Annotated in this window: 59 protein-coding genes and 2 tRNA genes (2 of these 61 running past the window's edge); 43 read left to right on the top strand and 18 right to left on the bottom strand. The window is 57.9% G+C overall.

The annotated features are described in order from the left end of the window. On the top strand, positions 1–1,123 hold the final stretch of the coding sequence (gene clpA, locus ACP86_RS00550; protein WP_053112223.1) for an ATP-dependent Clp protease ATP-binding subunit ClpA. It extends 1,148 nt beyond the left edge of the window; only the last 1,123 of its 2,271 coding nucleotides appear in the window; the start codon falls outside the window, past its left edge; it ends in the stop codon at positions 1,121–1,123. Between the two features lie 105 nt (positions 1,124–1,228). Here the strand turns inward: clpA and infA are convergent, their stop codons facing one another. The 9 genes from infA to ACP86_RS00505 all read right to left on the bottom strand — a co-directional run bounded on the left by infA (position 1,229) and on the right by ACP86_RS00505 (position 8,230). After that, positions 1,229–1,447 carry a translation initiation factor IF-1 gene (gene infA / locus ACP86_RS00545; RefSeq protein ID WP_008169200.1) on the bottom strand — a complete coding sequence of 73 codons (219 nt, stop codon included), beginning with the start codon at positions 1,445–1,447 and terminating at the stop codon, positions 1,229–1,231. A gap of 80 nt (positions 1,448–1,527) precedes the next feature. Further along, on the bottom strand, positions 1,528–2,241 hold the full coding sequence (locus ACP86_RS00540) for an arginyltransferase (protein ID WP_008169199.1): 714 nt from the start codon (positions 2,239–2,241) through the stop codon (positions 1,528–1,530). Then, a complete protein-coding gene (aat, locus tag ACP86_RS00535) occupies positions 2,242–2,955 on the bottom strand; it encodes a leucyl/phenylalanyl-tRNA--protein transferase (RefSeq protein WP_008169197.1) in 714 nt (237 codons plus the stop codon). Positions 2,956–3,155: 200 nt separating this feature from the next. Further along, complete coding sequence (gene trxB, locus ACP86_RS00530; RefSeq protein WP_008169196.1) at positions 3,156–4,109, bottom strand: thioredoxin-disulfide reductase; 954 nt, start codon at positions 4,107–4,109, stop codon at positions 3,156–3,158. A 142-nt stretch (positions 4,110–4,251) separates the two neighbouring features. Next, positions 4,252–5,163, bottom strand: coding sequence for an AAA family ATPase (locus ACP86_RS00525; protein ID WP_014577419.1), 912 nt, complete (start codon positions 5,161–5,163; stop codon positions 4,252–4,254). A 7-nt stretch (positions 5,164–5,170) separates the two neighbouring features. Next, positions 5,171–6,094 (bottom strand): carbon-nitrogen hydrolase, encoded by a 924-nt coding sequence (locus ACP86_RS00520; protein ID WP_008169193.1) that lies wholly within the window; start codon positions 6,092–6,094, stop codon positions 5,171–5,173. Next, on the bottom strand, positions 6,094–7,143 hold the full coding sequence (locus tag ACP86_RS00515; protein ID WP_075267749.1) for an agmatine/peptidylarginine deiminase: 1,050 nt from the start codon (positions 7,141–7,143) through the stop codon (positions 6,094–6,096). Before ACP86_RS00515 ends, ACP86_RS00520 begins: the two co-directional genes overlap by 1 nt. A gap of 101 nt (positions 7,144–7,244) precedes the next feature. Then, positions 7,245–7,547 (bottom strand): hypothetical protein, encoded by a 303-nt coding sequence (locus ACP86_RS00510; protein ID WP_053112219.1) that lies wholly within the window; start codon positions 7,545–7,547, stop codon positions 7,245–7,247. Between the two features lie 95 nt (positions 7,548–7,642). Beyond that, on the bottom strand, positions 7,643–8,230 hold the full coding sequence (locus tag ACP86_RS00505; protein ID WP_053112217.1) for a PilZ domain-containing protein: 588 nt from the start codon (positions 8,228–8,230) through the stop codon (positions 7,643–7,645). A 123-nt stretch (positions 8,231–8,353) separates the two neighbouring features. On the opposite strand from ACP86_RS00505, the gene ACP86_RS00500 reads away from it, so the two are divergent. Continuing rightward, complete coding sequence (locus ACP86_RS00500) at positions 8,354–9,595, top strand: lipoprotein-releasing ABC transporter permease subunit (protein WP_008169188.1); 1,242 nt, start codon at positions 8,354–8,356, stop codon at positions 9,593–9,595. Between the two features lie 13 nt (positions 9,596–9,608). Next, a complete protein-coding gene (locus ACP86_RS00495; RefSeq protein ID WP_014577413.1) occupies positions 9,609–10,298 on the top strand; it encodes an ABC transporter ATP-binding protein in 690 nt (229 codons plus the stop codon). On the opposite strand, the gene ACP86_RS00490 is transcribed toward ACP86_RS00495, so the two are convergent. After that, entirely contained in the window at positions 10,286–10,831 is a 546-nt protein-coding gene (locus ACP86_RS00490; RefSeq protein ID WP_008169186.1) for a DUF2062 domain-containing protein, read from the bottom strand. The two genes, ACP86_RS00495 and ACP86_RS00490, sit on opposite strands and share 13 nt — an antisense overlap. Positions 10,832–10,912: 81 nt before the next feature. Here ACP86_RS00490 and ACP86_RS00485 point away from each other — a divergent pair, with 81 nt between their 5' ends. The 9 genes from ACP86_RS00485 to murB all read left to right on the top strand — a co-directional run bounded on the left by ACP86_RS00485 (position 10,913) and on the right by murB (position 19,837). Further along, positions 10,913–13,345, top strand: coding sequence for a DNA internalization-related competence protein ComEC/Rec2 (locus tag ACP86_RS00485; RefSeq protein WP_227507789.1), 2,433 nt, complete (start codon positions 10,913–10,915; stop codon positions 13,343–13,345). Positions 13,346–13,417: 72 nt separating this feature from the next. Beyond that, on the top strand, positions 13,418–14,044 hold the full coding sequence (locus ACP86_RS00480; protein ID WP_008169179.1) for a MotA/TolQ/ExbB proton channel family protein: 627 nt from the start codon (positions 13,418–13,420) through the stop codon (positions 14,042–14,044). Positions 14,045–14,049: 5 nt separating this feature from the next. Continuing rightward, positions 14,050–14,475: an ExbD/TolR family protein gene (locus ACP86_RS00475; RefSeq protein ID WP_014577411.1), complete on the top strand. Its 426-nt coding sequence runs from the start codon at positions 14,050–14,052 to the stop codon at positions 14,473–14,475. Continuing rightward, a complete protein-coding gene (gene msbA, locus ACP86_RS00470) occupies positions 14,472–16,250 on the top strand; it encodes a lipid A export permease/ATP-binding protein MsbA (protein WP_082220527.1) in 1,779 nt (592 codons plus the stop codon). Before ACP86_RS00475 ends, msbA begins: the two co-directional genes overlap by 4 nt. Further along, a complete protein-coding gene (gene lpxK / locus ACP86_RS00465; RefSeq protein WP_053112215.1) occupies positions 16,247–17,293 on the top strand; it encodes a tetraacyldisaccharide 4'-kinase in 1,047 nt (348 codons plus the stop codon). The genes msbA and lpxK overlap by 4 nt, the downstream gene beginning before the upstream one ends. 19 nt (positions 17,294–17,312) lie before the next feature. Beyond that, positions 17,313–17,501: a Trm112 family protein gene (locus ACP86_RS00460; protein WP_008169170.1), complete on the top strand. Its 189-nt coding sequence runs from the start codon at positions 17,313–17,315 to the stop codon at positions 17,499–17,501. A gap of 26 nt (positions 17,502–17,527) precedes the next feature. Beyond that, a complete protein-coding gene (gene kdsB, locus ACP86_RS00455) occupies positions 17,528–18,322 on the top strand; it encodes a 3-deoxy-manno-octulosonate cytidylyltransferase (RefSeq protein ID WP_053112213.1) in 795 nt (264 codons plus the stop codon). After that, complete coding sequence (locus ACP86_RS00450) at positions 18,315–18,794, top strand: low molecular weight protein-tyrosine-phosphatase (protein WP_053112211.1); 480 nt, start codon at positions 18,315–18,317, stop codon at positions 18,792–18,794. Before kdsB ends, ACP86_RS00450 begins: the two co-directional genes overlap by 8 nt. Further along, the gene (gene murB, locus ACP86_RS00445; protein WP_053112209.1) at positions 18,791–19,837 is read left to right on the top strand and encodes a UDP-N-acetylmuramate dehydrogenase; all 1,047 of its coding nucleotides are present in this window, start codon (positions 18,791–18,793) and stop codon (positions 19,835–19,837) included. The genes ACP86_RS00450 and murB overlap by 4 nt, the downstream gene beginning before the upstream one ends. A 55-nt stretch (positions 19,838–19,892) precedes the next feature. On the opposite strand, the gene ACP86_RS00440 is transcribed toward murB, so the two are convergent. Beyond that, positions 19,893–21,626 (bottom strand): proline--tRNA ligase, encoded by a 1,734-nt coding sequence (locus ACP86_RS00440; protein WP_053112207.1) that lies wholly within the window; start codon positions 21,624–21,626, stop codon positions 19,893–19,895. A 127-nt stretch (positions 21,627–21,753) separates the two neighbouring features. Between ACP86_RS00440 and ACP86_RS00435 the strand changes: the two genes are divergently transcribed. Continuing rightward, the gene (locus tag ACP86_RS00435) at positions 21,754–22,368 is read left to right on the top strand and encodes a TetR/AcrR family transcriptional regulator (RefSeq protein ID WP_041646252.1); all 615 of its coding nucleotides are present in this window, start codon (positions 21,754–21,756) and stop codon (positions 22,366–22,368) included. Position 22,369: 1 nt separating this feature from the next. On the opposite strand, the gene ACP86_RS00430 is transcribed toward ACP86_RS00435, so the two are convergent. Then, entirely contained in the window at positions 22,370–22,867 is a 498-nt protein-coding gene (locus tag ACP86_RS00430) for an Lrp/AsnC family transcriptional regulator (protein ID WP_053112205.1), read from the bottom strand. 145 nt (positions 22,868–23,012) lie between these two features. Here ACP86_RS00430 and leuA point away from each other — a divergent pair, with 145 nt between their 5' ends. Beyond that, positions 23,013–24,707 (top strand): 2-isopropylmalate synthase, encoded by a 1,695-nt coding sequence (gene leuA / locus ACP86_RS00425; protein WP_053112203.1) that lies wholly within the window; start codon positions 23,013–23,015, stop codon positions 24,705–24,707. Between the two features lie 92 nt (positions 24,708–24,799). On the opposite strand, the gene ACP86_RS00420 is transcribed toward leuA, so the two are convergent. From ACP86_RS00420 to xseA, 3 genes are all read right to left on the bottom strand, one after another. Beyond that, a complete protein-coding gene (locus ACP86_RS00420) occupies positions 24,800–25,009 on the bottom strand; it encodes a cold-shock protein (protein ID WP_008169155.1) in 210 nt (69 codons plus the stop codon). A gap of 316 nt (positions 25,010–25,325) precedes the next feature. Then, positions 25,326–27,200 (bottom strand): propionyl-CoA synthetase, encoded by a 1,875-nt coding sequence (locus ACP86_RS00415; RefSeq protein ID WP_053112201.1) that lies wholly within the window; start codon positions 27,198–27,200, stop codon positions 25,326–25,328. A gap of 103 nt (positions 27,201–27,303) precedes the next feature. Continuing rightward, positions 27,304–28,692, bottom strand: coding sequence for an exodeoxyribonuclease VII large subunit (xseA, locus tag ACP86_RS00410; RefSeq protein WP_053112199.1), 1,389 nt, complete (start codon positions 28,690–28,692; stop codon positions 27,304–27,306). A 192-nt stretch (positions 28,693–28,884) separates the two neighbouring features. On the opposite strand from xseA, the gene guaB reads away from it, so the two are divergent. From guaB to ACP86_RS00380, 6 genes are all read left to right on the top strand, one after another. Then, positions 28,885–30,348: an IMP dehydrogenase gene (gene guaB, locus ACP86_RS00405; protein ID WP_008169151.1), complete on the top strand. Its 1,464-nt coding sequence runs from the start codon at positions 28,885–28,887 to the stop codon at positions 30,346–30,348. A gap of 62 nt (positions 30,349–30,410) precedes the next feature. Beyond that, positions 30,411–31,988: a glutamine-hydrolyzing GMP synthase gene (gene guaA / locus ACP86_RS00400; protein ID WP_053112197.1), complete on the top strand. Its 1,578-nt coding sequence runs from the start codon at positions 30,411–30,413 to the stop codon at positions 31,986–31,988. A 20-nt stretch (positions 31,989–32,008) separates the two neighbouring features. Beyond that, entirely contained in the window at positions 32,009–32,512 is a 504-nt protein-coding gene (gene tadA / locus ACP86_RS00395; RefSeq protein ID WP_014577399.1) for a tRNA adenosine(34) deaminase TadA, read from the top strand. A 9-nt stretch (positions 32,513–32,521) separates the two neighbouring features. Next, positions 32,522–33,517, top strand: a complete 996-nt coding sequence (gene galE, locus ACP86_RS00390; RefSeq protein WP_053112195.1) for a UDP-glucose 4-epimerase GalE — start codon at positions 32,522–32,524, stop codon at positions 33,515–33,517. A gap of 30 nt (positions 33,518–33,547) precedes the next feature. After that, complete coding sequence (locus ACP86_RS00385; RefSeq protein ID WP_053112193.1) at positions 33,548–34,891, top strand: UDP-glucose dehydrogenase family protein; 1,344 nt, start codon at positions 33,548–33,550, stop codon at positions 34,889–34,891. Between the two features lie 17 nt (positions 34,892–34,908). Beyond that, positions 34,909–35,349, top strand: a complete 441-nt coding sequence (locus tag ACP86_RS00380) for an HIT domain-containing protein (RefSeq protein WP_094182508.1) — start codon at positions 34,909–34,911, stop codon at positions 35,347–35,349. A gap of 13 nt (positions 35,350–35,362) precedes the next feature. On the opposite strand, the gene fabR is transcribed toward ACP86_RS00380, so the two are convergent. After that, entirely contained in the window at positions 35,363–35,980 is a 618-nt protein-coding gene (fabR, locus tag ACP86_RS00375; protein WP_008169141.1) for an HTH-type transcriptional repressor FabR, read from the bottom strand. Between the two features lie 208 nt (positions 35,981–36,188). Here fabR and aspS point away from each other — a divergent pair, with 208 nt between their 5' ends. From aspS to nadA, 15 genes are all read left to right on the top strand, one after another. After that, the gene (gene aspS / locus ACP86_RS00370; RefSeq protein WP_053112189.1) at positions 36,189–37,997 is read left to right on the top strand and encodes an aspartate--tRNA ligase; all 1,809 of its coding nucleotides are present in this window, start codon (positions 36,189–36,191) and stop codon (positions 37,995–37,997) included. Between the two features lie 25 nt (positions 37,998–38,022). Beyond that, complete coding sequence (locus ACP86_RS00365) at positions 38,023–38,766, top strand: YebC/PmpR family DNA-binding transcriptional regulator (protein WP_053112187.1); 744 nt, start codon at positions 38,023–38,025, stop codon at positions 38,764–38,766. 18 nt (positions 38,767–38,784) lie between these two features. After that, positions 38,785–39,312, top strand: a complete 528-nt coding sequence (gene ruvC / locus ACP86_RS00360; RefSeq protein ID WP_014577393.1) for a crossover junction endodeoxyribonuclease RuvC — start codon at positions 38,785–38,787, stop codon at positions 39,310–39,312. Positions 39,313–39,342: 30 nt separating this feature from the next. Continuing rightward, complete coding sequence (ruvA, locus tag ACP86_RS00355; RefSeq protein WP_053112185.1) at positions 39,343–39,972, top strand: Holliday junction branch migration protein RuvA; 630 nt, start codon at positions 39,343–39,345, stop codon at positions 39,970–39,972. Between the two features lie 132 nt (positions 39,973–40,104). Then, positions 40,105–41,136, top strand: a complete 1,032-nt coding sequence (gene ruvB / locus ACP86_RS00350) for a Holliday junction branch migration DNA helicase RuvB (RefSeq protein WP_008169131.1) — start codon at positions 40,105–40,107, stop codon at positions 41,134–41,136. Next, a complete protein-coding gene (locus ACP86_RS00345) occupies positions 41,129–41,590 on the top strand; it encodes a YbgC/FadM family acyl-CoA thioesterase (protein WP_014577390.1) in 462 nt (153 codons plus the stop codon). The genes ruvB and ACP86_RS00345 overlap by 8 nt, the downstream gene beginning before the upstream one ends. A 3-nt stretch (positions 41,591–41,593) precedes the next feature. Then, entirely contained in the window at positions 41,594–42,283 is a 690-nt protein-coding gene (gene tolQ / locus ACP86_RS00340) for a protein TolQ (protein ID WP_014577389.1), read from the top strand. 46 nt (positions 42,284–42,329) lie between these two features. Next, entirely contained in the window at positions 42,330–42,776 is a 447-nt protein-coding gene (tolR, locus tag ACP86_RS00335; RefSeq protein WP_014577388.1) for a protein TolR, read from the top strand. A 79-nt stretch (positions 42,777–42,855) separates the two neighbouring features. Then, positions 42,856–43,836 (top strand): cell envelope integrity protein TolA, encoded by a 981-nt coding sequence (gene tolA, locus ACP86_RS00330; RefSeq protein WP_053112183.1) that lies wholly within the window; start codon positions 42,856–42,858, stop codon positions 43,834–43,836. A 16-nt stretch (positions 43,837–43,852) separates the two neighbouring features. Beyond that, the gene (gene tolB / locus ACP86_RS00325) at positions 43,853–45,166 is read left to right on the top strand and encodes a Tol-Pal system beta propeller repeat protein TolB (protein ID WP_053112181.1); all 1,314 of its coding nucleotides are present in this window, start codon (positions 43,853–43,855) and stop codon (positions 45,164–45,166) included. A 67-nt stretch (positions 45,167–45,233) separates the two neighbouring features. Continuing rightward, positions 45,234–45,806 carry a peptidoglycan-associated lipoprotein Pal gene (gene pal, locus ACP86_RS00320; RefSeq protein WP_008169120.1) on the top strand — a complete coding sequence of 191 codons (573 nt, stop codon included), beginning with the start codon at positions 45,234–45,236 and terminating at the stop codon, positions 45,804–45,806. 16 nt (positions 45,807–45,822) lie between these two features. Further along, a complete protein-coding gene (gene ybgF / locus ACP86_RS00315) occupies positions 45,823–46,569 on the top strand; it encodes a tol-pal system protein YbgF (protein ID WP_053112179.1) in 747 nt (248 codons plus the stop codon). Positions 46,570–46,654: 85 nt separating this feature from the next. Beyond that, positions 46,655–46,730: transfer RNA gene (locus ACP86_RS00310), tRNA-Lys, on the top strand. Positions 46,731–46,798: 68 nt separating this feature from the next. Further along, a tRNA-Lys gene (locus ACP86_RS00305) sits at positions 46,799–46,874 on the top strand. Positions 46,875–47,065: 191 nt separating this feature from the next. Then, entirely contained in the window at positions 47,066–48,127 is a 1,062-nt protein-coding gene (nadA, locus tag ACP86_RS00300) for a quinolinate synthase NadA (protein WP_053112177.1), read from the top strand. Here the strand turns inward: nadA and ACP86_RS00295 are convergent, their stop codons facing one another. Further along, positions 48,128–49,561 (bottom strand): M48 family metalloprotease, encoded by a 1,434-nt coding sequence (locus tag ACP86_RS00295; protein ID WP_094182482.1) that lies wholly within the window; start codon positions 49,559–49,561, stop codon positions 48,128–48,130. A 203-nt stretch (positions 49,562–49,764) separates the two neighbouring features. On the opposite strand from ACP86_RS00295, the gene ACP86_RS00290 reads away from it, so the two are divergent. Then, positions 49,765–49,992 (top strand): sulfurtransferase TusA family protein, encoded by a 228-nt coding sequence (locus tag ACP86_RS00290; RefSeq protein ID WP_008169116.1) that lies wholly within the window; start codon positions 49,765–49,767, stop codon positions 49,990–49,992. Positions 49,993–50,008: 16 nt separating this feature from the next. Continuing rightward, positions 50,009–51,088, top strand: coding sequence for an AI-2E family transporter (locus tag ACP86_RS00285; protein ID WP_008169115.1), 1,080 nt, complete (start codon positions 50,009–50,011; stop codon positions 51,086–51,088). A gap of 7 nt (positions 51,089–51,095) precedes the next feature. Here the strand turns inward: ACP86_RS00285 and ACP86_RS00280 are convergent, their stop codons facing one another. Then, entirely contained in the window at positions 51,096–51,563 is a 468-nt protein-coding gene (locus ACP86_RS00280) for a peroxiredoxin (protein ID WP_053112173.1), read from the bottom strand. Between the two features lie 74 nt (positions 51,564–51,637). Here ACP86_RS00280 and dapA point away from each other — a divergent pair, with 74 nt between their 5' ends. The 6 genes from dapA to ACP86_RS00250 all read left to right on the top strand — a co-directional run. After that, positions 51,638–52,516 carry a 4-hydroxy-tetrahydrodipicolinate synthase gene (dapA, locus tag ACP86_RS00275; RefSeq protein WP_053112172.1) on the top strand — a complete coding sequence of 293 codons (879 nt, stop codon included), beginning with the start codon at positions 51,638–51,640 and terminating at the stop codon, positions 52,514–52,516. Positions 52,517–52,551: 35 nt separating this feature from the next. Beyond that, positions 52,552–53,649, top strand: coding sequence for an outer membrane protein assembly factor BamC (bamC, locus tag ACP86_RS00270; RefSeq protein WP_008169110.1), 1,098 nt, complete (start codon positions 52,552–52,554; stop codon positions 53,647–53,649). 44 nt (positions 53,650–53,693) lie between these two features. Continuing rightward, a complete protein-coding gene (gene purC, locus ACP86_RS00265; protein ID WP_008169108.1) occupies positions 53,694–54,407 on the top strand; it encodes a phosphoribosylaminoimidazolesuccinocarboxamide synthase in 714 nt (237 codons plus the stop codon). Positions 54,408–54,439: 32 nt separating this feature from the next. Next, positions 54,440–55,168: a TIGR04219 family outer membrane beta-barrel protein gene (locus ACP86_RS00260; protein ID WP_053112170.1), complete on the top strand. Its 729-nt coding sequence runs from the start codon at positions 54,440–54,442 to the stop codon at positions 55,166–55,168. Positions 55,169–55,196: 28 nt separating this feature from the next. Further along, entirely contained in the window at positions 55,197–56,204 is a 1,008-nt protein-coding gene (locus ACP86_RS00255) for an NAD-dependent epimerase (protein WP_053112168.1), read from the top strand. A gap of 63 nt (positions 56,205–56,267) precedes the next feature. Continuing rightward, on the top strand, positions 56,268–56,379 hold the 5' portion of the coding sequence (locus tag ACP86_RS00250; protein WP_053115424.1) for a lipocalin family protein. It continues 422 nt past the right edge of the window; 112 of the gene's 534 nt are visible here — the first part of the coding sequence; the start codon lies at positions 56,268–56,270; its stop codon lies off the right edge, out of view.

Raw genomic sequence — 56,379 nt, 5'->3', positions numbered from 1 at the left:
GGCTGCAGAGCTGTCCGACCGTTACATTACTGATCGTCACCTACCGGACAAGGCGATTGACGTCATTGACGAGGCGGGCGCGCGCCAGCGGCTGCAGCCGGAAGGCAAGCGTAAGAAGACCGTTGATGTCACCGAGATCGAGGATGTGGTTGCAAATATTGCCCGTATCCCACCGAAGAACGTGTCTACCAGCGACAAGGATCTGCTGCGGAATCTGGAGCGGGATCTGAAGATGACGGTCTTTGGTCAGGATCCGGCCATCGAATCGCTGTCCACTGCTATCAAGCTGGCTCGCGCCGGGCTCAAGGCCCCTGAGAAGCCAGAGGGTGCCTTCCTGTTCGCAGGGCCGACCGGTGTCGGTAAAACCGAGGTTACCAAGCAGTTGGCCAAGGTTCTGGGTATCGAACTGGTACGCTTTGACATGTCGGAGTATATGGAGCGGCACACCGTATCACGGCTGATCGGTGCGCCTCCGGGCTACGTTGGGTACGATCAGGGTGGCCTGTTGACCGAGTCGGTGAACAAGCATCCGCACTGTGTCCTGCTGCTGGACGAGATCGAGAAGGCCCATCCGGAAGTGTTCAACCTCCTGTTGCAGGTCATGGATCACGGTACGCTGACCGATAACAACGGCCGCAAGGCAGATTTCCGCCACGTGATTCTGGTAATGACCACCAACGCTGGTGCCGAGAGCATGGCTCGTCGCTCTATTGGCTTCAGCGAGCAGGATCACAGCACCGACGGCATGGAAATTATCAGCAAGACCTTCACGCCGGAATTCCGCAATCGCCTGGACGGTATCATCCAGTTCGGCGACCTGCAGATCGATACCATCACCCACGTGGTTGACAAGTTCCTCACCGAGCTGCAGGCGCAGCTGGATGAGAAGCATGTGGTTCTGCATGTGGATGACGAGGCGAAGGCCTGGCTGGCCGAGAAGGGCTATGACGTCACCATGGGCGCCCGCCCCATGTCCCGCCTGATCCAGGACAAGATCAAGCGGCCGCTGGCCGAGCAGATCCTGTTCGGGCGCCTTTCAGAGAAAGGCGGGGATGTCTTCATCCACCTGCGGGATGACGAGCTGGTATTCGAGTACGAGGACGAGCCTGCAGAGGCGGTCTGAGACAGGCTCGATTAAAGAAAAACCGCTGGCCGGGTAACCGGCAGCGGTTTTTTTGTGCCCTGACGAAAAAAGCCCCCGAAGGGGCTTTCAGATGTCATGGGAGCATCAACGGGCGCGATATACGATCCGGCCCTTGCTCAGGTCATAGGGAGTCAGCTCAACCTTGACCTTGTCACCTGTCAGGATGCGGATGTAGTTCTTGCGCATCTTTCCGGAGATATGGGCTGTCACAACATGACCGTTGCTCAGCTCAACGCGGAACATGGTGTTTGGAAGGGTATCGATAATAACGCCTTCCATTTCAATGGCATCTGATTTCGGCATTCAGTAGAAACCTCGTTTGAATATGCTTCTGGTGATTCTAAATTGCGCAATTCTGCCTGATTTATCGGCGTTTGGCAAAGTTAGCCTGCGTCCAGTTCACGCCAGTGCCCGTCTCTCAGTGCTTCGATGGGTCGGAAGCGTGTTTTGTAATTCATTTTTCGGCACTGCTTGATCCAGTAACCAAGGTACAGGTGGGGAAGCCCCCTGCGGCGGGCTTCCTCAATTTGCCAGAGGATTGCGAAGGTGCCCAGGCTGCGGTCCTCCAGATCAGGATCGAAAACTGTATAGATGGCCGAAAGGCCATCGTCCAGAAGATCGACGGCTGCCAGTCCTACCAGCCGTTCGCCCTGGTGGATTTCCAGAAACCAGGAATCGGTTGCGCCTTCTACCAGAAACGAGGTGAACTGTTCCCGGGTCGGCGGGTACATATCGCCGTCCTTGTGCCTTTGTTCGATGTAATTGGCGTAGAGCTGGTAATACCTCTCCGCAAAGGTGGCGGGCACCATGGTGCACTGCAAATCCTTGTTTTTGCGGAGAACCCGCCGCTGGCTTCTGTCCGGCTTGAAATCATCAACTTTCAACCGAACTGGTATGCAGGCATTGCACTGCTCACAGTGAGGGCGGTAGTAGTGGGATCCGCTGCGGCGAAAGCCGAGAGCCGTGAGTTGGCTGTAAAGCTTTTTGTCGATATGAGCCCGCGGATCTACAAACATGGTGGTGGCCTCGCGGTCTGGCAGGTAGCTGCAATCGTGCGGTGGTGTCGCGAAGAACACCAGGGTTCTGAGATTGCTCATTCACTCCTCCGGCCCGGGCCAACGCCATAGGAAGGTCCAGTCGGTCTGATCCGGTTTCTGATCGATGGTCATCCTGAGTATAGATAAAAACTCTTCCCGTGGAATAGTCCGTGCGCCCATGGTAAGCAGGTGCCGGCTCTCTACCTGGCAATCCATGATCCGGTAGCCCCAGAGCTGTAACTGGTGCGCCAGGTGAACCATGAGAACTTTGGACGCGTTGGTTTCCAGAGAAAACATGGATTCACCGAAGAAACACCGGCCAATTGCCAGTCCGTACATGCCACCAGCCAATTCACCACGCTGGTTCCAGATTTCGATGGAGTGGGCGACGCCCATGCGATGCAGCTCTGAGTAGCTGGCAATCATTTCCTCGGTAATCCAGGTACCTTCGGCACGGGTTGAGGCGCACAGGCGGATGATTCGTCCGAAGTGTCTGTCTGCGGTTACCTGGAAGCGTTGTTGGTTCAGGGTCCGGCGCAGGCTCCGTGAAACGTGGATTTCGTTCGGAAAAAGGACACACCGCGGATTCGGTGACCACCACAAAATGGGCTGGTCGTCGCTGTACCAGGGGAAGATGCCGTTCCGGTAGGCCAGTATGAGTCGCTCAGTGGAAAGGTCGCCGCCGAGGGCGAGAAGGCCGTCCGGGTCGTCCAGGGCTTCGTTGGCGGGGGGGAACCAGAGTTGGTCCGGGTCTAGCCAGGGTAGTGAGGTCATCCTTCTCCGGCAATTACTGCAATGTTTCGGTTCTATTTTACAGAGTACCGGCCGGTGGGAGCCGCCTTCTGAAACACGCTGTGAATACGTCCTTGTACGCTTGGCTCCGCCATCCATGGCTCCGCACAGTTTCAGAAGGCGGCTCCCACCGACCTTCGCAAACTTTTGAGTTCGCGTTCCTTTTCTTTACTCAAGCACAATCAGTCTTGCTGATCCAGAAACTTTTCCGCATCCAGGGCGGCCATGCAGCCGAAGCCGGCGGAGGTGACGGCCTGGCGGTAGACGTGGTCGGCTACGTCGCCGGCGGCGAATACGCCGGGAATGCTGCTCTGGGTGGCCATGCCTTCGAGGCCGGAGCGGATGCGGATATAGCCGTTCTCCATGTCCAACTGGCCCTGGAACAGGTCGGTGTTGGGTTTGTGGCCGATGGCGATGAATACGCCGGCCAGGTCCATTTCCTGGGTGGAGTCGTCTTTGGTGCTTTTGATGCGCATACCGGTGACGCCGGTGCCGTCGCCCAGGACTTCGTCGAGGGTGTGGTCCCAGACGATCTTGACGTTGCCGTTTTCGGCCTTTTCAAACAGTTTGTCCTGGAGGATCTTTTCGGCACGCAGGCTGTCGCGGCGGTGCACCAGGGTCACTTCGTCGGCAATGTTGGAGAGGTACAGAGCCTCTTCGACCGCGGTGTTACCGCCGCCAATAACGGCAACTTTCTGCTTCTTGTAGAAGAAGCCGTCGCAGGTGGCGCAGGCGGAGACGCCCTGGCCTTTGAATTTCTCTTCAGACTCGAGGCCGAGATACATGGCGGAGGCGCCGGTAGCAATGATCAGGGCGTCGCAGGTGTACTCGCCGCCATCGCCCTTGAGGCGGAATGGGCGGTTACGAAGGTCGGCTTCGTTGATGGTGTCGTAGACGATGCTGGTTTCGAAGCGTTCGGCGTGCTTGAGCATGCGCTGCATGAGCTCCGGGCCCTGAACGCCGTCGTTGTCGCCGGGCCAGTTGTCGACGTCGGTGGTGGTGGTGAGCTGGCCGCCGACTTCAATACCGGTAATCAGGGTCGGGTTCAGGTTGGCGCGGGCTGCGTAAACGGCAGCGGTGTAACCTGCGGGGCCGGAACCGAGGATGATCAGTCGGGAATGTTTGGTGTCGCTCATTGGGAATTCTCTCACTGAAAAAGCCGTACGTTGCCGGGCCCCGGTTTCAGGGCCAGACGCTTCGGGGAAAGGGGCAAAGGCTAACATGAAAGGCGCGGTCTGCCATTCGTTTTGGCCAATTCCGCTTATAAAACCTTGCTATTTACTCAAGCACAGAAACAGTTGCCAACAGCTGACGAACCCTTTCCGCACTTTTTCCGGACTCGCCCTGTTCGAGACGGTGGGCCGCCACTGCAGGGAACACGGCCTGGATGTCGTCAGGCAGCACGTGATGACGCCCCTCCATCAGGGCCCAGGCTTTGGCGGCCCGCACCAGTCCCAATCCCGCCCGGGGCGAAAGCCCGTACAGAAGGCCGGGCATTCTCCGGCTCTGTTCCAGCAACCGCTGCACGTAATCCAGAAGAGCCGGGCTGGCGGTTATCCGGGTAACGCCTTCCTGCAGGGTTTTCAGGTCGGCCTGGGAGAGCAGGGTCGGCAGCTTTTCAGTCATGGCACGACGGTCTTCGCCCTCCAGCAGCTCCCGCTCGGCCCGCGGGTCCGGATAGCCGAGGCGAAGACGCATGAGGAACCGGTCCAGTTGGGACTCGGGCAGGGGATAGGTGCCGCCCTGCTCGATGGGATTCTGGGTGGCAATCACGAAGAACGGGTGGGGCAGTGGCCGGGTCTCGCCCTCGATGGACACTTGCCGTTCTTCCATGGCTTCGAGCAGAGCGCTCTGCGTTCGCGGTGATGCCCGGTTGATTTCATCAGCCAACACCACCTGGGCAAAGATCGGGCCGGGGTGGAATACCAGGCTACCGGCCTGTTTGTCGTACATGGAGTAACCCAGCACATCCGCCGGAAGCAGGTCGTTGGTGAACTGGATGCGCTGGTACGTCAGCCCCATCACCTTGGCCAGGGCATGAGAAAGAGTGGTTTTGCCCATGCCGGGGATATCTTCGATCAGCAGGTGCCCCCGGGCCAGAAGCCCGCAGAGGGCAAGGCGTACCTGTTGGTCTTTGCCCAAGAGTATCTGGTTCAGTTCACTGACTACGGTATCGACCAGTTTTTTCATTCGGGGCTCAGTCCCTTACGCGTTTGAGGATGTCGCCGTAGGCGTCTATTCGGCGATCTCTCAAATACGGCCAGATACGGCGAACCGATTCACTGCGGTTGCGATCCAGGGTGACGGCAAGGATACATTCGGAGCTGTCATCGCCCCGGGCTAGCAACTCACCCTGCGGGCCACAGATAAAACTGTTGCCCCAGAAACGGATGCCGTCGCTGTGCCCGGAGGGGTCGGGTTCGGTGCCTACCCGGTTCGGAGCCACGACTGGCAGGTTGTTGGCAACGGCATGGCCCCTTTGCACGGTGACCCAGGCGTCCAGTTGACGCGCCTGTTCATCGGGGTCATCCGTTACATCCCAGCCGATCGCAGTTGGGTAGATCAGGATCTCGGCGCCAGCCAGGGCCATCAGCCTTGCGGCCTCGGGGTACCACTGGTCCCAGCACACCAGCACGCCGAGCCTGCCGACAGACGTATCGATAGGCGTGAAACCGCTGCGGCCATCGTTGAACTGGGCGTCACCGGGCGTGAAGTAGAATTTTTCATAGAACCCCGGGTCGTCCGGAATGTGCATTTTCCGGTACAGCCCTGCCAGGGAGCCGTCTTTCTCAAATACGACCGCCGTGTTGTGGTACACGCCGTTCATACGACGTTCGAAAATGGATCCAACCAGCACAATACCCAGTTCCCGGGCCAGGTCAGACAGGCGCTTGCTGGTAGGACCGGGAATCGGCTCTGCCAGCTCGAAAACAGACGTTTCCTCGGTCTGGCAGAAATATAAGGTGGCGTGAAGTTCCTGGAGGATCACCAGGTTGGCGCCACTGGCTACGGCCTCACGAACCAGTTTCTCGGTAGTGGCGAGGCTGGCGGCCTTGTCGCTGCTACAGGCCTGCTGGATGGCGGCAACATTGATTTGGCTTTTGCGCAACTCACTGCTCATCAACTGACTACTCCGGCGGGAATTTGCATGGTCACACAGTGAAGGCTGCCATGCTGACGAATCAAGGGCCGGCAATTGATCGGCACTATTTCTCGTGTCGGAAAGATCTCTTTCATGACAGCGATGGCGTCCTGATCCTGATCAACGCCGTAAACGGGAAGCAAAACCGCCTCGTTGATGATCAGGAAGTTGGCATAGGTGGCCGGAAGACGCTCACCGTCCTCATCATGGATGGCATCGGGCCAGGGCAGAGGCGTCAGCTTGTAGGGGCCGCCGTCGGCCTGGCGGAACTCCTGAAGTTCCTCCTCCATGGCTGCCAACGCGCTGTAGTGTTCATCCGCCACATCTGGGCAAGTCACGTAGCAGATGTGATCCGGGGCGCAAAATCGGGCGAGGGTATCGATGTGGCTGTCGGTGTCATCCCCGGCAAGATAGCCGTGGTTGAGCCAGAGAATCCGCCGGATTCCCAGCACCTCGGAAAGCAGCTGTTCAATCGCCGTGCGATCCATGGCCGGGTTTCGGGTGGGCGTCAGCAGGCACTCGGATGTGGTCAGCAGGGTGCCCTGACCATCCGATTCAAATGAACCCCCTTCCAGCACAAACCCGACCTGCTGCATCCTGGTTGTGCCGAAGACGCCAGCATTGAAAAGGTGACTATTTAACGCATCGTCCTTTTCCCAGGGGAACTTTCCGCCCCAGGCGTTGAACCTGAAATCCAGCAGTGTCGGCCCTTCATCGGTGAGAATGGTGATGGGTCCATGGTCGCGGGCCCAGGTGTCATTCGCCGGTGCCGGAACCGATCTCACGCGTCCCGGAAAGCCATTGTCCTCGGCGTACCGATTGAGGTCCCGTTCTAGCTCCTGCAGGCGGACTACGTGTTCGCAACCGATGACAAGGTGTTCGTGTGGGAGTACGGCTTTCGCGATGTCGAGGAACACCGGTTCAACTTCGTCGATCAGGCCTGCCCAGTCGGTTCCCGGGTGGGGCCAGGTCAGCATGACGGCACTCTGGGGCGCCCACTCTGCGGGCAACACTCGTTTGGTTGTCACTACGTCACCTTGAATCATAAAAGACGCCATTCTAACCAACGATTGGTTGAACGTCAGGACATGGGAAGGGAATTTCCAGCCTGGAAAGGCCCCTCGGGCCTTCAGGGATTCGGCTTGAGAACGGTATGGATAACCCGGTCGCCTTCGAAATACACGATAAAGCCCTGATAGTGCCACTGAGTAATCGGTGGCTGGCCCACGGGACCTTCAATTTCCACGGGTGCACCCCAGGAAGCGCGCACTGATGACTGGCTCATGCCAGAGCCGGGGAAGCTGGCCTGGTCGCGATCGGCCTGGGTGCCAACTGGCACGCGGACTTCTTCAGCTACCGCGGACATCATCGGGAAAAGGGCCAGTGTGGCAGTCACTGCCAGTGCGCCGAACAGGGTAGTTTGCTTTCTCATTGATGGGTCTCCATGAAAACTGATGTCCTCGGGAGGACATGGATAAAGCGTAATATCCGAAAAAGATTAGCAAAAGTCACTCGTTTTTCCCCAGTCTACTCCTTTTGACGCTGTCGAATCTGCCACCGCATCACATGTCGTGCGATTTGCTGGCGATCGCTGTCCTCAATCCGGGCGAATTCGGTGTGGACCCTTGCTCCGCCTGACGAATCGGGGTGTACCTCAATAACTCGGGCAACTGCGCGGGGCTGGAAAAGTTCGGGTGGGAGGGTCATTCGAACAGCGAGCCGGTCTCCCGGCTGCCAGGCAGGGGTGCTGCTCGAGAACGACAGCCCACCCTCGCTCAGGGTTACTTCCTGCCAGTCCTCAGGTTGCAACGGATTTTGCTCAAAGGCCATAATGCGCGCAAGCGTGTCCAGCTTGCCGTTCAGGGATTTGATCAGTCCGGTAAGCAGCCGGTCTTTGTCGGCAAGGCTGGCAAGCTGGGATTTAACGTCCTGATCCAGCCGCCTGAATTCAGCTTTCAGGCTCTCAAGATGGTCGCCGTCGAAGGCATCTTCTTCCATTGCGGTGCCAGGCGCCAGCTTGCGGATCTCCAGGCCGATCCGGTCTTCAATGCGGAAAAAGTCCCGCCGTTCGGGTGAATAGTCCACCGGTTCGTTGGGGATGTCGGACGACTGCATCGCGGCTCCGGAAGGCTGATTTTTTATTTGGTACAGAACAGTTTAGCAGTTTCCCGTCGTGCTGGAAGGTACCCGGGAAAACCAGACCACGACAGACCGGAAGGTAGCAATAGGCACCTCTCAATGTTCAGACCCTTATCATTCTATATTGGCTTGCGTTACACGGCCGCCAAACGCCGCAATCACTTCATTTCCTTTATTTCCCTGACCTCCATAATCGGGCTGATGCTGGGAGTTGCGGTTCTGATCATCGTGCTCTCGGTCATGAACGGTTTCGATCGGGAGCTTAAGCAGAGAATTCTCGGGATGGTGCCCCACGCTACCATTCAGGGCGCCGGGCCGCTCGACGACTGGCAATCAATCGACGCGAAGATGCAGCAGCACCCCCGCGTGCTGGCTGCTGCGCCTTTCATACAGGGGCAGGGTATGGTTACCGGCGGTGGAAATGTTCGCGGGGTCGTGCTTAACGGCATTCTCCCGGAGGAGGAACGAACGGTCTCCATCATTGAAAACCACATGGTCGAAGGCAGTCTCAACGATCTGGTTTCTGGTGAATTCGGCATCATCATCGGTCGGTTGATGGCGGCCAGCCTGCGTCTTCAGATCGGTGACAAGGTAACCGTGGTCCTGCCGGAAGCCTCGGTTACGCCGGCCGGGGTCCTGCCCAGGCTCAAAAGGTTCACGGTCAAAGGCATCTTCAGTGTCGGGGCAGAACTGGATGGCAATTACACCCTGATTCACATGGATGATGCCGCCAAGCTCATGCGGACCGGGGGCAAAGCCGAGGGTATTCGCCTGCTGGTGGATGACCTTTTTGCCGCTCCCAGGGTGTCGCAGCAGGCTGCTGAGTCGCTGGGCGGCCGGTATTACGTATCCGACTGGACCCGAACCCACGGCAACCTGTTCCAGGCCATCCGCATGGAGAAAACCATGATCGGCCTGCTGCTGATGTTTATCGTGGCTGTCGCTGCATTCAATATCGTGTCCACGTTGGTGATGGTGGTTACCGATAAAACCGGTGACATCGCCATCCTCAGGACCATGGGGGCAACACCGGGACGCATCATGCGGATCTTCATTGTTCAGGGGGCGGTCATCGGTATCTTCGGAACCATTGTTGGCACGGCGCTGGGCGTTTTCGGAGCGCTCAACATCAGTGCCTTTATTTCCTGGCTGGAGGGAGCGCTCGGCCACCAGTTCCTGAGCGCGGACGTTTACTTCATCAGCTATCTGCCTTCCCAGCTGCAATGGCAGGACGTGTTTATCATCAGTGGAGCCGGCCTCGCCATGAGTCTGTTGGCAACGATTTATCCGGCCTGGCGGGCTTCCAGGGTGGATCCGGCGGAGGCGCTTCGTTATGAGTAAGGAACAATCCGCAATGGCACACTCTGCCCTGGTAATAGACTGCCGTCAGGTGACCCGGACCTATAACGAAGGTCTCGGCAAGCTCACCATTTTTTCGGATATCTCGCTCGAAGTCGCACAGGGGGAGACCGTTGCCATTGTGGGCAGCAGTGGTGCCGGAAAAACCACGTTGCTCAACTTGTTGGGCGGGCTCGACAAGCCATCTTCCGGCCAGATTTCCATTTGTGGCGAAGACATTCACCGGCTTTCCGAGGGACGGCGCGCTCGGTTCCGGAATGCCCATCTCGGGTTTGTCTATCAGTTCCATCACCTGTTGCCGGAGTTCACCGCTCTGGAAAACGTGATGATGCCTTGTGCGTTGGGCGGTATGGCGGTATCCAGGTCGAGGGACAAGGCGGCCAGCCTGCTGCAGCGGGTTGGGCTTGCCGAACGGCTGGATCACAAACCCGGCGAGCTGTCCGGTGGCGAACGCCAGCGGGTGGCCATTGCCCGGGCACTGGTCAACGAACCGGACTGTGTTCTGATGGACGAACCGACGGGCAACCTGGATGAACATACCGGAGAAGGGGTGCAGGCGCTGATCGAGTCATTGAGGGATCAGCTGGGTATTGCCTTTGTCATGGTCACCCATGACATGAAAATGGCCAGAAGCCTGGGGCGTGTTATGCGGCTTGAGCAGGGTCGCCTGATTCAGGAAGCCTGATCAGCCTCACGACGGCGTCTGAGTCGTGCGGTGCGTCGCACCTGCCAGTCAGAGCGAATTTTCCGGCGCCACAGATACTGGATAATCAGGTAGGCCACGCAAGCGGAGACCGTTGCGACCACCAGGGACCCGAGATAGAGGGGAATGCCGATATCCAGCAGCCGCTCGCTGATCCAGGACCACGAGAGCTCGAAATCAAAACTGAGTACAGGCCGATCCAGAGCCCAGGCGCCAATCTTGTAGTTGAAATAGAACATCGGCGGCATGGTTACAGGGTTGCTGATCCATACCAGGACCACTGAAAGCGGCAGGTTGGCATTGAACCAGATGGCAAAAAAGGCCGCCGCAAGCATCTGGAAGGGCATGGGAATAAAGCAGAACCAGATGCCGACGAGAAAGGCCCGCGCAACACTGTGACGGTTGATGTGCCACAGGTTCGGTTCATGAAGGATATCGCCCAGAAAGCTCAGCGACTGCATCGCTTGCACCTTCTCTGGTGAGGGCAGATAGCGTTTCATGAACTTCTTTGGCATTGGAAGTTCTGCCTTTAGACGGAGTTAGTAGACCGGCTCATCGGATGTTGCCGGTGTTTGTGACATACAGGAGGACAAGGATTGTCCGGAAGTATCAACAGACCGGTGGGCCCTTCGGGCGACTCCGGTTCCGCAGCGCTGGGCGTTATCGCCTTCTCTTGTGGCGTTATCTTACTGTATTGGTTGTCGATACTGCCACCTCCCACGTGGTTGATAGCCGCGATACCACTGCTGGCCTTCGGCTGGATCTGCGTTTCCCCGACCTTTGCCAGCTCCGCATTCGTATCTGCTCTTGGCCTCATGGTCGGACTCTCCTGGGCCTCGTGGCATGCCAGTGACCGGCTTTCAACGGTTCTGCCGGCAAGCCTGGAACGCGAGCGTCTCTCTGTCTCGGGATACGTATGTGATATTCCTTCGCCCGGTAGCTTCAACAGTTTACGTTTCAGTTTCTGTGTCACCCAGTGGCACAACCTTCCCATCCCGACCCGAGAGGAAGCAAGGATGCCGGACCTGCTCAGGTTGTCCTGGTACGGTCACGGAATGGAGCGGCTCCCGGGCCAACGTTTGCGGCTGGAAGTTGTGCTCAAGCGCCCCCACGGCTCCCTGAACCCCGCGGGCTTTCGCTACGAGGACTGGCTGTTTCGCAAGGGCTACCGGGCCACGGGCAGCATTCGTAGCGTGGAGGTTGACCGGGATGTCGGGTGTTTCGTCCATTGCCAGTACCGGAAGCTGCATCGTTTGCTTCACCAATGGACCATCGAGCAATTTGGCGGTGCCCGTCATTATCCGCTGGTTTCTTCGTTACTCATAGGTCATCGCGGCCACATGGAACAGAAGCACTGGGATGTGCTCAAGGCGACCGGCACCATTCACCTGGTTGCCATATCGGGCCTGCACCTGGGTCTGATCGCCCTGGGGGCAGGGTTTCTGTGCCGGCGACTGTTGCTGACTGTTCCGGCACACATAGTGAGCGATAGCTCAAGGCGTTGGTTTGCCTTCCTGGCCGTTATCCTCTGCTGTCTGGTTTATGCCCTGGCGGCGGGATTTACCGTTCCAACCCAGAGGGCTCTGGTGATGGTTGTGGCCGGTGGGTGGCTGGTACTGATGAGTCGTCAGGCCCCGGTCTGGAACGTTTTCCTGGCCGCGTTGGCTGCCGTTCTTGTGCTGGACCCTTTCGCGCCCCTGGACCAGGGATTCTGGCTTTCGTTCGCTGCGGTTGCCACCCTGATCACTGTATTCTCGTCGCGACTGGCTGGAACCGGGTGGCTGAGAGGACTCGTCCTGGCCCAGCTCGCGGTTTTTGGCGGATTATGGCCAATCCTCGAAATACTGGGGCAGGGTCAGCCCCTGGTAGGTTTATTGGCCAACCTGGTCGCAATTCCCTGGGTATCCCTTGTGGTTATGCCAGTGCTTGTCGCGGGTGGGTTGCTTGCCGCCGTAGTCCCAGGCACCGCCCAGCTGTTCCCGCCAATATTCGATCTAACCCTCGGTGTTCTGTGGCAATGGCTCATGTGGCTTGCGCAGTGGCAGGCGCCGGACATCCGGGCTGGTGTCCCGGAGCTGTTTGGCTGGGCGTTGCTGAGCGTCGCGGTATTGTGTATGCCGTTCGCCATGTTCCGGCTTGTGGCGGTCCTTTCTGCGGTGTTGTGGCTGGTGTATCCGGCTCCTTCTTCCGAAAGGAATTCGTACGTGGCAGTGCCAGTTGTAAGGGTATGGGATGTTGGGCAGGGTCTTTCAGTTCTGGTCCGACACGGGCGCGAGGTTCTTGTCTACGATACCGGTCCCGCCGTGCCCGGCGTGTTTTCGGCCGTCGAATCCACGCTTGTGCCCAATCTGGCGGCTGAAGGAATCAAGCGAATTGACACCCTCGTGATCAGCCACGCCGACAGCGATCATGCCGGTGGCATCTCGGAGCTTTCCCGGAACGTCAGTGTCGGCCGTGTGATTGCTGGTGAGCCTGCGCCGGTCAGACAGCAGGTTGGCGAACTGCCTGTGCAAGCCTGCAAACAGGCTGAAGAAAGGCTGGGAGGATTGGTCCTCGAGTTCTGGCAGGGTGAGGGCGCTCAAGAGGGCAACGACGCTTCCTGTGTGTTGCGTATCTACCACCCTGACTCCGGAACTGAGTGGCTCTTGCCGGGAGATATTACCGAACCCGTGGAGGCAGAGTATCTGGCTTATTTGGCTGGCCGAGAGGACGTTCAGGTTCCTTCGACTCGCGTGCTCGTTGCGCCCCACCACGGGAGCAAAACCTCATCTTCCGAACCCTGGGTGCGCGTGCTGAGACCAGATCGGGTCATCTATACTGCTGGCTATCGCCACCGGTACGGTCATCCCCACCCGACGGTAACCGCACGTTACGCGGCGGTCGGAGCGGTGCCGCTGAACACAGCATGTTCAGGCAGCGTCGAGATGACCGTTGTCGATAACAAGCTGGTATTCAAGGAAATGCGGCATGGCTCGTCGTTCTGGATCGGTAGTTCGGGGCTTGCCCGCGACCAATGTAAATTACCGTGACATTGCAGGTGTGGCCTCCACGGGTAGCTATGCTAAAGTAGCGCGGCTTGCAAACAATCAGGGAGACCAAGCGTGTTCGAGCTGTTGAAAGCCGGTGGCATTCTGATGGTGCCAATTGTTGCCTGCTCCATTCTGGCGCTGGCCATCATTCTGGAGCGTTTCTGGACCCTTCGCGCCTCCAGGGTCGCGCCCCCCCAGACCATCAATGAGTTATGGCGCTGGATCAAGAAGAAAGAACTCAATGGCCGGAAACTGAAAGCCCTGCAGGGGTCATCACCCCTGGGCCGGATTCTTGCCGGTGGCCTGCTTAACGCCAAGCATGGCCGCGAAATCATGAAAGAAAGCATCGAGCACGAGGCAAGCCAGGTCATCCATGATCTGGAGCGTTTCCTTAACCCGCTGGGCACCGTTGCGACGATCACCCCTCTGCTGGGACTGCTTGGTACCGTCATTGGCATGATCAAGGTATTTGCCGAGATCCAATTGGCCGGGGTTGGCAACGCCGGCAACCTCGCCGGTGGTATTTCTGAAGCGCTTATTACTACGGCCGCTGGCCTGAGCGTCGCCATCCCGGCACTTATCTGCCACCGCTACTTTATCCGGAGAGTGGATGAGCTGGTCGTCGGCATGGAGCAGGAAGCGATCAAGCTGGTTGAGGTAGTGCACGGAGACCGCGAAATCGACGTGGAAGGAGCCTGAACGCCGTGAAGTTCAAGCGCCAGAGGAGCCAGGAAGTCGGGGTAGACCTGACGCCACTGATCGACGTGGTGTTTCTGCTGCTGATTTTCTTTATGGTTTCCACGACCTTTACCCGCGAGAGCCATCTGCAGGTTGAATTGCCTGAGGCCAGCGGCGAGCCTGCGCCGGCATCCGAAGTGCAGCAGATTGACGTGGTGATCAATGCCGAGGGGCAGTACATCCTGAACGACCGCACATTGGTCAATAATCGGCGGGAAACCCTTGAGCGGGGTGTCCGTGAACTGGCTGAAGGCAATAACTCGCTTCCGTTCATCATTACCGCTGACGCCCGCACACCCCATGAATTTGTGGTTCGTGCCATGGACGTTGCCGGACGCCTGGGGTTCGCCAAGCTCAGTATCACCACTGAGCGGGAGGCTGAGAGCCAGTGAAGGTACCCGAGCCTTTGCCAGACCCTGCGGCCGGCCTGCCGGCGGGCAGCTGGGAAACCTACAAACGCCTGCTCGCCTATGTGAAGCCCTTCCTGCTGGCCTTCTCTCTGGCGGTCCTCGGTAACATCATCTATGCCGCCGCATCGACGGGCATGGCGGCGGCCATGGAATACGTTATTGCGGCTATCGAGAATCCGACCGAGCAGAATCGTCTGATGCTGACTCTGGTTATCGTTGGCGTGTTCGCATTCCGTGGGCTGGGCACCTTCCTGAGCCAGTACTTCATCAGCTATGTCGGTCGCCAGGTCATCAATGCGCTCCGTAACGATGTGTTTGATCGACTGATGACACTGCCTTCCCGCTATTTCGATGACAACGCGGCGGGACGGCTGGTGTCCAAGCTTACCTTTAACGTCGAGCAGGTGGCGGAGGCGACAACCAACGCCGTGACTATCACGCTCCGCGAAGGTCTGACCATCGTCGGTCTGCTGGGTTACATGTTCTACACCAACTGGAAACTCACGCTGATTTTCCTGGCGGTAGGGCCGCTTATTGCCGCGGTTGTAAGCTATGCCAGCAAGCGCTTCCGCAAGATCAGCAAACGTATCCAGGGCTCCATGGGTGATATTACCCACGTGGCCTCTGAATCCATTACCGGCTACCGGGTTGTTCGTACGTTCGGAGGTGAGGATTACGAACGCCAGCGTTTTCAAGAGGTTAATAACAAAAACCTCAAGCAAAGTCTGAAGATGGCGTCGACTCAGGCGATCAGTGTTCCAGTGATTCAGGTGCTGGTGGCCATCGCGATTGCCGGGCTAGTCTGGATGATGCTGGCGCCGGAAATTCGTGGTGAGATGACCACCGGCCAGCTGGTGGCATTCATTACGGCGGCGACGACCATGGCCAAGCCCATCCGCCAGGTCACCTCTGTTCACGCCAAGATCCAGAAGGGCGTTGCAGCGGCTTACGATGTGTTCGAAACCATCGACGAGTCGCCGGAGCAGGATCCGGGCACGTATTCGCCGGATCGCGTTGAAGGCGACATCGAGTTTGACGAAGTGGCGTTTCGGTACCGTGACCAGTTGGACAATGTGCTGGAAGGCATATCCCTCAGCATTCCTGCCGGGCAGAGTGTGGCTCTGGTTGGGCGTTCCGGCAGCGGTAAATCCACCTTGGTGAGCCTGTTGCCGAGGTTCTATGAGTACACCGGCGGAGATATCCGAATCGACGGGCACTCGTTGCGCGATTTCTCCCTCAAGGCCCTGCGTAAACAGATCGCTCTGGTAACCCAGAACGTTGTCCTGTTCAACGACACCATCGCTGCGAATATCGCCTATGGTGCCTTGAGAGACTGCACACCGGAGGAAATCCGCGAGGCCGCCGCCAAGGCTCATGCGCTCGAATTTATTGACCGTATGCCCGAGGGACTGGATACCATGATCGGTGACAACGGGGTCATGCTTTCCGGTGGGCAGCGACAGCGGCTCGCCATCGCCCGGGCGCTGCTCAAGAACGCCCCGATTCTGATCCTTGATGAGGCGACATCGGCGCTGGATACGGAATCTGAACGCCACATCCAGGAAGCGCTGGAAACGGTTATGCAGGGCCGTACCACTCTGGTCATTGCGCATCGCCTGTCCACCATCGAGAAAGCGGACCGAATCCTGGTGATGGACAATGGCCGCATCGCCGAATCCGGCCGCCACGACGAACTCCTTGCCGCTGGCGGCGCTTACGCTCAATTGCACCAGATGCAGTTCAGCGAGCAGTCATGAGCGCGGTGCAATCTGCCATGAGTTCGCTGGTTGAGCGTCTCTGGTATGGAAGGAAGCGCCCTCTGGCTTTTCTGGCACCGCTGTCTTGGCTGTACCGGAGCATCGCGGAAGCCCGCCGTCGGGCCGCCTGGGATGCGAGAGATGCGTCGCTCCCGGTTCCGGTCATTGTGGTTGGCAACATCACTGCCGGTGGAACCGGCAAATCGCCGCTCACCGCCTGGCTGGTTTCCGCACTGGCATCCGATGGCTGGCGGCCGGTTATTCTCAGCAGGGGTTATGGTGGCGATGCTGTCCAGTACCCGCTGGAAGTTGCGGCGGAGACCAGTCCTTCCGAAGCCGGTGACGAGCCTGTCATGCTGGCGCTGAGCACCGGGTGCCCGGTTGTTGTTGATCCGCGCCGCCGACGGGGCGCCGATTACGCTCTTGAGAAAAACCTGGGTGATGTGCTGATTTGTGACGACGGCCTTCAACACTACAAGTTGCCCAGAGACCTGGAGCTGTCGGTATTTGATGGGCAAAGGGGCATCGGTAACGGCGCCTTGATCCCCGTTGGCCCGCTTCGGGAGCCGGTTTCGCGACTGACTTCTGTGGACTTTGTTATTGTAAATGGCAAAGAGCTTTCAGAGCAGGCCATGGAAAGCTTTGTTGGCATTGACCACCCTGCGATATTTTCCATGATTCTTGAGCCTGCAACCCTTGTTCACCTGAAAACAGGGGAGTCGAGAGCCGTTGGCGATCTCAGGGGCAAGGCCGTGAGGGCTGTGGCCGGGATCGGAAACCCGGCCCGGTTTTTCGATACACTCAGAACCCTTGGCGCCGACGTTACCGAGGCGGCCTTTCCGGATCACCATCGTTTCCGTCCCGAGGATCTGAACAGTGATACCGATGAGTTGATAGTCATGACCGCAAAAGACGCGGTGAAATGCCGGGAATTTGCACCCGATAATGCCTGGAGCCTCACCGTTGAGGCCAGATTGCCGGGACCGTTCCGGGACGCGTTTCTGGCCCGGGTTCGCCAATGTTCCGAGCCGTTAACTTCCTGATATCAAGTGAGTAAGCAACATGGATAAAAAACTGTTGGCGCTGTTGGCCTGTCCGGTGTGTAAGGGCGACCTGAAACTCAACGAGGACAGAACCGAGCTGGTCTGTTACCAGGACGCCATGGCGTTCCCGATCCGCGAGGGGATTCCTGTGATGTTGGCTACCGAAGCCCGGACGCTCTCTACTGATGAGCGTCTGCACAAGCGCTAAACCCAAGTCAGCCAAGTGGTTATTACATGTCTTTTACCGTTGTGATTCCGGCCCGCTATGCGTCCAGCCGCCTTCCGGGCAAGCCTCTGGCAGACATTGCCGGCAAGCCGATGATCCAGCATGTCTGTGAGCGTGCCGCGGAAAGCCGTGCAGACAGGGTCGTTGTCGCCACAGACGATGATCGGATCCGGACCGCATGCGAAGGCTTCGGTGCAGAAGTGGTCATGACATCACCCAATCACGCCAGCGGCACAGACCGCCTTGAGGAGGTTGCACGGGTGCTGGGTTTCGGTCCGGATCATCGGGTCGTTAACGTGCAGGGTGACGAGCCCCTGATCCCGCCCGAACTGATCAACCAGGTGGCCGACAATCTGGAGTTTTATCCTGAAGCTGCCATTGCCACACTGTGTGAGCGGATCCACGATCCGGAGCACGTGTTCAATCCCAATGTGGTCAAGGTGGTGTTCGATCACAGGGGGATCGCCCATTATTTCAGCCGTGCGCCGATCCCGTGGGCCAGGGATCAGTGGCGGGAGGGCACACCTCTGACGGGGCTGGACACCGCCTTGCCGGATAATGTCGGATATTTCCGGCATATCGGCATCTATGGTTACCGTGCTTCCGTCCTGGCCGAGTTTGTCAGCTGGGCGCCTGCGCCGACCGAGGTAACCGAATCTCTGGAACAGTTGAGGGCGCTCTATAACGGTGCCCGTATTCACGTGGATGTGGCCGCGGTCAACCCGCCGGGCGGCGTTGATACCGATGCCGATTTGCACAGGGTCCGAGGCTGGCTGGAGAAGAGGAATAGCGAGAATGGCTGAACCGGTAAACGTTCTTTTCGTGTGCCTGGGCAACATCTGTCGATCGCCCAGTGCTGAAGGTGTGTTTCGCTCACTGGTGGAACAGGCGGGCCTTGCAGAGCAGGTCCACATCGACTCCTGCGGCACCGGTGACTGGCACATTGGCAAGAGTCCTGACGCCCGCGCCCAGGAGGCTGCCCGGCGCCGGGGTATCGACATCAGTGGATTACGGGCCCGCCAGTTCAGTCCGGAGGATCTGGACACCTTTGACTACGTGCTGGTGATGGATCGCCAGAACCTGGCGGACATCAAGGACGTATGGCATCAGAATGGCGGCACCCGGCCAGCCCTGTTTCTGGAGTTCGGTCAGTCGGCCCATCAGGAAGTGCCAGATCCCTATTACGGTGGTGACGCAGGTTTTGAAACCGTGCTTGACCTGATCCAGGAAGCCGGCGAGGGCCTGCTGGCGGACATCCGGGGGCGCCTGGCTTGAGTCAGCAGCCGGAAATTCGGGAAAACATAGAGCTGGAGGCGCTGAATACCCTGCACGTGCCGGCGAAAGCCCGTTTTTATGTCGAAGCTCACACCGCAGATGAGCTGGTCAGGTCCCTGGACTGGGCCTCATCGGAGGATCAGGAAGTCCTGATTCTGGGGGGCGGCAGTAACCTGGTGTTCGCGGGTGACTTCGCGGGGCTGGTGGTGCGTCTGGCGATTCGTGGTCGCCGTTGGGAGCACATTGAGGACCACAGGGCGACCCTGGTGCTTGGTGCGGGTGAAAACTGGCATGAGGCGGTCCTGTATGCTGCCCGGGCCGGTTATCGCGGTATCGAGAATCTGGCGCTTATCCCGGGCACGGCCGGAGCGGCGCCCGTCCAGAATATTGGTGCCTATGGTGTCGAGCTCGGCGATTGCCTGGAATCCGTCACCGCACTGGATCGCAATTCGGGTGAGCTGGTTGTTCTCGATAACGCCCAGTGCCGTTTTTCCTACCGCGACAGCCTGTTCAAACAGACTCCGGGTCGCTATGTGATCACCGAAATCCGTTTGGGTCTGTCCCGCTCACGTCCTCTGGTGCTCGGATATCGGGATCTCCGGGAGTACCTCGGTGATACAGCGGAAACCGCCCTCGACCCTTTGCATGTTGCAGAGGCCGTAATGGCCATTCGCCGACGAAAGTTGCCGGACCCGGATATGATTCCGAACGCAGGAAGTTTCTTCAAGAACCCGGTGGTTGACGGAGAAACGTTCGAGGCACTCAGCGAGCGGCACCCGGATATTGTGGCTTATCCTCAGGAGCAGGGGGTCAAACTGGCAGCGGCCTGGCTGATCGATCAGAGTGGCTGGAAAGGCTTCCGGAATGCCCGGGTGGGCGTGCATAACCGACAGGCGCTGGTTCTGATTAACCACTCGGGCGGCACAGGTGCCGACATACTGGAGCTTGCCAGAGAAGTTCGTCAGTCAGTAGTTGACCGGTTTGGTGTCACCCTGGAAATGGAGCCAGGGATTGTGGGTGGTTCGGGAAGGGAGAATCCCTGACGGCACCGCATTATGCAAGTGCCGTCAGAGGCTTGTCCGCGTATGCGGACAGCGATCAGAGCCCTTTTCGGGGCGATGCGTTGACCAGGAATGGCAGCGCTTCAGCCACCGGTACATCCTGTTTTTCCGCATCCTTTCTGCCTTTGTACTCCAGGGTTCCGGCTGCCAGACCACGCTCGGAAACCACGAACCGGTGAGGGATACCAATCAATTCCATATCGGCAAACTTCACGCCCGGGCGCTCTTTGCGGTCGTCCAGAAGCACATCGTAACCGGCCTGGCGCAGCTGTTCGTAAAGCTTTTCGCCGGCCTCGGCAACGGTCGGTGACTTATGGGCGTTCAGGGTAACAATGGCCACCTGGAAAGGCGCAATGGCATCGGGCCAGATGATGCCGTTGTCATCGTGGTTCTGTTCAATGGCTGCGGCAACAACCCGGGAAACACCCAGGCCGTAACAGCCCATGTCCATAATCACGGTTTTCCCGTTCTCATCGAGAACCGTGGCGTTCATGGCAGTGCTGTACTTGTTGCCAAGTTTGAAGATGTGGCCCACTTCAATGCCGCGCCGGATCTCCAGAGTGCCCTTGCCATCCGGGCTGGGGTCGCCCTCAACCACGTTGCGCAGGTCTTCCACCCGTTCAAGCGCAGCGTCTCTCTCCCAGTTCACGCCGGTAAGGTGGAAGCCTTCCCGGTTGGCGCCGCAGACAAAGTCAGCCAGATGCGCGGCACTGCGGTCCACAATGACGGGCACGTTGAGGTTTACCGGTCCGATAGATCCGGGCTTGCAGCCGACAGCCTGTTCGATTTCCTCATCGGTGGCCATTGTCAGAGGCTCGGCAACGCCGGCCAGGTTTTCGGCCTTGATCTCGTTCAGGGTGTGATCGCCCCGCAGAACCAGTGCAACCAGCCCGGAGCTGCCGTCTTCGTCGGCTTCCGCCTTCACCAGCAGGGTTTTGACCGTGCGGGTGGCGTCAATGCCCAGCAGTTGTGATACCGCGTCGATGGTTTTCTGGTCCGGCGTGGCGACTTCTTTCATTTCCTCGACCGGAGCAGGGCGGGTGCCGCTCGGGGCTACTGCTTCTGCTTTCTCGATGTTGGCCGCGTAATCGCTCCCGGTGCTGAACACGATGTCATCTTCACCCGAAGATGCGAGCACATGGAACTCGTGGGATGCGCTGCCACCAATGGCGCCGGAGTCCGCCTGTACCGCACGGTAATCCAGGCCGAAACGGTCGAAAATGGCGCAGTAGGTGCGGTGCATCAATTCGTAGGTTTCGTTCAGGGACTCGGCGTTCAGATGGAAGGAATAAGCGTCCTTCATCAGGAATTCCCGGGCGCGCATCACGCCAAACCGGGGGCGACGCTCGTCCCGGAATTTGGTCTGGACCTGGTAGAAGTTGGCTGGCAACTCCTTGTAGCTGCTGATCTCATTCCGGATCAGGTCGGTAATGACCTCTTCGTGGGTCGGTCCGAAACAGAAATCACGGCCATGACGGTCTTTCATTCGTAGCAGTTCGCCGCCGTACTGGGTCCAGCGTCCGGATTCCTCCCAGAGTTCGGCCGGCTGGACCGCAGGCATCAACACTTCCTGAGCGCCACTCTTGTCCATTTCTTCGCGAACGATTCGCTCGACCTTGCGCAGGGTACGCAGGCCCATTGGCAACCAGGTGTATAGCCCGGCGGCCAGTTTGCGAATCATGCCGGCACGCAACATCAACTGATGACTGATGATCTCGGCGTCGGCGGGGGTCTCTTTCTGGGTGGCAATCAGGTAGCGGCTTGCTCGCATCGTGTCTTCCGTTTGTAATAAATCTGAAGTGTTAGACTAATGGACAGGCGGCGGTTGGCCCGCCGGAGCCTTTATTTGTCGTAAAGTGGCCGTTATTGTACGGAGCCTGTTGCACAAGGTACAGATGATGACCGACGAATCTATTGATGTCGCCCCGCGGCGCCGGCCGGTTCAGGCCCGCAGCCGGGAGCGCGTCAACACCATCCTTCGCCATGCCGCCGCCATTTTTCATGAGACCGGTGTCGATGCTGCGAGCATGTCAGCCATTGCCCGACAATCGGGCATGTCGCTGGCTTCTCTCTACCGCTACTTTCCCAACAAGGCGGCCATCGTCCATGCCATTGCCGAACAGCACGTGGAGAAGATGGAGCGGGCTCTGCGGGAACGGTTGCAGGAACTGAACCTCAGCGATGCGGTAGACGTTCTCATCGATCAGTTTTATGAGTTCTATCGCCACGAGCCCGCCTACTCGGCGATCTGGAGTGGTGTAGAGGCAATGCCTGAGCTGAGGGAGCTGGATCTGAGAGAGCTGTACACCAACGCCCGCGATCTGGACCGGAAACTCAAAGAGGAGTGTCCCCGGATTCCTGATGATCGGCGCTGGACCGCAAGCCTTTTGCTGCCAAGGTCCGCCGGCACTGTCCTCCGGCTGGCGGTAACTCTGCCCGACGCCCAGGGTCGACAACTGGTGGAGGAACTCAAATGTATGGCAAGGGCTTACGTCCGCGAGCTCGTCGCCTGAGTCAGGAAAGGTATCCCAATGGCAGGGCAGTACTGTCGATCACTCGCCGGAGCACGAAGCTGGAGTGCACGCCGCTGACGCCCTGAATGCGGGTAATGCGGTTCAGCAGGAAATGGTGGTAATGGTCCATGTCCGGTACCACCACCTTCAGCATGTAATCGGCGTCCTGGCCGGTAATAAGGTAGCACTCCTGCACCTCCGGGTACTCGGCAACCTGCTCTTCAAACGCCGCGAAACGCTCGGGTGTATGCCGATCCATGCCAATCAGGATGATTGCCGTCAGAGAAAGGCCAAGTTTCTTGTGGTCCAGAATGGTGACGGTTCTGACGATGATACCGGCATCCTCCAGTGCCCGCACACGACGGAGACAGGGCGAAGGGGATAGCCCGACTTTCTCAGCCAGCTCCTGGTTGGTCAGGGAGCCATCCTGCTGGATCTGTTCGAGGATTCGGCGGTCCATCTTGTCAATTCTGGCGAGGGTTTTCTTGTTTTCGGTCATAAAATTCCAAGAATGGCGTTTATCAGGCAATTTATAGGTTAGAAAATACGCTTCCCCGCTCAAGTTCGCAATCAAATACCAGCTTTTTCGCGTTAACCTGTACCCATCAAAGAATTCACTTCTGAAACCGCAAGGAATTACACGCATGGCTTTCGATCATCGCAAATACGTTGCGTTCAAACCTGTTGCCAAAACCGATCGTCGCTGGCCGGACAAGGTCATCGAGAAGGCGCCAACCTGGTGTGCCGTAGATCTTCGGGATGGTAATCAGGCACTGGTGAAGCCCATGTCTGTTGCCCAGAAAACGCGGATGTTCGAATTGCTGGTGAAGTTGGGTTTCAAGGAAATCGAGATTGGCTTTCCCGCTGCCAGCCAGCCGGATTTCGATTTCTGCCGCAAGCTGATTGAAGAAAATCGCATCCCTGAGGATGTGAAGATACAGGTGCTGACCCAGGCCCGTCCTGAGCTGATCGAGCGTACCTATGAAGCATTGGCCGGCGCCCGAAAGGCAATCGTGCATGTCTACAATTCTACTTCCACGGTTCAGCGGGAGCAGGTGTTTGGTCTGGATCGTGACGGTATCAGGGACATTGCCGTCAACGGAGCCAAACTGGTTCGCGACATCGCCGCGCGCCACCCGGAGACCGAGTGGACGTTCCAGTATTCACCGGAGAGCTTTACCGGTACCGAGCTGGATTTCGCCGCAGAAGTGATTGATGCCGTGAGTGAGGTCTGGCGTCCGGAAGAGGGCCAGCCGATGATTATCAACCTGCCTGCCACCGTTGAAATGGCGACACCCAACGTGTTTGCGGACCAGATCGAGTGGATTTGCGACAACATCCAGCGCCGTGAACACATCAGCATCAGCGTGCATACCCACAATGATCGCGGCTGTGCCGTAGCCGCCGCCGAACTGGCGGTAATGGCAGGGGCCGATCGGGTCGAGGGCACATTGATGGGGAACGGTGAGCGCACCGGCAACATGGATCTGGTGACCATGGCCATGAACCTTTACTCCCAGGGCATTGATCCCACGCTGGATCTGTCGGGCATGGCAGAGATCACCGAAGTGGTCGAGGCCTGTACGGAGATTTCCACCCATCCACGCCATCCCTACGCCGGCGAACTGGTGTTCACCGCCTTCTCAGGCAGCCATCAGGATGCCATTCGCAAGTGTCTGGCGCGCCGCAAGGATGGCGAAACCTGGAACGTCGCGTATCTGCCCATCGACCCGTTCGATGTTGGTCGCCGCTATGAGGAAGTGGTTCGCATCAACAGTCAGTCTGGCAAGGGCGGTGTCGCCTATGTACTGGAGCGGGATTACAACATCAGTCTGCCACGCTGGTTGCAGATCGAGTTCAGCAAGGTGGTCCAGAGAGAGGCGGAAACCAACGGTGGCGAGATTGACTCACTGACCATTCATCGCCTGTTCGAGGATCGCTATCTGAAAGTCCACGCCGACTGGGCGCTGCGCTCCTACGACCTGCACCGGGACGAAGAGGGTGTGCATGCCGAGGTGTCGGTGGGTCGCGATGCATCGCCGGTTCGTCTGGATGGCCATGGGCTGGGCGCAGTGGAGGCCGTATCTGAGGCGCTGGAGAAGCGCTTTGGTATCTCCATTGCTGTCGAGGCTTACGACGAGTTTGCGCTGGGTGAGGGCACCAATGCCAACGCACTGGCCTGTATTCGCTTGACCGCAAGCGGTATGCATTGCAGCGCTGCGGCACTGGCCGAAGACACAACATCTGCTACCTTGCAGGCCTTGTTTTCGGCAGTCGCCCAGGCAGTGGGTATCGAAATGCCTGAGACGGAAGCGGAACCTGAAACGGCGGGTGCCTGAAAAACCTGCCGTCCTGACGACACAAGCCGGCACGAATGCCGGCTTGTTGGTTTTCCGATGCCCGTGAGGGGCAAAGGACGGAGCGTATACCCTTAGACCGGGGTAACGTTTTCCGCCTGCGGGCCTTTCGGGCCCTGTGTTACGGTGAACTGCACCTGCTGGCCTTCGGTCAGGGTGCGGAAACCGCTTGCATTGATTGCGCTGTAGTGTACAAACACGTCGCTGCCACCGTCCTGAGCAATGAAGCCAAAGCCTTTGGACTCGTTAAACCACTTAACGTGGCCGGTTTTAGTATCGGACATTGATCTTTCCTGTCTTTCTGTAATTTGCCCTCACGGGACCTTCAAAATTCCACATGGAATCGTTGCTGAGAAATCCAGAGAGTACTGAGGAAGGGGCAACGAAGAGCACTTCGGCAGGACGTTGAAACGCATTCACCAAATACCGCTGTATTTTCACAGCAATTTCAGTATAGACCGACTTTGGGGGGCGTCAACGAAATTTTTGCAGCTTTCGTGAAGGTTTTATTGCCGGCAAAAACAACAGGTTGGGATTTGATTGGGCAAAAATTGCCCGCCCCCGGTTCGGGCGGGGCGGGCAGCTTTCACGGTGGCTCTGTCAGCGGCGGAACTGCTCGCTGATTTCTTCCAGAATGGCAGGGTCATCAATGGTGCTGGGCACCGAGTATTCCTCGCCATCGGCAATCTGGCGGATGACCCGTCTGAGGATCTTGCCGGAACGGGTCTTGGGCAGGCGATCAACCACCAGGGCGCGGCGGAAACAGGCGATGGCGCCAATCTTGTCTCGAACCATCTCCACCAGCTCGTCTTCCAGTTCGTCATGGTCGATGGTTGCGCCGTCCTTGATCAGAACCAGCCCTATGGGGATTTGCCCTTTCATATCATCGTGCGCACCCACGACGCAGCACTCGGCTATGGCCGGGTGGGAAGCGACGACTTCCTCCATCTCACCGGTAGAGAGCCGGTGGCCAGCGACATTGATAACGTCATCGGTACGGCCCATAACGAACACGTACCCGTCATCGTCAATGAAGCCGCCGTCGCCGGAGCTGTAGAATCCGGATATCGGTTCCAGGTAGGTTTTGCGGAATCGCTCATCGTCGCCCCAGACTGTCATCATACAGCCGGGTGGCAGTGGCAGTTTTACAGCAATCTGACCCTGCTCGCCGGCGGGCATCTGGCTGCCGTTCATGTCCACTACCTGCACGTTGTAGCCAGGGGAGGGAACGGTTGCCGAACCTGGTTTGGTCGCCATTAACTCGATTCCCACCGGATTGCAGCAAATGGCCCAACCGGTTTCGGTCTGCCACCAGTGGTCGAGAACCGGCAGGCCAGTGTGCTCTTTCAGCCACTCATAGGTGGCGGGATCGAGTCGCTCGCCGGCCAGGAACAGTCTTTTCAGTGAACTGATGTCGTAGCGTGAAAGCTGGTCTGCTTCCGGATCTTCCTTGCGGACGGCCCGGAATGCGGTCGGGGCAGTGAACAGCATGTTCACTTTGTGATCCTGAACCACTCGCCAGAAGGCGCCGGCATCCGGTGTTTTCACCGGCTTGCCCTCGTACATGATGGTCGTGCAACCCGCAAACAATGGCGCGTAGACGATGTAGCTGTGGCCGACGACCCAGCCAACGTCAGAGGCAGCCCAGTAAACATCGCCGGGTTTGGCGTCGTAGACCAGCTTCATGCTGTAGTTCAGCGCAACCGCATGACCACCGTTGTCGCGCACCACACCTTTGGGTTTACCGGTGGTGCCTGAAGTGTAAAGAATATAGAGCGGGTCTGTTGATTTGACGGGCACCGGGTCGGCTGGTTCGGCCGTTTCCATCAATTCGTTCCAGTCGTGGTCACGGCCAGCCTGAAGTTCGGCCTGTACCTGTTGGCGCTGGTAAACGATGCAGGTTTCCGGTTTGTGGCTGGCCTGATCAATGGCCTTGTCGACCAGGGGCTTGTACTCGATCACACGGGTGACTTCGATTCCACAGGAAGCGGTAATCACAGCCTTCGGTTTGGCGTCATCGATGCGAACCGCAAGCTCATGGGCTGCAAAGCCGCCGAAGACCACAGAATGAATGGCGCCAATCCGGGCGCAGCCGAGCATTGCAATGACGGCTTCCGGAATCATCGGCATGTAGATGATGACCCGGTCGCCCTTGGTGATGCCACGGTCTTTGAGGGCTCCAGCGAACCGGGCCACTTCATCGGTCAGCTCGTTGTAGGTGTAGGAGCGCTGGGTATCGGTAACCGGAGAATCGTAGATCAGGGCTTTCTGGTCGCCACGCCCTGCACGGATGTTGGCATCCAGTGCCACATCGCAAGTGTTCAGGGTGCCGTCGGGGAACCACTGCCCGTGCCCATTGTCGGTTGGCTGCCAGATGGTTTTCGGCGGTTCGATCCAGTCAATTTTTTCCGCCTGTTCACGCCAGAATTCGTCCGGTTTGTCTATCGACCGCCGGAACTCTGAGTGGTAGTCCATACATTCCACCTCATCGTGCCTGTTGTTGTTTTAATACGTTTCCTGACAACTTTAGGCCGTTTGAAATCATGGACTAGTAGACCATTGGCTTAGTCTCGGGGGTCTAGGGGCCAGTTTCTTCTGCAGATTTGACCGAAGTCACCTTCGCAGTCATTTCACCCCGTGCAACGCGGGCTGAGATGGTGTCGCCGGGGTTAACGTTTGAGGCATCCCGAAGAATGTTCCCGTTGTTGTCGCGCACGATGGAATAACCCCGTCCAAGGGTCGCAAGGGGGCTGACCACATTCAGAGTCTGCGCCGCATGTTCCAGGTTGTCGCGACGCTGTTTCAGGTCCTGCTGCATTACCGAAACCAATCGCTCGCTCACGCGCCGCAGCGCGTCTTGGCTATCCGAGAGCTGGCGGTGCGGCGACTGCATGACCAGTCTCTGGCGCAGGTGATCATTGCGCACGCCAACGGTTGTCAGGCGCTGTCGAATAGCTTTACGGAGGCGCAGTTCAAGCTCATCCATTCGCTGGGCTTTCTCCAGAAGCTCCCTTCTTGGGTCGCGCAACCGGGCGCTCAGATGTCCGAGCTGGGTGCCCAGGCGCTTCAGGGCCAGGCCCATGGCGTTGGACAGGCGGAATTCCCGGTCTCTTAGCTGTTTAAGCCAGTCTGACTGGTCCGGCGAAATCTTTTCGGCGGCCGCGGAGGGCGTCGGGGCCCGAAGATCAGCCACGAAATCGGCAATGGTTACATCCACCTCGTGACCAACCGCACTGACCGTGGGGATCCGGCAAGCGGCAATCGCGCGGGCGACCGCTTCTTCATTGAAGCACCAGAGATCCTCCAGAGAGCCACCGCCACGGCCGATAATCAGGACATCGGCAACGCCGTGGTTCTGTGCGGCTTCGATGGCTCGTACGATGTCAGCGGTAGCCGCCTTGCCCTGAACGGCAGTGGGGTAGAGCGTTACGGGTATAGCGGGGCACCGCCGGGCGAGAACGGTGAGTATGTCGTGGATCGCGGCGCCGGTGGGTGAGGTGACGACACCGATGTGCCTGGGCAGTGAGGGCAGCGGTTTCTTGCTGGCCTGTTCAAACAGTCCTTCGGCCAGCAATTTCCGCTTGAGCTCCTCGAAGGCCTGTTGGAGGGCGCCGAGCCCCGCAGGTTCGACGTGTTCAACGATAATCTGGAAGTCGCCGCGGTTCTCGTAAAGAGTGACCTTGCCGCGGATCCGGACCTGATCGCCCTCTTTCGGTGGTGTGCGGATGCGCTGGTTCATGCCCCGGAACATGGCGCATCGCACCTGGCATTTCCGGTTTTTCAGGGAAAAATACCAGTGGCCGGACGAGGGGCGAGAAAATCCGGAGAGTTCACCTTCCACCCACACCTGCATAAAGCTCGATTCCAGAAGATGTCTGGCCTGGTGGTTGAGCTCGCTGACGCTGAGTGCCCGGGGGCGGGTGTCCTGAAGATGCGGCGTCGCCGGTCCTGATCCGTCGTTATACATACGCAATAGCCGAAAAGAGGGAGGGTAAAAATAGCGAAATTTCAAAAAGATGCAATCGAACCTTAAAAAAGGGCCGGTTTACTGTCTTCGAGAGCCCCATTATAATAGATCGATTAAGGATTTTGCTTTGTCGTACCGCCGCGGGTACGGCACGGAAATTCCCAACTTAGCACGATCAAAAGGCGGATCCCAATGCTGCGAATTGCCGAAGAAGCCCTCACATTTGATGACGTTCTGCTGGTTCCCGGATATTCAGAAGTGCTGCCCCACGAGGTTAGCCTGCAAACCCAGCTGACCAAGGGTATCACCCTCAACATTCCTCTTCTGTCTTCCGCCATGGATACCGTTACCGAGGCAGAATTGGCCATCGCCATGGCTCAGGAAGGCGGTATCGGCATCATGCACAAGAACATGACCGTTGAGCAACAGGCGGCAGCCGTCCGCAAGGTCAAGAAGTTCGAGAGTGGCGTGGTGAAGGATCCGATTACAGTTTCGCCCGAGACAACGGTTCGCGAACTGGTAGATATCACCATGGCGAACAGCATCTCCGGTCTTCCGGTGGTGGACGGCCACGACCTGATCGGTATCGTCACTGGCCGCGACATCCGTTTTGAAAGCCGGATGGACACGCTGGTTCGGGATATCATGACGCCCAAGGAAAAGCTGGTTACGGTCAAGGAAGGCGCCTGTCTCGAGGAAGTGAAAGAGCTGCTGCATCGCCATCGGATCGAGAAGGTTCTGGTCGTTAACGATAACTTCGAGCTGCGCGGCCTGATCACGGTCAAGGATATCCAGAAGGCGAAAGATTACCCGCTGGCGTGTAAAGACGATCAGGGTCGTTTGAGAGTTGGCGCGGCCGTGAGCACCGGTGGCGACACCGAAGCCCGCATTACCGCACTGGCCGAAGCCGGGGTCGACGTGATCGTGGTGGATACCGCTCACGGTCATTCCCGTGGTGTGATGGAACGCGTGCGCTTCATCAAGAAGAATTTCCCCGATGTGCAGGTGATTGGCGGCAACATCGCCACGTCACATGCGGCGCTCGCCCTGGCGGAAGCCGGCGCGGATGCAGTAAAGGTAGGCATTGGCCCCGGTTCCATCTGCACCACCCGTATTGTGGCGGGTATTGGCGTGCCCCAGATTTCTGCGGTCTCCAACGTGGCAGCAGCGCTGAAAGAGCACGGAGTCCCGGTTATCGCTGATGGCGGTATCCGTTTCTCCGGTGATATTGCCAAAGCCATCGCCGCAGGCGCCCATAGCGTCATGATCGGTAGCCTTTTGGCAGGTACCGATGAGGCACCTGGCGAAGTGGAGCTGTTCCAGGGCCGCAGTTACAAGGCCTATCGCGGCATGGGTTCCATCGGCGCCATGGGGCAGGGCTCCAGCGATCGTTACTTCCAGGACGCCAGTAAGGGTATCGAGAAACTGGTTCCTGAAGGCATCGAAGGCCGCGTTGCCTGCAAAGGTCCGATGCGTAACATCGTTCACCAGCTGGTTGGTGGCCTGCGGGCTGCCATGGGCTACACCGGTAGCGCCACCATGGAAGAAATGCGCACCAAGCCTGAATTCGTGCGCATCACCAACGCGGGTATGCGTGAGAGCCATGTGCACGATGTGACCATCACCAAAGAATCGCCCAACTACCGTATCGGTTAACCATTGCCCTACCAGACGCGGCCCCCAGAGGGCCGCGTTGTTTATTCAGCCCCGAGGACTCCATGGCCCAGAACATCCACGACCACCGCATCCTGATTCTCGATTTCGGTTCCCAGTACACCCAGCTGATTGCCCGCCGTGTTCGCGAGATCGGCGTTTACTGTGAGATCAAAGCGTTCGATATCACCGATGACGAGCTTAATGAGTTCAATCCGAAGGGGATTATTCTTGCAGGCGGTCCGGAGTCGGTAACTCAGCTGGGCGGTCCCCGGGCGCCGGAAGGGCTGTTTGACCGCGGTATCCCGATTCTCGGCATCTGCTACGGCATGCAGACTATGGCAGAGCAGCTTGGAGGCCGCGTTGCCAGTTCCGAGAAACGCGAGTTCGGTTATGCCCAGGTGAAGGTTCGCGCCAAGGGTCCGCTGCTGGCGGATATCACGGATCATCTGACGCCGGCTGGTGAGTCGCTGCTGGACGTGTGGATGAGCCACGGTGACAAGGTGGTGGCGATGCCTGAAGGCTTCGAGCTGCTGGCCTCCACCGAGAGCGCGCCAATTTCCGCGATGCAGGATCTCAGCCGGAACCTGTACGGCGTCCAGTTCCACCCCGAAGTAACCCACACCCTGCAGGGTAAGCGGATTCTCGAGCATTTCATCCTGACTATCTGCAAATGCGAAGCCCTCTGGACGCCGGCCAAGATCGTCGATGATGCGGTTCAGCAAATTCGCGAGCAAGTCGGCAGCGACAAGGTGTTGCTGGGCTTGTCGGGTGGCGTCGATTCCTCGGTGACGGCAGCACTGCTGCACCGGGCAATCGGTGATCAGCTCACTTGTGTGTTTGTGGACAACGGTCTCCTGCGCCTTCATGAAGGCGACCAGGTGATGGACATGTTCGCCAGCAACATGGGCGTAAAAGTGATTCGGGTTGATGCCGAGGACCTGTTCCTGTCGAAGCTCAAAGGGGTCAATGATCCAGAGCAGAAACGTAAGATCATAGGCAATACCTTTATCGACGTGTTCGACGATGAAGCGGCCAATATCAAGGACGTGAACTGGCTGGCACAGGGCACGATCTATCCGGACGTGATCGAGTCTGCTGCGTCCAAGACCGGCAAGGCGCACGTTATCAAGTCCCACCACAATGTGGGCGGCCTGCCGGAAACCATGAAAATGAAGCTGGTGGAGCCGCTGCGGGAGCTGTTCAAGGATGAGGTGCGCCGGATCGGCCTTGAGCTTGGTTTGCCCTACGACATGGTGTACCGCCACCCGTTCCCGGGGCCGGGTCTGGGCGTGCGTATTCTCGGTGAAGTGAAAAAGGAATATGCCGATATTCTGCGCCGCGCGGACGCCATTTTCCTGGAAGAGCTTCACCGTGCGGATTTCTACCACAAGACCAGTCAGGCCTTTGCAGTATTCCTGCCGGTCAAGTCGGTTGGCGTGGTAGGTGACGCCCGCCGCTACGAATACGTGGTGGCTCTTCGTGCTGTTGAAACCATCGATTTCATGACCGCCCGCTGGGCGCATCTGCCTTACGATCTCCTTGAGACCGTTTCCAACCGGATCATCAATGAGATCACCGGTGTATCCCGGGTGACCTACGATGTTTCGTCCAAGCCGCCCGCAACCATCGAGTGGGAATAATCGACGGGTGAGCCGGTCCGATGTCTGAGGCGACGCCGGAAGACGAGCGCTGGATGAATCGCGCGCTCCAGCTGGCTGGTGAGGCTGCAGCAAAGGGGGAAGTGCCTGTCGGTGCCGTGGTGGTTCTGGATGGCAAGGAAATCGGCGCGGGTTTTAACGCGCCGATTTCCGGTTGCGATCCCACGGCCCATGCCGAAATCAGGGCGCTGCGCGATGCCGCCGCCCGGGTGGGCAATTATCGGCTGCCGGATGCCACGCTTTACGTTACTCTGGAGCCCTGTACCATGTGCGTGGGTGCTATCGTCCACGGCAGAATCAGTCGGCTTGTCTATGGGGCACGTGAGCCCAAGGCCGGTGCAATAGAGTCTGCACGCCGGACACTCGAAGAGCCCCATCTGAACTGGGACGTGACCGCCGTTGGCGGCGTCTTGTCAGATCAGTGCAGCCAGGTGATCAGTGAGTTTTTCAGTCGGCGACGGGCAGAGATCCGGCGTCTGCGCAAACAGAATTCAGGGAAGGAGTAGTTTTCGCCTATGAAAGTCCTCGTTACCGGCGGAGCCGGATATATTGGCAGTCACGTGGTCCGTCAACTGGGCCAGGCCGGTCACGATATCGTTGTTTTCGATAACCTCTCCACTGGCTACCGCTGGGCGGTCACCGCCGGCGAACTGGTGGTCGGGGATCTGGCCGACGAAGCGGCAATCGAAGATCTGTTCTCCCGTCACCGATTTGAGGCGGTTCTGCATTTCGCGGCCAATATTGTGGTGCCGGAGTCTGTCGCCAACCCCCTGAAGTACTACAGCAACAATACCCGCAATACCCTGAACCTCCTGAAAGCGGTCGAAAAGCACGAAGTGCCCTACATGGTGTTTTCCTCCACCGCGGCCGTCTATGGTATGCCCGAGCAGACGGTGCTCACCGAGGGTCTGCCGCTGGCCCCGATCAACCCCTACGGTGCGTCCAAGATGATGAGCGAGCGGATGATCATGGATCTGGCCGCAGCCTCCAGCCTCAATTATGTGATTCTCCGTTACTTCAATGTGGCAGGCGCGAACCCGGAAGGGCTGCTAGGGCAGGCCACACCTGAAGCCACGCATCTGATCAAGGTGGCCTGCGAGTGCGTCACAGGACAGCGGGAAGGCATGAGTGTCTTCGGCACCGATTACGATACCCGGGACGGCACCTGCATTCGCGACTACATCCACGTTGAGGACCTGGCCAAGGCCCACGTAATGGCGCTGGACTACATGGCAGAAGGTGGTCATTCGAAGGTCATGAACTGCGGTTATGGTCGCGGCTTCACGGTCCGGGAAGTGATTGATGTGGTCAAGGCGCAATCCGGCGTTGATTTTCCGGTCACGGAAACCGGCCGCCGCGCCGGCGACCCGGCAGCATTGATGGCGGACAACACACTTATCCGCCAGACCCTGGGCTGGCAGCCGGACTACGACAATCTGGATACCATTGTCGGCACAGCTCTGGCCTGGGAAGCGACCTGGCAGAAGAAAAAAGCTGAAGACACCCCATAACTTTTCTGTATTTGTATCGGGATTTAACGGATGAAAATAACGATTTTTGGAACCGGTTATGTTGGCCTGGTTACTGGTGCTTGCCTGGCGGATGTTGGCCACGACGTCCTCTGTATGGACGTGGACCAGGGCAAAATTGAAAAGCTCAAGAATGGCCAGATTCCCATCTATGAGCCGGGTCTCGACAATATCGTAAAGCACACCGTTGAGGCAGGCCGCCTGTCCTTCACAACCGATACCGAAGAGGCCGTTCGTCACGGCACACTCCAGTTTATTGCCGTGGGTACGCCCCCGGACGAAGACGGTTCTGCCGACCTCCAGTATGTCACCGCTGTAGCCCGTTCCATCGGCGAATACATGGAGGACTACAAGGTAGTCGTCGACAAGTCCACGGTGCCGGTCGGCACCGGCGACAAGGTCCGGACTGCGGTTCGTGCCCAGCTCGACCGTCGTGGCCTGGAACTGGATTTCGACGTGGTGTCCAACCCCGAGTTTCTCAAGGAAGGGGCGGCCATCAACGATTTCATGAAGCCTGACCGCATTGTTGTCGGTACCGACAGCGAGCGGGCTGCGGAACTGCTGCGGGAGGTCTACTACCCGTTCAACCGGAATCATGACCGCATGATATTTATGGACCTGCGGTCTGCCGAGCTCACCAAGTACGCGGCCAACTCCATGCTGGCCACCAAGATCAGCTTTATGAACGAAATCGCCAACCTGGCAGAGCGACTGGGCGCTGATATCGAAGCTGTGCGCCGGGGCATTGGTTCCGACCCGCGTATTGGTTATCACTTCATCTACCCTGGCTGCGGTTACGGCGGTTCCTGCTTCCCCAAAGACGTTCAGGCCCTGGCCCGAACTGCCAGCGACTGCGGTTACGAAGCACGCTTGCTGAATGCGGTTGAATCGGTTAACTACGCCCAGAAACACGTGTTGTTCGACAAGATCAGCCACTATTTTGGTGGTGATCTCAATGGCAAGGTCGTTGCGCTTTGGGGGCTGGCGTTCAAACCTAACACCGACGATATGCGCGAAGCTTCTTCCCGCACATTAATGGAAGATCTCTGGAAAGCCGGCGCCAGAGTGCAGGCTTTCGACCCGGAGGCCATGGAGGAAACCCAGCGAATCTACGGTGATCAGGAAGGCCTGACCCTGTGCGGCACGAAAGAGCAGGCGCTTAAAGGGGCAGATGTTCTCGCTATCTGCACCGAGTGGAAAGAGTTCCGGTCGCCAGACTTCGAATCCATTGCTGCGACCATTCGTGAACCTGTGGTCTTTGATGGCCGCAATCTCTACGAGCCGGAAATGCTGGATCGCTACGGCCTCATTTACTACGCCATTGGCCGTGGCCGCACCCAGTTCCACTCCGAGTAAACCCAGATAATCGGAGGATGAGTATGAGCGAACCGGCAGTTTTCCGGTTACACGAGCGACTGAAGGCCGACACAATTGGCCTTGGAAGCACCTCGCTTTGTGAAATCCGACTGATGAATGACAGCACCTGGCCTTGGGTGCTGTTGGTGCCGGCGGTCGCCGGCATCCGTGAGATCTACCAGTTGTCGGCGGACCAGCAGCACCAGCTGGTACGCGAGTCCTCCGCGCTCAGCGAAGCCATGATGGATGTCTTCGGCGGCGACAAGATGAACCTCGCAGCCCTTGGCAACATGGTGCCCCAGCTTCATCTTCATCATATCGTGCGGTTCGAAGGCGACCCGGCATGGCCGGGCCCGGTGTGGGGCAAGCAGGCGCCGGTTGCTTATTCCGATGAGGAACTGGAGCAGGTTCGCTCAAGACTGGCCCCGGTTCTTGCTGAGCTTGAGGCCGGTGTTTAGTTCGAAAGTGAGGTCAGTTGCGTTTCGCCAGAGTCTGGGAGCCGACCAGGATCATTCTGAGCTCGGTTTTCAGCTTGGCCTTCAGCTCATCACGTTCGGAAGCGGTTGCATCCAGCGCTTCTGCCCCCTGGTTGAAGACCAGCGTTACCATGGCCTCAGCCACCAGCCTGGCTTCTGAGAGGGGCTTGTTCTGCTCGTCGGCGATCCGCCGCAGGTCATCGGCCAGTTCGGTCACAAAGTGGTCAATCTCGGCCTTTACGGCTGTCCGAAAAGGCTTGGAAACCCCGGTCCTTTCCCGAAGCATCAGCCGGAACAGGTTGGCATTGTTGCCCAAGTACTCCATGAAGGTTTCTACAGAAGTGGAAATGGCGCTGCCACCATCACGGGCAATCCGCTTGCGGGCCTGACGCATTAGTTGTCTCAGGGCAACGCCGCCTTCGTCCACCAGAGCCAGGCCCAGTTCATCAAGCTCGGCAAAGTGCCGGTAGAAAGACGTGGGGGCGATTCCCGCCTCCCGGGCAACTTCCCGTAAACTCAGACTGCCAAAGCCCCGGTCCGCACTCAATTGCGAGAGCGCCGCATCCATCAGTGCCCGCCGGGTTTTCTGTTTTTGCTCCGCTCTGGTGGCCAAGTTCAGACTCCATCTGCTGGTAAAAAAGAAGCATTCTAGCCGGCTGCCAACCTGCAGTCATCCGACCGCTTGATTTGCGTGCTCGCACGCCTGATTTTCACCGCCATTGTGTTTATAATGGGCGGCTTTTCCGCTATGGTCGCACCATTTTTCAAGCGATCCAGAACACGCACCATATTTGAACACATTAAACGTAACGGGAACCGGTATGCGCAGTCATTATTGCGGTGGGATCAACGAATCCCACATCGATCAGGAAGTCACACTTTGCGGATGGGTACACCGCCGTCGTGACCACGGTGGGGTTATCTTCCTGGATCTGCGGGATCGGGATGGTATGTCTCAGGTTGTTGTGGATCCTGATACCCCTGAGAGCTTTGCGCTTGCGGAAAAAGTCCGTAGCGAGTTCGTGATCAAGGTCACCGGCCGGGTGCGTCGTCGTCCTGCCGGAACCGAGAACAACAACATGCCGACCGGGCAGGTTGAGCTTCTGGGTAAGGAGCTGACTATCCTGAACGCTGCGGCAACGCCGCCGTTCCCGCTGGATGAGCATGTCGACGTTGGCGAGGACGTGCGTCTGCGCTACCGGTTTGTGGACCTGCGTCGTCCGGAGATGATCAACCGCCTGCGTTTCCGTTCCCGGGTGACCAGTTATATCCGTAACTACCTCGACAGCAACGGCTTCATGGATGTCGAAACTCCTATCCTGACCCGTGCCACGCCGGAAGGCGCGCGGGATTATCTGGTGCCGAGCCGTACCCACGAAGGCTCCTTCTTCGCGCTTCCCCAGTCGCCCCAGCTGTTCAAGCAGCTGCTGATGGTGTCTGGTGTTGACCGCTATTACCAGATCGCCAAGTGTTTCCGGGATGAAGACCTGCGTGCAGATCGTCAGCCGGAGTTCACCCAGGTAGACATCGAGGCCTCTTTCATTGATGAAGAGACCCTGATGAAGCTGAACGAGGACATGATCCGGGCGCTGTTCAAGGACGTGCTGGAGGTTGAACTGCCGTGCTTCCCGCAAATGCCGTATGCGGAGGCAATGCAACGTTACGGCAGCGACAAGCCGGATCTGCGAATCCCGCTGGAGCTGCTGGATGTAAATGATCTGGTTGAAGGCGTGGACTTCAAGGTCTTCGCAGGTCCTGCCAAGGATCCGAAAGGTCGTGTGGCGGCTCTGCGTGTGCCGAAAGGCGGCGAGCTGACGCGCAAGCAGATTGACGACTACACCAAGTTTGTTGGTATCTACGGTGCCAAAGGTCTTGCCTATATCAAGGTCAATGACCTGTCCAAGGGCGTTGAAGGTCTGCAGTCTCCGATCATCAAGTTCCTGGGTGATGATGTTGCTCTGGCTATCATGGAGCGTGTGGGTGCCGAAGACGGCGACATCGTGTTCTTCGGCGCGGACAAAACCAACGTGGTCAATGAAGCCCTCGGCGCACTGCGGATCAAGATCGGTCACGATCTTGACATGCTGACTTCCGAGTGGGCGCCGCTCTGGGTTGTCGATTTCCCGATGTTCGAGGAAACTCCTGACGGCGGCCTGACCGCGATTCACCACCCGTTCACCGCGCCGTCCTGTAGTCCGGAAGATCTGGCCGCAGACCCCGCCAACGCGTTGTCCCGCGCCTACGATATGGTGTTGAACGGCACTGAATTGGGCGGCGGTTCCATCCGTATTCACGATGAGAAAATGCAGGAAGCGGTGTTCCGTATTCTGGGTATCGGTGAAGAGGAAGCCCGCGCCAAGTTCGGCTTCCTGCTGGATGCCCTGAAGTTTGGTTGCCCGCCCCATGGTGGTCTGGCGTTCGGCCTGGATCGCCTGGTCATGCTGATGACCGGGGCTTCGTCCATCCGTGACGTTATCGCATTCCCGAAAACCCAGAGTGCCACCTGTCTGATGACCCAGGCGCCGGGCGAAGTGGATGAGAAGCAGCTGCGTGAGTTGCATATCCGTCTGCGCAAGCCGTCAAAGCCGGTTGAAGGCAACAAGGCGGAAGCCGGTGAGGGCAACGAGTAAGTCAGTGATTTAAGGGAGGAGCTGTATGGCGGGTCACAGTAAGTGGGCCAACATCAAGCACCGCAAGGCGGCACAAGATGCCAAGCGGGGCAAGATCTTCACCAAAATCATTCGTGAGCTGACCGTGGCCGCGCGCCAGGGCGGGGGGAATCCCGATGATAATCCCCGCCTGCGCGCCGTCATCGACAAGGCGCTAACCGCCAATATGAAAAAAGACACCATCGAGCGCGCGGTTGAACGTGGCGCCGGTGGTGGCGATGATGACAACTACGAAGAGCTGACCTACGAAGGCTATGGCCCCGGTGGTGTGGCGATATTCGTGGAAGTCATGACCGACAACAAAAACCGGTCTGTGGCTGAAATCCGCCACGCGTTCAACAAGATGGGTGGCAATCTCGGTACCGACGGATCGGTTGCCTACCTGTTCAGCAAGCAGGGAATTATCAGCTACGGTCCGGAGTGGGAAGAGGACAGGCTGGTGGAAGCCGTACTCAGCGCCGGTGCCGAAGACCTTGCGGCCGAGGACGACGGTTCCTGGGAAATCGTAACCACACCCGAGCAGTTTCTGGACGTCAAGGAATCTCTGGTCAATGCGGGACTGGTGCCGGACAATGCTGAAGTAACCATGGTTCCATCCACGCGGGTTGAGCTGGATCGGGACGGCGCGGAAACCATCCTCAAGCTCATTGATATGCTCGAAGATCTGGACGATGTTCAGAATGTCTACCATAACGCGGATATCTCCGGCGACATCATGGAATCGCTTTGACCAGTCAGGAGCATTGATGTGGCGATAATTCTGGGCGTTGATCCGGGGTCACGAATTACCGGTTACGGCGTCATTCGGGCAGATGGTCGACACATCGAGTACATCGACAGTGGTTGTATCCGGGTGGGCGAGAAGCCCATGGCTGAACGCCTCCAGACCATATTCCAGAGCCTTGCCACCCTGATCGGAGAGTATCGGCCGGAAGAATTTGCCATCGAGCAGGTGTTCATGGCCCGCAATCCTGACTCGGCTCTGAAGCTCGGTCAGGCCCGCGGCGCGGCCATCGTCAGTGCCGCCAACAGTGGCTTGGCGGTTCATGAATACTCGGCGAGGCAGGTAAAGCAGGCGGTGGTCGGCAAGGGCGGCGCTGACAAATCTCAGGTTCAGCACATGGTTCAGGTGTTGCTTTCGCTTTCACGCAAACCCCAGGCGGATGCGGCCGATGCGCTCGCCATTGCCATGTGCCACGCCCACATGAGCCAGAGTATTCTGCGGGTGGCCAGTGGCGCGGGAAAAGTCCGAAGCGGTCGCGTGCGACAACAATAAACCGCTCCCAGGAGCGACAGGAGATTCAGCTTGATTGGTCGTATCCGAGGTATTCTGGTTGAAAAGGCTCCGGGCCAGGCGCTGGTTGAGTGCGCGGGCCTGGGCTATGAAGTCGACATCCCCTATACCACCTTCTTTCATCTGCCGGAGACCGGCGATGAAGTCACCCTGCACACCCATTTTGCCGTCCGAGAAGACGCCCAGAGCCTCTACGGCTTTGCTTCCAGCCTGGACCGGGACCTCTTCCGCCTGCTGATCAAGGTCAATGGGGTTGGCCCTAAGCTGGCCGTTGGCATTCTTTCCGGATTGGACGCACAGCAGTTCATTCGCTGCGTTGAGGATCGTGACTCCGCCTCACTGGTCAAGCTCCCCGGCGTTGGCAAGAAGACAGCAGAACGGCTTCTTATTGAAATGGCGGACCGGATAGGGCAACTTGAAGGTCAATTTGTGCCAACGTCGCCCGAGGCGACAGGCGTGGGGCAGCCGGGCGGACAAGGCCCCGCTGGCGGGCCGGCGGCCACTGAAGAGGCGGAAGCCGCACTGATCGCTCTGGGTTACAAGCCCCAGGAGGCTGCCAAGGCCATCAGCAAAGTGGCCGAGGAGGGAATGAGTAGTGAAACGCTCATCCGTCTGGCCCTGCGAAACATGATTCCGGCCTGATCGTCAGAACCTGTCGCGAACCTGTAGAGAGCGTAACGTGACACCTGCTAACCCCTTTGTACAATTGGGGCTGCGCTGGAATAGCGGGCAAACGTGAGGCACGATGTTGATTCCCACACTATGGGTGATGCCATGATCGAATCCGACCGGTTGATCTCGGCCCGGGCCGGTGAATATGAGGAAGTACAGGACCGGGCCATTCGCCCGACCCTGCTGGCCGAGTATGTCGGCCAGCCCACGGTCCGTGAGCAGATGGATATTTTCATATCCGCGGCCCGGGGTCGTCAGGAAGCGCTGGACCACGTTCTGATCTTTGGCCCGCCCGGTCTGGGCAAAACAACCCTTGCCAATATCATCGCCAATGAGATGGGCGTATCCATCAAGACAACGTCTGGTCCTGTGCTTGAAAAAGCCGGCGACCTGGCCGCCATGCTGACTAATCTCGAAGAAGGTGACGTTCTCTTCATTGACGAGATCCACCGTCTCAGCGCGGCAGTGGAAGAAGTGCTGTATCCGGCGATGGAAGATTACCAGCTCGACATCATGATCGGTGAGGGCCCGGCCGCCCGCTCCATCAAACTGGACCTGCCGCCGTTCACCCTCGTCGGGGCGACCACCCGGGCAGGCTTGCTGACTTCGCCGCTGCGTGACCGCTTCGGCATCGTGCAGCGGCTGGAGTTCTATAACACCGAAGATCTTACCAGCATCATTCTGCGCTCCGCGAGATTGTCTTCGGTAGCCGTCGATGAGGCAGGCGCGTTCGAAATTGCCCGCCGGTCCCGGGGTACCCCGCGTATCGCCAATCGCCTGTTGCGCCGTGTCCGCGATTTTGCGGAAGTCCGCTCAGACGGTCGTATCACTTCTGACATCGCCGATCAGGCATTGAATATGCTGAAAGTGGATAACCAGGGTTTCGATCACATGGATCGGCGCCTGCTACTGGCCATGATCGAGAAATTCGACGGTGGCCCTGTTGGGGTCGAGAGCCTTGCTGCCGCGATCAGTGAAGAGCGCGGCACCATTGAGGATGTGCTTGAGCCCTTCCTGATCCAGCAGGGTTATATGGTCCGGACTCCCAGAGGGCGGATGGTGACCTCCAACGCCTATCAGCATTTCGGCGTGATTCCGCCGAAGTCGGGCAGGGAGGACGATCTTTTTGGTTGAACAGGCGCCAGAGGGAAGGTTCGAACTGCCGATTCGGGTCTATATCGAGGACACCGACGCTGGTGGCATCGTATTTCATGCCAAATATCTCCATTACATGGAGCGGGCCCGAACCGAATGGGTGCGCAGTTGCGGCGTTGGCCTCAGGGCGGGTCTGGCAGACAATATCAGTTATGTGGTGCAACGGCTGACCATTCATTATGCGGTGCCGGCCAAGCTTGATGACGAACTGCTGGTTACTGCGGAACCCGTGGCTTTTGGTAGAGTCTGGATGGATTTCCGTCAGCGTGTGATGCGGGCCGAAGACCGAAAGTTGCTGAGTGACAGTGATGTGCGGGTAGCCTGCGTAGCGCTTGATTCCGGTCGTCCCCGCCGGTTACCGACGAATATGCAGGAATTGCTGGCCAGGAATGTCCAGCCCACCGAAACGATAAACAGAACGAGCCAGGAGTAAGAAGTGGATTCAGAACTTTCAGTCTGGTACCTCATTGCCAATGCCGGTGTCTTGGTTCAGCTGGTCATGCTTTTGCTGGCCCTGGCGTCAATCATGTCCTGGGCCTTGATTTTCCAGCGCCTGCAGGTGTTCCGGAAGGCCAAGAGGGCGCAATTGGCGTTCGAGGAGCGTTTCTGGTCAGGCATGGATCTGGGGCAGTTGTACCGGGAGGTGAATGCCGATCCAACACCGTTTTCCGGCATGGAATCCCTGTTCCGGGCCGGTTTCAAGGAGTTTTCCCGGTTGCGCCAGCAAAGCCGGGATGCCGATGCGGTCATGGAAGGTACACAGCGCGCAATGCGGGTCGCCTTTTCCCGGGAGCACGAGCGGCTGGAGGCCAGCCTGCCTTTTCTGGCGACGGTCGGCTCCACCAGCCCTTATGTAGGTCTGTTTGGTACCGTCTGGGGCATCATGAACTCGTTCCGGGGGCTGGCACAAGTTCAGCAGGCGACACTGGCGACGGTGGCGCCCGGCATCTCCGAGGCCCTCATCGCAACCGCCATGGGTCTGTTCGCCGCAATACCGGCGGTTATTGCCTATAACCGTTTTTCCGCCATGTCCGATGCCCTGTTGAAGAACTACGAAACCTTTGCGGATGAGTTTTCCAGCATCCTCCATCGCCGCGTCCATCAGAGCGACAAGGGCGCCGCATGATGTGGTTGGTAATTAGAGGCAGGAATCAGCCCGGGAGCACAGTTCTATGAAAGGCATGGGAATGATGCCGGAAAACCGGCGCAAGCCAATGTCGGAGATCAACGTGGTTCCGTACATTGACGTAATGCTGGTGCTGCTGATCATCTTCATGGTCACCGCCCCGATGCTGACGCAAGGGGTGAAGGTTGATCTGCCCCAGACCACTTCCGATCCTATTCAGTCTGACAAGGATGTTGAGTCCATCATTGTTTCGGTTGATGCAAACGGAGCGTACTACGTCGAGATCGGAGACGAAGGCAGTGACCCTATGACGCTGTCCGACCTGCGTGCCCAGGTTTCCAAGATCCTCTCGCAACGGGCCTCCAGTGAGATTCTGGTTCGCGGCGATGAGAATGTTACTTACGGCACAGTTGTTCGGTTGATGGCCGAGTTGCAGGGTGCCGGGGCGAGCAGTATCGGCCTGATCACCGAATCACCGCGGGACGACAATTGATAGTGTTGCGGGCAGGAGTGTTGTGAGAGATCACCAGCGCGAAGTAACCACAACAGGCGTGCCACCATGGAAATCTCCGGTGGCGCTCTCGGTCACGTTGCACCTGTTGATTCTGGGCATTGCGCTTGCGGGTTGGTCTTGGACCAGCACCGATCATGAGCCGCCACCCAGGAGCATATCGGCCCGGCTGATTACCCAGCAGGAGCCGGAACCGAGCCCGGTGGTAGAGCCCGTCGATCAGCAAAAGCGGGACGAAGAACGCCGGGCCGAAGAGCAGCGTCGCAAGGAAGAAGCTGAACGACAGAGGCAGCAAGAAGAAGCCCGTCGCATTGCAGAGCAGAAGCGACAGGAAGAACAAAACCGGCTCCAGCAGCAGAAAGAGCAGGAGCGACAGGAAGCAGAGGCGAAAGAACGCGAAGCCCGGAAAGCCCGTGAAGCGGAGGCTGCCCGTCAAAAGGCGGAAGCGGAAGCCAAGGAGCGGGCCAGGCAGAAAGCTGAGGAAGAAAAACGCCGTCAGGAAGAGGCAGAACGAAAAGCCGAAGAAGAGAAGCGGCGGCAGGAAGAGCAGCGGAAGCGGGAAGAGGCCGAACGAAAGCGCCAGGAGGAACTGGCTCGCCAGGAAGCTGAGCGCAAGCGCCTCGAGGCAGAGCGCAAGCTCCGGGAACAGCAGCTTGAAGCCCAGGCGGAGGCGGCTCAGAGGGCCCGGGAAGAGGAAGCCCGTCGCCAGAGAGAGGCGGCCGCTGCGAAAGCGCGGGAAGCCCAGATGCTGTCGGAGAGTGAGAAGTACCAGGCTCTGATCCGTGAGCGCTTGAGCCAGGCGTGGTATCCGCCCAGTTCGGCTACTGAAGAGATGACCGCGCGGCTCCAGATTACGCTGTTACCGACGGGTGAGCTTGCCGGGGTGCGGCTGGTCAGTAGCAGCGGGAATACAGCGTTCGATAACTCCGCTCTGGGGGCGGTGCGTTCCCTGAGTCGTTACCCGATACCCAATGATCGGGATACCTTTGAACGGTATTTCCGACAGTTTACGATTGAATTCAACCCACGCCGGTTGAGATAAGGATGCGGATAACACCATGACACATCGGATTTGGCACAAACCGTTCAGAACGCTTCTTGCCGCCACGGTGCTGATCTTTTTCGCGGTTTCGGCAGCCCGGGCTGAGCTGTTGATCCGGATTACTGAAGGCGCGGATTCGGCCATTCCTGTTGCAGTGGTGCCTTTCGCCGAGTCTGGACAGATGCCCGCTGGCGACAAGGTCAGCAGCATTGTTCAGGCGGATCTGACCATGACGGGCGAATTCCGGACTCTGCCTCCCGAGAAGATGCTGAGCCTGCCATCCAGGCGGGAGGAAGTGTATTTCCGGGACTGGCGCCTGCTGGGCCAGCGCTATGTCCTTGTGGGGGGCCTCAGCCGAAGTGGTGACCGTGTTCAGGCCCGGTATGAGTTGTTCGATGTAAACCGCGAGGAACGGATTCTCGGTGAAACTGCGGCGGCACCTGCCTCCAATATGCGCTCGCTCGCTCACCACATCAGCGACAAGGTATATGAGGCCATCACAGGCGTGCCGGGTGCCTTCTCAACAAAGCTTGCCTATATCACGCTTGATACCGCCAACGGCAAACCCCGTTACCGACTGCAGGTCAGTGACGTGGACGGCAAGCGCGCCAGAATCCGTCTTGAAAGCCAGGAACCCATCCTGTCACCGGCATGGTCGCCAGACGGGGAAAAGCTGGCCTATGTGTCGTTCGAAACAGGGAAACCGGTGATTTTTGTTCATGAGCTTGCAACCGGCAATCGCACCAAAGTGGCCGACTTTCCGGGGCTCAACTCGGCGCCGGCCTGGTCCGACGATGGCCGATCGTTGTTGATGACCCTCTCGAAAGACGGAAATGCCGAGATCTACCGGATGAACCTGGATACCCGGCAGTTGACCAAGCTTACGAACCACTGGTCTATTGATACCGAGCCGAGCTATGACGCCACTGGCAAGGGCATTTTCTTTACGTCGGACCGGTCCGGAGGTCCGCAGATTTACCACATGGATACACCGGGTGCGGAGCCTCGTCGTATCACCTTCGGCAGCCGTTACAACGCTCGGCCAAGGCCCGACAATGACGGTAACTATGTGTATTACGTTCACCAGCGCGATCGGGCATTTCACATTGCCCGTACCGAACTGAAAACCGGGGAGGAAACGATCCTAACCCGCACCGAGTCTGATGAGTCTCCCAGTGTTGCGCCCAATGGCCGGATGCTGATCTACGCTACCCGGCAGAATGGCAGCAACGTGCTCACGGTTATTTCCGCGGATGGTGGAGCAGCGTACAGCTTGCCGGCATCCGAAGGCGATGTCCGTGAGCCCGCCTGGGGACCTTTGGTTCGCTGACTCCCGGAGGTTTCCGGTGTTGGCCATTGTTCAAGCAATAACGTCACTCAACTGAAAGGAAGAAAACATGAATTTTTCAGCTCAATCAAAAGCGTTCGCACTATTGTTGTCCGTCGGTCTGGTAGCGGGCTGTAGCTCTACCGGTGGTACCTCCGAAGAAGGCGGCGAGTATGGTTCCGATGTGGCTGCTGTAGACCAGGAAGGTGGATCCACTGTTTACGGAGGTGACGACCAGGGCGGTGTTTCTTCTTCAGCCATGACCGAAGAAGAGCGTATGGAAGCTCGCAAGCAGGCCGAACAACAGGCCCTGCGTGAAATCACCACCTTCTACTTTGATTTCGATACGGCTGAAATCAAGCAGGAAGCCCGCGATGTCCTGGTGGCACATGCCCGTTTCCTCGCCAACAACCCGGGTCAGAACGTCCGCATTGAGGGTCACGCCGACGAGCGCGGTACCAAGGAATATAACCTGGCCCTTGGCGAGCGTCGTGCTAACGCCGTTCAGCGTTTCCTGATTGTAAACGGTGCTTCACGTGGCCAGCTCGAGACCGTAAGCTATGGCGAAGAGAAGCCGGCCGTGATGGGTTCCAGCGAGAGCGCCTGGGCCCAGAATCGTCGTGTAGAACTCGTATTTGAGTAATCACACAGGAACGACCATGAGAAAAATCCTCATGGCGACAGTGGTGCTTCCGCTTGCCCTCGGGCAGGCGGGAGTGGCCCTGGCGCAATCAGCCCAGGACAGTCAGCGTAACGCCAACAGCAGTCAGGCGACGTCGGAACTGTTCTACATGATCCAGCAGCTTCAGGGTGAAGTCAGACGGCTCCAGGGCGAAGTGGAGGAGCAGCGGCACCTGATTAACCGCCTGCAGCAGCAAGGGCGCGACCGTTATATCGATCTGGATCAGCGTATTCTGGATCTCTCGGAAAAGGTCGCATCACAGCCGGCTCCCGAAGCCAGCGAAGGTGGTGGCTCTGCTGCCTCAGGCCAGGCCCGGGAGGCCGGGGAATACCGCCAGCCCGATGCGGAAGAACGAAAGGCCTACGAGCAGATCCAGGACCTGATTCGTAATCAGAAAAAATACGATGAGGCCATTAGTCGGATATACGAATTTATCGATGAATATCCGGAAGGTGATCTGACGGTCAACGCCTATTACTGGCTCGGCGAGGTCTATCTGGTCACGCCGCAGCTCGAACAGGCAAAACAGGCGTTCACGATTGTCGCTACCCGTTTTGCCGACCATCGCAAGGCTCCGGATGCGGTCTATAAGCTGGGCGTAACTCATGATCGCCTGGGCGAAAAGGAACAGGCTCGGCGCAGCATGCAAACTGTGATTGATGATTACCCGTCCAGCAGTGCTGCTGACCTCGCACGGAAGTTTCTCGAGTCCCAGAACGGCTGATTGTCTGGCGCGGCAAAAATGTTGAGAAACCTGAGAAAAAGGGGTTGATCAACGGCCAAAAATCATTACTATATGCGCCTCGTTTGGGTCGTTAGCTCAGTTGGTAGAGCAGTTGGCTTTTAACCAATTGGTCGAAGGTTCGAATCCTTCACGACCCACCAAACACGAAATACCGGGTGGGCTGAGTCATTCGGTATAGATTGAAGTCAAGGCTTCGGTCGCCAGTTACGGGTCGTTAGCTCAGTTGGTAGAGCAGTTGGCTTTTAACCAATTGGTCGAAGGTTCGAATCCTTCACGACCCACCAAATAACAGAAGCCTGCGGGTTTTTGTGAAAAAAGAGCCTCCGGGCTCTTTTTTTTTGCGTATACGTTCCTACCTAGGTAAACAGGGAACAGGCGAAGCGATCACAAGTGTATGATCGCACTGTTTCAGAAACATTAAGCCTGGGGCATGAATGTTATAATGTCCGGGTTCACGCAATACAGAGACGCAGTAATGACTTACGCTGAAGACCGTATCCTTGTTCAAGAGCACCTGGCGCATGCTGCCGAGCCGAAGCCGCTCAGCGCGGACGAAAAGTCCGACCTGGAGGCTCGTATAAAATCGGCTCTGAAGGAGCAGGATGCGGTGCTTGTGGCTCACTATTACACCGATCCCGATATCCAGCGGCTTGCCGAGGAAACCGGTGGCTGTGTTGCGGACTCCCTCGAGATGGCCCGTTTTGGCAACCAACATTCGGCCTCCACAATCGTTGTTGCCGGCGTGAGGTTCATGGGCGAAACCGCCAAGATCCTGAATCCTGAAAAGCGCGTTCTGATGCCAACGCTTGAGGCGACCTGTTCCCTGGATGTGGGCTGTCCTGCCGATGAGTTCGCCGAGTTTTGTGACCAGCACCCGGATCGCACGGTCGTGGTCTACGCCAATACGTCTGCGGCTGTGAAGGCGAGGGCGGACTGGGTGGTTACCTCAAGCTGTGCCCAGGCTATTGTTGAAGATCTGGATGCCCGCGGCGAAAAAATCCTCTGGGCGCCGGATAAGCACCTGGGGCACTTCGTCCAGAAAACGACGGGTGCTGATATGCTGCTTTGGGACGGTTCCTGCATCGTTCATGAGGAATTCAAATCCCGCGGGCTGGAGGATCTGAAGGCCCTTTATCCGGACGCGGCGGTACTGGTCCACCCGGAATCGCCCGATGCCGTTGTTGAGATGGCGGATGTTGTGGGTTCAACCTCGCAGCTGATTCATGCTGTCCAGACCATGCCTAACGAAAAGTTCATCGTTGCCACTGACAACGGCATTTTTTACAAGATGCAGCAACTGGCTCCGAACAAAACGCTGATTGAAGCGCCCACCGCAGGCAATGGAGCTACCTGTCGTAGCTGCGCCCATTGCCCCTGGATGGCGATGAACGGCCTTCAGAATCTGCTACAGTTACTGGAGCGGGGTGATCAGGAAGTGTTTGTGGATCCGGAACTGAGAGAGAAAGCGCTGCAGCCTCTGCAGCGCATGTTGGATTTTACCGCCAACATGAATCTCAAGGCTGCTGGCAACGCCTGATCAGCTGTTGGCCCTGGCGTGCAGGCGGCTGGTGATTTCTGCCAGCCGCTCGGTCACAATCTGCCTCTGTGGCGCGCCGGCCGGCAACTTTTCCTGAGCCTGCCTTAGCTGACGCTGGGCGGACTCCAGATCGCCCATCAGAACATCGTATTCTGCCCGGGCACGATGCACGCCCACAATATTCCTTGCCATGCCCTCCGCCTCGGCCAGTTTCAGCCAGAGATGCTCCTGTCCCGGTAGCTGACGGGTCAGCTGTTTGAGATGCTCCGCCGCAGCGGCGCCATTACCATCGGCTATTTCCGTGAGGGCGAGAGTGTGGGTGATTGGATAGTTCCCCGGATTCCTCGCCAGTGCGTCTTTCAGAATGGATCGAGCCTCGTCCACACGATCTTGTGCAAGCCTGACCTCTGCGAGGGTTACCTGGAAGGTGATTCGGCCCGGATTCGTGGCCAGCAGATCGTTCAGTATATCCACTGCCTTCTCGTATTGCCGGTCCTCGAGGTAGGCCACGGACAAGCCATACCGGATGGCATCGTTTCTCTGGGCATCCGGCCGATCGAGGTAGGCTTCAAAGGTTTCGACGGCTACGTCGGGGGAGGGCGCGTAATGCACTTGCAGCCGGCTGCGCATCAGATGGTATTCCTGGCCGTCCCGGATGTTTTCATCTGGATACTGTTCGGCACGATTTCGGGTGTCGGCCACGCGGCTCTGGGTTAACGGGTGCGTAGACAGATACTCTGGCAGTCGATTTCCCTGCATGCGGTTCTGGCGCATCATGATTTCAAACATTTCCGGCATGCCACGAGGGTCCATCCCGGCGCTGGCCAGAATGTCCAGACCGACCCGGTCGGCTTCCTGTTCGTGGGAGCGGCTGTAGGCGAGCATGTTCTGGGCGGCCAGGGCCTGGGTTCCGGCAATAGCGGCAAAACCTATATCAGACTGGGTGACCGCCGACAGGACAATGCCGGCAATCATACCGGCGAGTGTGAGCGGAGCGCTGGTTTCCTGCTGCTCCATGCGCCGTGCAAAATGCCGCTGGCTGAGGTGAGCAAGTTCGTGGGCGAGAACGGACGCAAATTGTTGCTCGGTCGCAGCATTGAGAAACAGACCGCCGTTAACGCCTACTATGCCACCGGGCACCGCAAATGCGTTGATAGCAGGACTGTCGATCAATGCCAGGGTCAGGTCCCGATTCTGGAGTGGGGCCGAGGGCACCAGGCGATAGGTAATGGCGCTGAGGTAGTCATACACCAGGGGGTCGCTGATCCTCGGCGCGGATCGGCGGATAGATACCATTACCTGCTGGCCAATATCCGATTCCTGCTGGCCCGCGATAAGGCCTCCACCGGAACCGCCAATGCTTGGCAGCCTGCTCTCCTGAGCGTGGCCCGGCATTGAAAAAAGCAGCAGGGCCAGCAGGGCGGTGATGGCCATTGCCGGTAGCGTTCGGGATCTGGGTTGGATAGCAATCATGTAAAGCCGGGTGCCTGTGGTCTGAATCGCCGGTTTGACAGCGGTTTGCGATAAAAAGTTCTGATCCTCTGGTTAACGAGGATTGTGATGCAATACATTATCACTGTCGGCATAATGCCTGCTTGTTAAATCCGCTTATTATTTTGTGATGGTGTATCGCTAGTATGGTTGATCGAACGCTTGATGCCTCAGGGTTGCGCTGCCCGATGCCGCTGCTGAAGACAAAGCTGGAACTGAACAGCATGGCGCCCGGTGAAGAACTCGAGGTGATTGCTACGGACGCAGGTTCCGCCAGGGATATTCCGGCCTTTCTGCAGATGTCCGATCACAAGTTGATGAGCAGTTCTGAAACCGCCGGGCAGTACCGGTTTGTGATAAAGTGCGGCGGTTAAGATTTCGGAGCTGTAAATGATCAGGACATTACGCGGTCTCGCGCACAAATACTTCTCGGATGAAGAAGCGGTCATCCTGTTCCTGATACTGGTGACAGGAACCATTTTTGTTATCTGGTTCGGTGCCATGCTTGCGCCGGCCATTGCCTCGCTGATTGTGGCCTTTATTCTGCAGGGTCTGGTCACCAAGCTCAACAAGCTGGGCGTGCCGGAGACGGTTTCCATTATTGGGGTTTTCCTGGTTTTCCTCGGCGTGCTTGTTGGCTTCCTGTTTGGCCTGCTTCCGCTGATCTGGACGCAGTTGAGCAACCTGGCCGGCGAGGCGCCACGCATTATCCGGGAGCTGCAATCCTATCTTGAGCTGTTGCCACAGCAGTATCCCCACCTGATCTCCGGAGAAGCTGTCAGCACCGTTTACAGCCAGGTGAGTACGGAAGTGGGGCACATGACCCAATGGCTGGTGTCGTTCTCGCTGTCCAGTATTCCAGATCTCGTGGCGTTGCTGATCTACATGGTGCTGGTGCCTATCCTGGTGTTCTTCTTCCTGAAGGACAGGGAGGTGCTGCTCAACTCCATCGCCCGGCTGCTGCCACCCCAGCGCCCGATGATGCTGCAGATCTGGCACGAGGTGAACCTCCAGTGCGCCAACTACGTGCGCGGCAAAGCCGTCGAGATCCTGATTGTGGGCGGCGCCACCTACATTGCCTTCAAGCTGCTGGGGATGCCTTACGCTGCGCTGCTCTCGCTGTTGGTGGGGCTGAGTGTGGTGATTCCTTATATCGGCGCGGCCGTCGTCACCATCCCTGTTGCGGTGATTGCCCTGTTCGCCTTCGGCTGGGGCAGCCAGTTCATCTGGGTGATGGTCATCTACGGTGTCATTCAGGCGCTTGACGGCAATGTTCTGGTGCCCATTCTGTTCTCGGAGGTCAACAATCTGCACCCGGTGGCCATTATCGTCGCGGTGCTGTTCTTCGGGGGAATCTGGGGCTTGTGGGGTGTTTTCTTTGCAATTCCACTGGCTACCATGCTCAAGGCGGTGTTTGCTGCCTGGCCAGTGAAGGAGTCGGCGCCGCCGGCGGAACCCGGAAGCGCCTGACAGGCGCTTAAAGTGCCTTGACAGCCTCTAGCACCTCGTCAGCGTGGCCTTTCACTTTTACGCCGCGCCATTCAGCCCGCAGCACGCCATCCTTGTCGATCAGGAAGGTGCTCCGGTCAACGCCCATGTACTCCTTCCCGTAAAGCTTTTTCAGCTTGATCACGTCGAAGAGGGTGCACAGGGCCTCGTCCTTGTCTGAAATCAGGTGAAAGGGAAACTCATGCTTGGCCCGGAAATTCTCATGGGCTTTCAGGCCGTCCCTCGATACGCCGAGAATCACCGTATCAAGCTCCTCAAATTGCTTCATCCGGTCCCGGAAGTCCTGTCCCTCAGTAGTACAGCCAGGGGTGTTGTCTTTCGGATAGAAATAAATCACCACGTTCTGACCTTTCAGATCGTCGAGGCGAACAGTCTGGTCTCCGGTAGCGGGTGCTTCAAAATCCGGTACGGGTTTGTTTAACTCAACGGATGGCATGACATCTCCTTTAATTCCCTTGTGTCAGTTCGTGCCCAACATTACCATATCGGTTTTATTCGGACGGAGCTTTTATGATTACGGGTAGCCTTGTCGCACTGGTCACGCCCATGCATCCAAACGGTGACATCCACTGGGAGGATCTGGACAAGCTGGTAGACTTTCATATTGAAAACGGCACACACGGCATCGTTGCTGTGGGCACCACCGGCGAATCCGCAACGCTCGACCCGGAAGAGCATTGCCAGACCATTGGCCACATCATCAAACGTGTTAATGGTCGTATCCCGGTTATTGCGGGCACCGGCGGCAACAGCACCCGTGAGGCCATTGAACTGACGGCCGAGGCCCATAAGCTTGGCGCAGATGCCTGCCTCCTCGTTGTTCCCTACTACAACAAGCCGACCCAGGAAGGCCTGTATCAGCACTTCAAGGCGATTGCCGAAGCCGTCCCCGGCATGAACCAGATGCTGTACAACGTGCCCGGCAGGACAGCGTGCGACATGCTGAACGAGACCGTGCTCCGGCTTGCCGATATTCCGAATATCGTGGGCATCAAAGACGCCACCGGCAACATTCCCCGGGGTGCCGAACTGATTGAAGCGTTGGACGGCCGTCTGGCTGTCTATTCAGGTGATGACGCAACGGCAGCGGAACTTATGCTGGCCGGTGCCAAGGGCAACGTGTCCGTCACCGCGAACGTCGCCCCGAAGGCAATGTCCCAGCTGTGCGAAGCCGCTGTTGCCGGAAATCGTGAAGAAACCGAGCGTTTGAACGAACTGCTCATGCCTCTTAACCGGAAGCTGTTCCTCGAAGCGAATCCTATCCCGGTGAAATGGGCGCTCCATCATATGGGAATGATAGGGGAAGGCATCCGCCTGCCGCTGACCGTGCTCAGCGAAAAGTTCCATGGCGAAGTGGAAGATGCCCTCAAGGCCTCAGGTGTTCTCTGAGTTTGCTTAAATCATCCCATCACCGGAGTAACCTGATGCAGGTTCTAAAAGGAACCGGTAGTACCCTGATGTTCAAACCCGTTGTTGTCGCATCCGGGCTGTTGCTTCTGGCAGCAGCCTCGGGCTGCAGTCTGGTTGAAGACCGCTCCGAACGCTATGTGAATGCCACGGAAGGAAAACCACTGGAATTGCCGGAGACCGCCGACGATTCCCGTTTCAGTCAGACCATGCCCATCCGTGATGTCCAGCCGGCCGACGCCAGCAAAATGTATCCGTCCGATATTCCGCGTCCGCCGGACATGACATCGGACATCCTTGATGAAAACTACGTTATCGAAGAGCTGGATGGTCGGCTCTGGCTCCTGGTCAACGACGTGCCGGGCAGAATCTGGCCTGCGGTAAACAGCTATCTGTCCGAGCGGGGTCTCGGCGTCGGCTTCGACAGTCCCCAGTTGGGTATCCTGCAGACTGAACTTGCCAATTTCAGCAAGCGTGCCCGAAACCTTGTGGAGCTGTCGGATAACCCTTCTGCCGGCGAACAGAAAGTCGTTCTTCAAGTTCGGATGGCTCCCGGAGTGCGACGCAAGACCACAGAGGTGCAGGTACGCCGGCTTGATGTTGAAGATCAGCCGGATGAGCTGATCCCCTGGACTGGCGTTTCTGATCCCTCCGAGCAGGCTCTGGAATTGCAGAGACGCCTGCTGTCCGATCTGGGTGACTTTCTCCGGGCGCGTGAAGAAACCAAGTCCTTTTCCCGGGCGGCATCCGGAATGGTCAGCGATCCGTTGGTTCGCCTGATCTCGGAAAACGATGAAGCCGTCGCGATCCGCATGGAGCTTGATTATGGTCGTTCCTGGGCGGAAGTAAGTCGGGCACTTACAGATTCCGGCATTCCCGTTGTCGATCTGAACCGCAGTGAAGGCTGGTTCCATGTCGATTTCCGCACCGAAGACGAGCGGGATCCGGGCTGGTTCAGCTGGTTCAGTGACAAGGACGCACCCCAGCATACCCACACAGTCAGCCTTAGCCAGCAGAGCGACGCCATTGTCATCTCTGCCGAGGACGTTCCGGGTTACACTGGCAGCCGGACGACGCCGGATCTGCTCGAGCAACTGTTCGATTACCTATACTGATTCAGGAAGAGGCCGCCAGAGGCGGCCGCTTTTCGGAGACCCCAATGGAAAAACGCGAAGAACTCTACGCCGGCAAGGCAAAATCCGTCTACCGTACCGACAACCCCGAACGTTTCGTGCTGGTATTCCGTGACGACACATCCGCCTTCGATGGTGAGAAAAAGGAACAGCTCAATCGCAAGGGCATGGTGAATAACAAGTTCAATGCGTTCATCATGGAGAAGCTGGAAGCGGCAGGTGTGCCGACCCATTTTGAAGGGTTGCTGTCGTCCACCGAATCGCTCGTCAAGAAGCTGGATATGATTCCGGTTGAATGCGTGGTTCGCAATGTTTCCGCCGGCAGTCTCTGCCGTCGTCTTGGCGTGGCGGAGGGGCAGGAACTGAATCCGCCCACCTACGAACTGTTCCTCAAGAACGACGCACTCCACGATCCGATGGTCAACGAATCCCTGGCCGTCAGCTTTGGCTGGGCCGCGGCGGATGAGCTGGAGCAGATGAAATCGTTGACCTATCGGGTTAACGACGTGCTCAAGGCCCTGTTTGACGAGGCAGGCATGCTGCTTGTGGACTACAAGCTGGAGTTTGGTCGCTGCGAGGGCAAGATCGTTCTGGGTGACGAATTCAGTCCGGACGGTTGCCGGATCTGGGACAAGGAAACTCGCAAGAAAATGGATAAGGATCGTTTCCGCCAGGGGCTTGGCGAAGTGATCGAAACGTACGAAGAAGTCGGGCGCCGTCTGGGAATCCAGTTCGACTGACTGAAACTGACAACAAATTCAAAAGGTGTGTCATGCGTAAACTGATGCTTGCTGTAGGTGGTTCACTGTTTCTGGTGACGCCTGTGTCACAGGCAGATGTGGTTGGTCTCGGAGCCAGCGTAAGCTACTGGGATTCGGATCTGTCCGGCCAGGCTGCCACCAACAACGACCTTGTGGATGTCGAGAACGATCTGAATCTCGATAGCGATGCCAACGCCAATGCCTCCCTGTACCTTGAGCATCCGGTGCCGCTGTTGCCCAATGTTCGGTTGAACTACACTTTGGTTGAGCAAAGTGGTCGAGGCGATGTAGGTCTGGCTGGCTTCGACGGTGTTACTGGTGATGTCCAGTCTGATCTGGATCTGGAACAGTTGGATCTGACCCTGTATTACGAAGTACTTGATAACTGGGTAAATCTCGACCTTGGCCTCACTGCCCGCGATTTGACGGGCGACCTGATCGTGCGGCAAGCGAATGGGTTGGCCACTAGCGAAACGAGCATTGATGGCGTGATTCCCATGGGCTATCTCGCGGCCCGATTTGATCTGCCGTTAACCGGCGTGTCAGTAGGTGCAGAAGGCAACTTCATCAGCTTCGACGGTGACTCGCTGCACGATTTCAACGCCTACGGCCAGTACGAGATCTCACTGATACAGTTCCGTGCGGGCTATCGTCAGATGTCCATTGATTACGAAGATGGCAATGACCGGCTTGATGTCGAGATAGGCGGACCGTTTGTGAGTGCCGGGGTCTCGTTCTGAGGCCGGCAGTCTTTTCAGGGAGAGACACGTGAAGATTCTTGTTACCGGAACGGCCGGTTTTATCGGCTCACACCTGGCTCATCGCCTTCTTGATCGGGGCGATGAAGTCATTGGCGTTGATAACGTCAATGATTACTATGATGTGAACCTGAAGGAAGCGCGGCTGAAACGCCTGACCGACAAAGCCGGTTTTACCGAAGTCCGTCAGGATGTGGCTGACCGCGCTGCCATGGAAGCCCTTTTCGCCGAGCACAAACCCGAGCGGGTAGTGCACCTGGCGGCCCAGGCGGGTGTCCGATATTCCATCGAGAATCCTCACGCCTATGTGGACGCCAACCTCGTTGGTTTCATGAACATCCTTGAAGGGTGCAGGCACAATAAGGTCAAGCACCTCGTCTATGCGTCCAGCAGCTCGGTGTACGGTGCCAACGAGACCATGCCGTTCTCGGTGCACGACAACGTGGATCACCCGCTGAGTCTCTACGCGGCCTCCAAGAAGGCCAACGAGCTCATGGCCCACACGTACAGCCACCTGTATAACCTGCCGACCACAGGCCTGCGGTTTTTTACTGTCTATGGTCCCTGGGGTCGTCCGGATATGGCCTTGTTTATCTTTACCAAAAAGATCCTTGCCGGGGAGCCCATCGACGTCTTCAACCATGGCCACCACCGCCGGGACTTCACCTACATCGACGACATCGTCGAAGGCGTGATCCGGACCCTGGACCATGTCGCCGAACCAAACGGGGAGTGGAGCGGAGCAACCCCGGATCCCGGAACCAGCAAGGCGCCTTATCGCCTGTACAACATCGGGAGCAACAACCCGGTTGAGCTATCTCGCTTTATCGAGATTATCGAGGAGCGAGTCGGGAAGAAAGCCCAGAAAAACCTGCTTCCGTTGCAGCCGGGCGACGTGCCGGCCACCTACGCCAATGTTGATGATCTGATCGACGATGTGGGCTATAAGCCAGCTACCCCCGTAGAGGAGGGTATTGCGCGGTTTGTGGACTGGTATCGGGACTTCTACAATGTATAAAAGAGGGCCAGCAACTGCTGGCCCTTCTCGTATCTGGGACTCGACAATGGAGCATTGGCGATGATGGCAGTGTTACAAAGATGGTTTCTGGTAGCCGCGCTTATCGGCATGGCCGGCTGCACCGGTCTTCCAGAGGGTATTGAGCCAGTCTCCGGTTTTGAGAGTGACCGTTACC

This window comes from Marinobacter sp. CP1 (genome assembly GCF_001266795.1).
Lineage (GTDB): Bacteria > Pseudomonadota > Gammaproteobacteria > Pseudomonadales > Oleiphilaceae > Marinobacter > Marinobacter flavimaris.
The sequence above is the reverse complement of the archived record's forward strand: the minus strand, read 5'-3'. Positions and strand labels throughout refer to the sequence as shown.

What these genes read in the sequence shown, in the direction of transcription:
- infA (WP_008169200.1), bottom strand. Translation starts at nt 1,447, where the DNA reads ATGCCGAAATCAGATGCCATTGAAATGGAAGGCGTTATTATCGATACC.
- ACP86_RS00540 (WP_008169199.1), bottom strand. Translation starts at nt 2,241, where the DNA reads ATGAGCAATCTCAGAACCCTGGTGTTCTTCGCGACACCACCGCACGAT.
- aat (WP_008169197.1), bottom strand. Translation starts at nt 2,955, where the DNA reads ATGACCTCACTACCCTGGCTAGACCCGGACCAACTCTGGTTCCCCCCC.
- trxB (WP_008169196.1), bottom strand. Translation starts at nt 4,109, where the DNA reads ATGAGCGACACCAAACATTCCCGACTGATCATCCTCGGTTCCGGCCCC.
- ACP86_RS00525 (WP_014577419.1), bottom strand. Translation starts at nt 5,163, where the DNA reads ATGAAAAAACTGGTCGATACCGTAGTCAGTGAACTGAACCAGATACTC.
- ACP86_RS00520 (WP_008169193.1), bottom strand. Translation starts at nt 6,094, where the DNA reads ATGAGCAGTGAGTTGCGCAAAAGCCAAATCAATGTTGCCGCCATCCAG.
- ACP86_RS00510 (WP_053112219.1), bottom strand. Translation starts at nt 7,547, where the DNA reads ATGAGAAAGCAAACTACCCTGTTCGGCGCACTGGCAGTGACTGCCACA.
- ACP86_RS00505 (WP_053112217.1), bottom strand. Translation starts at nt 8,230, where the DNA reads ATGCAGTCGTCCGACATCCCCAACGAACCGGTGGACTATTCACCCGAA.
- ACP86_RS00500 (WP_008169188.1), top strand. Translation starts at nt 8,354, where the DNA reads ATGTTCAGACCCTTATCATTCTATATTGGCTTGCGTTACACGGCCGCC.
- ACP86_RS00495 (WP_014577413.1), top strand. Translation starts at nt 9,609, where the DNA reads ATGGCACACTCTGCCCTGGTAATAGACTGCCGTCAGGTGACCCGGACC.
- ACP86_RS00490 (WP_008169186.1), bottom strand. Translation starts at nt 10,831, where the DNA reads ATGCCAAAGAAGTTCATGAAACGCTATCTGCCCTCACCAGAGAAGGTG.
- lpxK (WP_053112215.1), top strand. Translation starts at nt 16,247, where the DNA reads ATGAGCGCGGTGCAATCTGCCATGAGTTCGCTGGTTGAGCGTCTCTGG.
- ACP86_RS00460 (WP_008169170.1), top strand. Translation starts at nt 17,313, where the DNA reads ATGGATAAAAAACTGTTGGCGCTGTTGGCCTGTCCGGTGTGTAAGGGC.
- kdsB (WP_053112213.1), top strand. Translation starts at nt 17,528, where the DNA reads ATGTCTTTTACCGTTGTGATTCCGGCCCGCTATGCGTCCAGCCGCCTT.
- ACP86_RS00450 (WP_053112211.1), top strand. Translation starts at nt 18,315, where the DNA reads ATGGCTGAACCGGTAAACGTTCTTTTCGTGTGCCTGGGCAACATCTGT.
- ACP86_RS00440 (WP_053112207.1), bottom strand. Translation starts at nt 21,626, where the DNA reads ATGCGAGCAAGCCGCTACCTGATTGCCACCCAGAAAGAGACCCCCGCC.
- ACP86_RS00435 (WP_041646252.1), top strand. Translation starts at nt 21,754, where the DNA reads ATGACCGACGAATCTATTGATGTCGCCCCGCGGCGCCGGCCGGTTCAG.
- ACP86_RS00430 (WP_053112205.1), bottom strand. Translation starts at nt 22,867, where the DNA reads ATGACCGAAAACAAGAAAACCCTCGCCAGAATTGACAAGATGGACCGC.
- leuA (WP_053112203.1), top strand. Translation starts at nt 23,013, where the DNA reads ATGGCTTTCGATCATCGCAAATACGTTGCGTTCAAACCTGTTGCCAAA.
- ACP86_RS00420 (WP_008169155.1), bottom strand. Translation starts at nt 25,009, where the DNA reads ATGTCCGATACTAAAACCGGCCACGTTAAGTGGTTTAACGAGTCCAAA.
- ACP86_RS00415 (WP_053112201.1), bottom strand. Translation starts at nt 27,200, where the DNA reads ATGGACTACCACTCAGAGTTCCGGCGGTCGATAGACAAACCGGACGAA.
- xseA (WP_053112199.1), bottom strand. Translation starts at nt 28,692, where the DNA reads ATGTATAACGACGGATCAGGACCGGCGACGCCGCATCTTCAGGACACC.
- guaB (WP_008169151.1), top strand. Translation starts at nt 28,885, where the DNA reads ATGCTGCGAATTGCCGAAGAAGCCCTCACATTTGATGACGTTCTGCTG.
- guaA (WP_053112197.1), top strand. Translation starts at nt 30,411, where the DNA reads ATGGCCCAGAACATCCACGACCACCGCATCCTGATTCTCGATTTCGGT.
- tadA (WP_014577399.1), top strand. Translation starts at nt 32,009, where the DNA reads ATGTCTGAGGCGACGCCGGAAGACGAGCGCTGGATGAATCGCGCGCTC.
- galE (WP_053112195.1), top strand. Translation starts at nt 32,522, where the DNA reads ATGAAAGTCCTCGTTACCGGCGGAGCCGGATATATTGGCAGTCACGTG.
- ACP86_RS00385 (WP_053112193.1), top strand. Translation starts at nt 33,548, where the DNA reads ATGAAAATAACGATTTTTGGAACCGGTTATGTTGGCCTGGTTACTGGT.
- ACP86_RS00380 (WP_094182508.1), top strand. Translation starts at nt 34,909, where the DNA reads ATGAGTATGAGCGAACCGGCAGTTTTCCGGTTACACGAGCGACTGAAG.
- aspS (WP_053112189.1), top strand. Translation starts at nt 36,189, where the DNA reads ATGCGCAGTCATTATTGCGGTGGGATCAACGAATCCCACATCGATCAG.
- ACP86_RS00365 (WP_053112187.1), top strand. Translation starts at nt 38,023, where the DNA reads ATGGCGGGTCACAGTAAGTGGGCCAACATCAAGCACCGCAAGGCGGCA.
- ruvB (WP_008169131.1), top strand. Translation starts at nt 40,105, where the DNA reads ATGATCGAATCCGACCGGTTGATCTCGGCCCGGGCCGGTGAATATGAG.
- tolR (WP_014577388.1), top strand. Translation starts at nt 42,330, where the DNA reads ATGAAAGGCATGGGAATGATGCCGGAAAACCGGCGCAAGCCAATGTCG.
- tolB (WP_053112181.1), top strand. Translation starts at nt 43,853, where the DNA reads ATGACACATCGGATTTGGCACAAACCGTTCAGAACGCTTCTTGCCGCC.
- pal (WP_008169120.1), top strand. Translation starts at nt 45,234, where the DNA reads ATGAATTTTTCAGCTCAATCAAAAGCGTTCGCACTATTGTTGTCCGTC.
- ybgF (WP_053112179.1), top strand. Translation starts at nt 45,823, where the DNA reads ATGAGAAAAATCCTCATGGCGACAGTGGTGCTTCCGCTTGCCCTCGGG.
- nadA (WP_053112177.1), top strand. Translation starts at nt 47,066, where the DNA reads ATGACTTACGCTGAAGACCGTATCCTTGTTCAAGAGCACCTGGCGCAT.
- ACP86_RS00295 (WP_094182482.1), bottom strand. Translation starts at nt 49,561, where the DNA reads ATGGCCATCACCGCCCTGCTGGCCCTGCTGCTTTTTTCAATGCCGGGC.
- ACP86_RS00290 (WP_008169116.1), top strand. Translation starts at nt 49,765, where the DNA reads ATGGTTGATCGAACGCTTGATGCCTCAGGGTTGCGCTGCCCGATGCCG.
- ACP86_RS00285 (WP_008169115.1), top strand. Translation starts at nt 50,009, where the DNA reads ATGATCAGGACATTACGCGGTCTCGCGCACAAATACTTCTCGGATGAA.
- ACP86_RS00280 (WP_053112173.1), bottom strand. Translation starts at nt 51,563, where the DNA reads ATGCCATCCGTTGAGTTAAACAAACCCGTACCGGATTTTGAAGCACCC.
- dapA (WP_053112172.1), top strand. Translation starts at nt 51,638, where the DNA reads ATGATTACGGGTAGCCTTGTCGCACTGGTCACGCCCATGCATCCAAAC.
- bamC (WP_008169110.1), top strand. Translation starts at nt 52,552, where the DNA reads ATGCAGGTTCTAAAAGGAACCGGTAGTACCCTGATGTTCAAACCCGTT.
- purC (WP_008169108.1), top strand. Translation starts at nt 53,694, where the DNA reads ATGGAAAAACGCGAAGAACTCTACGCCGGCAAGGCAAAATCCGTCTAC.
- ACP86_RS00260 (WP_053112170.1), top strand. Translation starts at nt 54,440, where the DNA reads ATGCGTAAACTGATGCTTGCTGTAGGTGGTTCACTGTTTCTGGTGACG.